Raw genomic sequence first — 57671 nt, forward strand, 5'->3', positions numbered from 1 at the left:
TTGATGAAGTTGAGATACTAAAAAAACGCCTCTATTACAAGGCGTTTTTTTCTACATTTCTTTTCTATTTTTCATCTTTAACACATAAGCTCCTGCAATAATAAAACCAAGTCCTAGAACAAATAAAACCGTAAATTCATTGCCGACGCCGCCAGTAGCTGGCAAACGTACTTCATTATGAGTATTAGGTTGTTGCATCGGCTTCACATCAGCGGAAGGTTTCACTTCTCCATTCGGTGTTGGCTTATTTGGCTTAGAAGGAAGCGATGCCTTTTCTTCTTTCTTATTTTTCACAATATGTTTAATAATTTCTCCATCCTCTTTTATTTCAAATGCGAATGTCTCTTCATTTATTACATATCCATTTGGTGCTATTGTTTCTTTATACGTGTACTTTCCGTATGGTAGTTTGAATTTCGCTATACCTTGCTCATTTGTTTTTCCTTTTACTACTTCTTTCCCTTGTTCGTTGTAGATTGTAAACTCTGCATTTGGTAATTTCGTATTCCCATCCGCTACATCTACTTTCGTTATTTCTAACTTACCTTCTACTTTCTTATCTTGAACAATATGTTTAATAATTTCTCCATTCTCTTTTATTTCAAATGCGAATGTCTCTTCATTTATTACATATCCATTCGGTGCTATTGTTTCTTTATACGTATACTTTCCGTATGGTAGTTTAAATTTCGCTACACCTTTTTCATCCGTTTTTCCTTTTACTACTTCTTTCCCTTGTTCGTTGTAGATTGTAAACTCTGCATTTGGTAATTTCGTATTCCCATCCGCTACATCTACTTTCGTTATTTCTAACTTACCTTCTACTTTCTTATCTTGAACAATATGTTTAATAATTTCTCCATTCTCTTTTATTTCAAATGCGAATGTCTCTTCATTTATTACATATCCATTCGGTGCTATTGTTTCTTTATACGTATACTTTCCGTATGGTAGTTTAAATTTCGCTACACCTTTTTCATCCGTTTTTCCTTTTACTACTTCTTTCCCTTGTTCGTTGTAGATTGTAAACTCTGCATTTGGTAATTTCATATTCCCATCCGCTACATCTACTTTCGTTATTTCTAATTCACCTTTTACATTTTCATTTTTCAGCTCTAATACAGCTGTTTCACCAGTTTTCACTTCAATTTTTTTAACGCTTCCGTCTAACACATATCCAGTTGGCGCTTGAATTTCTTTGACGCTATATATACCGATTGGAAGATTACCTAACTCCGCAATCCCCTTATCATTAGTCGTAACATTTTGTTTAAAGTTTTCATTAGAAACTTCAAACACCGCTCCTTTTAATACTTCCTTTTTTTCTCCTAATTTCATAATCTTTAAAGAACCTACTGATTCCCAATTTACAACTAAATCTGTACTGATTTTCTCACTATTTCTTTGTAACAATACCGTTGTATTTTGAACTTTTTCCGATCCTTTAAAAGCTATTGCTTGTAAATTTGTTAAAGTAGACTTCACTTTCATTTTAAAGTTACCACTACTCGTATTTTTCGGGATTAAGATTTTGAATTTTTCGTTAATTAATAACGTACTTTTCTCTTCACCATTTTCATTTACAATTCGAAGCCCTTTAGGAGCATTTTCAGGAAGAATTGCATAAGAGCCAGAAACCGCATTTGTTTGCACTGCATAAAATCCTGTTTCTAAATAATCACCTTTTTGTGTAGCAGTTTGTGAATCTACAGGATTAACTTTAAAGAATACATCTTGTGATCCAGTTTCTTTCTTTGAAGCCTCTACTAAACGCTTCATAAGATTATGTACACGTTCATTTTTTGCAACTAAATCTTCTTCCGTTAATTCATTTGCTGCAATCCATACTGCTAATTGTGTAGCATAATGCGCTTCTTCCGTTGTCGCTACACCTAATTCAGATGGGCTTTTTTGAGGATATCCATTTAATAAAATACGATATACAGCATCGGATGTTTTCCCCATCTCAGGCAAATCATCCCCATTGGGCGAACGTAAATCAGGCGTTAAACAATACGCAATACTACCCGAAGCCGTTTTAATTATTTCTGTCTTTATTTCACGCTGTTTCGAATTACTATAGCTCCAATCCATTTTATATGTTTCTCTGTTCATTACTTCTGCCTTTACTTGTGGCATTGCAATTCCTAATAAAATAATAAGAGCACTTAAAAAACTAAACCATTTTCCTACCATCTTTCGTTTCATTCTCTCCACCACCATATATAAATTTCTACATGAAGCAATCTTACTGTTTCATTGTACTTATAGTGAAAAAAAGAGAATAGGTGGTTTTTTTGTAGTATCTTGTCGAATTATTGAGAAAGTTTCACAGTAATAAGCAATTTTAAAACGTTTTGTTGTCATGCTGCTATTGACAAATAAACATTACATGTTTCCAATTTTCAAACATAATAAAAAAGGCACTTTATAAGTGCCTTTTTAACTTACGAGAAACAAATTTCAAACGAATACATATTACTTATCTTTTTCCTTTATCTCTGTCAACAGCTCAATCATTTTCTCATTTTGCTCTACTTGTTTCTCTGAATTTTGATAGATGACACGAATCCATCCTAATACAAAAACAACTGCAACTATCGGCAATAGTGCAAGTATTATACCGAATATCGAGAAATTAAACATCATTTACCCATCACCTCGCTACATACAAATTCTCCACCTCTCTACTAAAACCTGCAAAATTTTACAAATAAAAAAGAACCTATCAAACGATAGATTCTTCTTTTGCAAACTGAGCAGAACGGCCTCTCGTAATCGAGAAAATCGCACAAAGCAGCGCTAATATAATAAAGCCACCGCCTACCCAAGCGTTATATATAACAGATGATTTTTCAATAACGACTCCGCCTACTGTTGAACCGAGCGCAATTCCTAAGTGAAGGGCAGAGTTATTTAAACTTTGCTGAATACCAGCTGATTCTGGTGCAATTTCAATTAAATAATTTTGTTGTGCTGGCGAAATCGCCCAGCTCAACATGCTCCAAATTCCCATCATCATAATGAACAGCGGGAATGAGAATGTCATCATCGGCAATACGAAGATTGCACACGCAAATACGATAATAATTGAGATAATGCTTTTCTTCGATCCCCATTTATCCGCAAGCCAGCCACCGAAGCCGCCACCTATTACTGCTGCGATCCCGAAAATGAAGTAAAATACACTAATCCAATTCGCTTCCACATGCATCACATCTTTTAAGAAAGGCGTTAAATATGCATATAGTGTTAAATGGCCCGTTAAAAATAAAAATGATGTTAACTGTGCACTTACGATTTTTTTATCTTTTAACGTAGCGATTTGCTCTCTTATCGATAACACTGATGTTGGTGGTACTTTCGTTAAGAATAATGAAATACAAGCAATTGCCATAACTGTTAAGATCGAAATGAGTACAAATGGTGCACGCCATCCATATGCATTTCCGAGTACAAGGCCAAGCGGTACTCCAAGTACAAGTGAACCACTAATCCCCATGAAGATGATTCCAATTGCACGCGCACGAAAATGTGGTTCTACAACGCTAGAAGCCAGTGTTACTGACAGTGCAATAATAAGCGAACCACTCGCCGCACAAACAACCCTTGAGAACATTAGCATCCCATAATTCATACTACATGCTGAAATAATATTTCCGATTAAGAAAATTGATAATGCTCCAATGTATAATTTTTTTCTTTCAAACTTTCCAGTTACCGCTAATAAAACCGGACCTGATAAAGCAAATACTACTGAAAATATTGTTATAAGCTGACCAGCTGCACTAATAGATACGCCTAAATCATTGGCAACTAAATCAAGCGTTCCTCCTATAATTAGCTCAACCGTTCCGACTACGAAAGCCGCGATAGCTAAAATATATACACGAAAATTCAAGTCTTTCCCCACGCTTTCTATTTTGGTTACTACGACTATAGTAACCAAAATAGAAGTTGAACACAAGTACAATTTTTTTACAGTAAAAAAGGTAGGCGTATTATACGCCTACCCCTCAATCATGACATTTCATTTTTATTCTTCCTATTTAAATACCAATATACCGGAAGTCCAGTAAAGACAATGCCAATTGATAAGAAACAACTTACCGGATCATTGATAATTGCACTACCGATTACAAAGAGTGAACCGAGAATCGCAACGATTGGTACGATTGGGAATAATGGTACACTGTATGCACGCTCTTTATTCTTATTACGTTTTCTTAAAATGAAGACACCGATAAACGTCATTACATAGAAAATATAAATAATGAATACGGAAATCTCAGATAGCTTATTCGGATCACTAATAATCATTAAAATAATTCCTAAAATGATTTCAACAGTAATCGCATTTGCTGGTGTTTTAAATCTTGGGCTTTCCTTTGCAATAAACTTAGCAAATGGGAGTTGTCCACGTTCTGCCATCGACATCGGGATACGTGGGAACGTTAAAATCTTTCCATTTAAACAACCGAAAATAGAAACGATAATACCGATACTAATAATTTTCCCACCATATTCTCCAAGTAGCATGCCCGCAGCTGTCGCTGTTGCATTTTCTCCAAGTTCTACAATTTGCGTTGCTGGTAATACATTTAATAAAGCTAAGTTAATTAACACGTAAGCAGCCGTTACAATTAAAATCCCAACTGTCATTGCTTTCGGTAATAACTTTGTTGGATTCTTCATTTCTCCGCCAATCGAAGCAAGTAAAATCCAGCCGTCATAAGCAAATAGCGTTGCTAAAATTGCCATCCCGATACTTTGATTTTCTGATATCGGCACAACTACGTTAAAGATATCGCTATTTCCTTTCCAAAAACCTAACACGACGATTAATACGATCGGAATCATTTTCCCGATTGTCGTAACTGTTTGGACGATACCTCCGTATTTTGTTCCCATACTATTTACAACGCCAAGGAACACAACTGTTCCAATTGCGATTGGTAAATTCCATACTTTATCTAAATAGAAGAAGTTAATCATTAAAGAACTAAAGTATAATCCTAATGTTCCAATAATAGCTGGTCCATAAACAATTGTTTGCATCCAGCCTGATAAATAACCCCAAAAACTTCCGTAAATCTCCTCTAAATACGTATACAACCCACCATTTTTCGGGATTTGCGCTCCAATCTCAGCTACTGTTAAACCACTTGCTAGCGTCAACAGACCACCAATTATCCAAGCAAGAATGGCCATATTAGAACTCCCCGAGTAATCTAATACGCTCCCTGGTTTCATAAACACACCAGATCCAATAATCGTTCCTACTACGATAGAAAGTGCTACCGTTAAACCAATTTTGTTCTTCTCATCATGATGCATGCTGCGTATCCTCCTTCCAATCCTAGTGTGATGCAAAAATGAAATAAAAAAACACTCCTCCCTAAAAAAGGGACGAGTGTTATATTCGTGGTTCCACCCTTGTTTCAATTCGCAAAGTAACACACTTCACCAATTTCTCAAGTCTACATAACGGTTTTTGCCGGCAAGCAATTACTAGATGTTCGTTCACTGCTGCAGTTCAGAGGTGGTAATCTATTTTTTCGTATTAGGAAGCTCACAGCCAAAGGCTTCCCTCTCTGAGAATCGTAAAAAATTGATCGTGTCCTCATCATCACTTCTTGATGTCGAATTTTGTAGTTATTGTTCATTATATTGAATTGTTAGAAAAAATCAATATATTTTTTATATAACATACGAAATATTTCTCTTCTTATATTATAACAGAATTTACGACACTTCTCTAATTCCCTAGTATCTTTGGAACAGTGTAGCGGTAAAAAATTATATCAGCGATTTTTCAAATATATCGACCACAACTCAAATTATATCGGCGATTTTCGAAATATATCGAACGGAATTCAAACTATATCAGCGATTTTCGAAATATATCGATTTACCAACAAAAAACGACAATAAGTAAGAGGAGACTTTCTAAAAAAAGTCTCCTCACATACATATACCTTTCGGTTGCCCACACGAAAGATACGACTTCATTTAATTATTTAAAAACTTGTGATGCGGAATATCCACATTCAACGCCTCTAATTGTTTCTTTTCATTCTCTAAAATCGCTTTTGCTTTTGTTTTTGTTGCCTCATCTAATCCTGCAAACATGTCTTCATGTTTCTCTTTCTCTGGAAGTTTCACACCTAGTTTTGTTAATTCTTCTTTTGCTTGCTTATGTGTTAATTCCCCGGACTTTTCCTGTTCAAAAATAGACTTTGCTTTTTCCTTTGTTGCTTCATCTAAGTTAGCAAGTATGTCTTTATGCTTACCCTTCTCTGGCATTTTCACGCCTAATTTCGTTAATTCCTCTTTTGCTTGTTCACGTGTTAATTTGCCGGATTTCTCTTGCTCTAAAATTGATTTCGCTTTTTCTTTTGTTGCTTCGTCTAAGTTAGCAAACATATCTCCATGTTTACCCTTCTCTGGCACTTTCACGCCTAACTTCGTTAATTCCTCTTGCGCTTGTTCACGTGTTAATTTACCGGATTTCTCTTGCTCTAAAATCGACTTCGCTTTTTCTTTTGTTGCTTCATCTAATCCCGCAAACATTTCTTTACGTTTTTCTTTCTCTGGAAGCTTTACACCTAGCTCCTCTAACTGTTTCTTTGTATCGTCCATAATCGTTTTTACTTTTTGTTTTGTAGCGTCATCTAAATCTTTTTTCGCCGTTTTTGTCGCTTGCTCAGCTGCTGGAGTATTCGTTGCCGCGAATGCCGGAATACCGACTCCTCCAATGATTCCGAATGATAAAGCACCTGCAATCGCTAAATACCCAACTGTTTTCTTCTTCATAGGAAATTTCCTCCTTCATATTTCTAAAGCATGTACACTCTCGTATACAATGCCTATAGTAATGTCGATTTCTTAAAATTTCCTTAACGACTTAACAAAAAAACACCGCTCGTGATGAGCGGCGTTGTTCTATGCTTTTTGTAATTGTAATTCTTCACGTTCCATTATTCTTCTTAATACAATTGTTTGTGTCATTGTAAATAAATTACCTGTTATCCAGTACAACACAAGTCCTGATGGCGCCGCAAATCCCATAAATAGAATCATTGCTGGCATCATAATTTGTTGCATTTTCATCATCTGTACTTGTTCTCCAGGTGTAACGTTAGATTGGAAAACTTTCATCTGAATAAATGTCGTTAACGCTGCGATAATCGGTAATATATGATAAGGATCTGCATGTCCTAAGTTCACCCATAAAAACGAAGATGTGCGAATCTCTTCTGTTCGGCTAATCGCATAATACAAAGCAGAGAAAATCGGCATTTGTATTAATAGTGGCCAGCAACCAGCAAGTGGATTCCAACCGCCTGACTTCATTAGTTCTGACATTTCTTTTTGATACTGCTTTTGTTTTTCTAGATCTTTACTTACATCACCGTGTTTTTTCTTTAGCTTCTGTAATTCAGGTTGCATTTTTTTCATTTTCGCTTGGCTACGATATTGCGAAACAGCTAATGGAATCATTGCTGAACGAATAACGAGCGTCATAATAATGATAGCAATCCCGAAGCTAGCTCCCGGTATATGATGAGCAACAAATTGAATCATAAACGAGATTGGATATACGAAATAATGATCCCAAATTCCCGTACTATGTGCATCAATTGGGGCTGCATTACTGCAACCAGATAAAACAAAAACAAGTAATAATGATAAACTAACGAGCACAGCTCGGTATGATTTTAACATGTTCATTCCTCCAATGTTTCGTAATTATTTAGCGAAACATTGGTGTATACGGACCGACCTCGTCATTCTCTTCACTTGATTCTTGTCTGCGTACAGAACGAATCATTCCATATTTATAAAAAATAGAGAAAAGCGGTACATTACCAGTACCCTCTTCACACGTATTAACTAGTTTAAAGGCTCTTTGTCTACCGCTTGATGCTTGCTGACGCACAAAGCGAGAAACGTTAGCAAGGAAGAAAACTTCTAATAAACAAAGTGCTGTCGTTACAAACGATATATATATAATTGCATCCTGCAATAAAAATTCCATCGCTTCACATCCTTAATAAGGTCATTTTAGCACATTCGGCAAACATTCTCTATTTCCTTTTATCGTCAAAAAAAGTATTTTGCATATTTTCTCAAGAAAACAATAATTAAGAAACATTGTATTCGCTTTCTTTAGTATATTCACACACATCAATGAATAGGGTTGATTTGTTAGAAATTTATAAAATTTTTGCATTATAATAAAACTATTGCCAGTTTTTGAAAAAACCTTTATTCTCTTCTTGTAATCAAAAATGAATATGGAGATGAAACATACTATGGGTCAACTAGGAGACGCCGATTACGTTCCCGACACCGCCTTTTTATCCTTCCCAGCAGCTAAAACATTTCACTTAGAATTTATCATACAGTTGGTTGTTATTTTCATAGCTTCTATTTTGTATGCAATTTCTATGAATATGTTCTTTATCCCGCATAACATGATTAGCGGTGGATTCGCTGGTGTAGGGATGATTATCGGTTATTTAATGCACTACAATATCGGTGCACTTATCTTTTTACTAAACATTCCTCTTCTTATTTTAAGTCACTTTTACTTAGGCAAGAAGACAACCTTTTTAACAGCGTACTTTGTAGCTGTATCATCGTTAGCGATGAACATTATCCCTGTACACCAAGTTTCAGACGATATTTTACTGTCCTCTGTATTCGGCGGTGTAATCTGCGGAGCAGCCTCAGGAATCATATTCCGATTTGCTTCTTCAACAGGTGGATTTGATGTTGTTGGATTAATTGTAGCGAAATATCGCGATGTTTCAATTGGAGCAATCATCTTCGGATTCAACTTAATCTTACTTGTTGTAGCAGGATTTATTTTTGGATGGGATATTACACTGTATACGTTAATCAGTCGATTTGTAGTCAGCAAAGTTATCGATGCTGTACATACAAAACACATTAAATTAACGATAATGACAATTACTGAAAAAGGCGAGGAAATAAAAAGCGCCCTACTACATCACGGCATACGTGGCGTGACAATGGTAGATGCTGTCGGCGGCTATACAAACCATAAGAAAAAAATGATTTACACTGTCGTGACTCGCTATGAGTTAGGCGAAATGAAACGTATTATCCGTCAAGTGGATAACAAAGCATTCATGAACATTACTGAAACAGTTGAAATTGTCGGCCGTTTCAAACGCATATAAAAAAGGTTAATACATGAAAGGGCATAACATATTAGTCATAAATAATATGTTATGCCCTTTGTTATTCAACTAACGCACCCTTTAGCATAATAAAATTACTAAGTTTATTACTACAAATCGGAGGATAGCATTCCATATACAAAACTATCTGTCCATTCATTTTTATTCCAAAAATCTTGTATGAAATGGGCTTCCTTTCTCATGCCTATTCGTTCACACAATTTTTGTGAAGTTATATTACGTGCATCAAGATTAGCTTGTATACGATGTACATTACATTCATTAAATAATTTAAATACCAAACTACTTACTGCTTCTGTTGCCAAACCTCTCCCAGCTACTTCACTTGAAAAACTATAACCAATCTCAACAGTGTCTTTCATATTTGTGTACCATACGGATAAATCACCAACTACTTTAGTCTTGTATATAACTGCCAAACTTAATATTGATTCTTTAGTAAGTACATTGTTTGCTAGCTTCTTATTAAATCTCTCCTGCATGTCTTCATGAGTCCACTTATTATGTAATAGAAACTTACATGTATCATCATTATTATAAATAGCAAATACATCCTGTAAATCAGTCCTCTTAAAAGGTCTAATTATTAATCTTTCTGTTGTGATTTCCAAGTTAGCTCTCCTCTCTTTCATTCATACTACAAAACATTTTTATAGTATTTAAGTCCCCTTCTTATATCGCACCTTGATTACATATTTCATCATAGTAAATGAAAATCCTTCTTCCACTAAACTGCGCCGTTAATGGTATTTCTTTGCGATTTTTATTTTTTACACTTATTACAAAATCAGATAATTCTATTATTATGCCTCTAAATGTGTTATAATGAAAACAGACTCACAAAAAAAGAGTATATAGACTTGGAAGTTTCTCTTATTTTACAAGCAAAAAGAAACGAGCAGTCGGGTATATTTCAGACACCATACACGTAACGGTTTAAAAAACCGATCACTCTTCAATGATCTTTTTTATAAAAAGATACGTACAACGAAAACTCACTTCAATATACTATACCTACCTTTTTGACTTCCAAATCATCTTATTACATAAGGAGATGAACATATGAATCAATATATACGATATACAATAGCTGTCCTGTTTGCTATTATCGGCGGAACAATCTGCTTCTGGACAAACACTCAGCTTGGAGAGAATATCATTTTTAATGGAATCGAAACACTTGTAAGCGCTTCAATTTTAGGCGGATACATTTTCTTCCTCTTCAATCCAGAAGAAAATGCGCAAAAAACAATGTTATTAACAATGATCGGAATCGTTGGCGGATGTATTTCCTACTCAATGACCAACTATACATTACCACTTCAATTAAGCTCAGCTTTCTTCCACGGTCTATGGACTTGGTTCATTGCATTCTGCTTAGCAGACGTATTTAATCTACTACAAGACAATGAAGAAGATAGCGGTCGCCAAATTGAAAGTAACTCTTAAGCTGGAAGATATTCTTCCAGCTTTTTTTGATTGGTTTGCATACCCCGGTTAGTATCTATCATAATATATCAGCGATTCTCCAAATATATCGGCGATTTCTCCACTTATATCAGCGATTTTTTCATTATATCGACGGTTCGACACAGGATATCGACTTACCGACAATTTTCGGCAAACTATTTATGCTCTATACCCCGGCACTACAATAAAAAGAAGCTACCCAACGGCAACTTCTTTTCCACATACCCCTCTTCGTATTCACTAAAATATATCAACGGTTTTTCAAATATATTGATCGTTTCTCCACTTATATCAACGATTCGGCACAAGATATCGATTTAACGACAATCTTCGACAATCGAAACGTACAACATACCCTATCCCCCAAGCAACTTACTGCCGAACTCTACGATTAAAAAGATAATTAATAGGACCGCGAGTATCTTTAATGCTACATATGCCACTTTAAAAACAACATAAATGAGCAAGACTATCAAAATAATTGATAAGATTTCCATTTTTACTTCCTCCAAGCTGTGCTCTTCTTATCTTATTTTACTCACCCTAGGCTGTTTATGGAACGGCATAAGACGACATATAAAAAAGAGGATACCTCACCCATCGTAAGATACCCTCTCTTTCAGCTGCTCAAACCATTCTCTCTCTAATTGTAAATATCCCATCTCACTCTTCTCAGCGCTCTTTAATTCTTTATCAGCTTTCTTCATATAAGTACGGGACGCTTCCATATTGCCCTCTAAATATTTAATAATCCCTTGTGTACGGTAATATCCGGTTAGATCCATTTTTGTAATGGCCTTTGCATGCTCCTTTGCTTCTTGCAAAGAAAGACTATCCATCTCATAAAGGGCTTTATATAAAAGGTACCAACTATGAAAACTACTAACGAAAAACTTATTTTCTTTCGTTACAGGAAGTTGAACAATTTGTTTTATATACGGTATCGCTCTTTCCATTCCCTCTTGATCCGCACGAGCAAAAAAGACAAGCATAAGTCTACTCATTATCTCTCTTATCTCTTTATTCTCTTTTATTTTCTCCTCACTAAGTTCTACTAATCTTTCATCCCAATCTTTCGGTCTTTTATAATTAAATAACTCACTCGATATTTGAATCTCATATAAATGATTTCTAGCTCTTTCATCATCTTTAATTAAAATAAGAAATTGCATCCCATCACTCATAAGTGTTCCTTTTATCGGCACAATTGTAACCGCAAAGATTGCAAAATGGAAAAAGGAAAAATATAAAAGATATTGATAATAACTTACCATGTATATGTAACCGGAAGTAATACCAAATAGTAAACTCGTAATCGGTCCACCTAAAGTGAGCCAAGCCCATTTTTTCGAAAGATTCGGTGTCTCTATAGAAGATGGTACTAGTGTTGCAACGCCTCCAAAGTACGCCCATAATTTATTTTCTCGAATGCGCAATTTTCCTTTTTCTTTTTGAATAGTAATGGGTCCTACTGTCATAAATTTAAATGTCAAACCACCTATTACACCAAATACTACATGTCCTAGCTCATGAATGGCTAACACTAACAATGCAATTCCAACTATTGCCCATAAGTTTAAAATTACTTCTAATTTCTCAGTTCGAATTACTACGTATAAAATGGACAGAACTAACGCCGCTGTCATAGAACCAGCTGGCCTTCTTAAAATATCCACCTTTTTCTCCCCTTAATAAATCATTTTTCTCTGCATTTCGTACATGAATTTTCCGAGATGCAATATCCAAATAAATGAGATTAAGCCAATTAATACAAAGTCGATATCACTAGCCGCCGTATATATAACGGCAGCCCACCATACATATGCCAATATTGTATTCGTAAATTCATACGCTTTATATCCAGCCTCATGCACAATGTGCTTTAATCCTTCATCTGCGTTTTTCGTCCACATTTTCATAGATTCCATATATGTTACACCTTGTTCAGGATATAACTTATTATAACGATTTTTTATTATGAGCCCGCTAATCACTACAATAGTTAAACAAACAATAGAAGCTACTAAATTCCACACTGCAAATGAAACATTTGTATCCTGCAACAGTGCACGTCTACATGCAATAACTGCATATACAAACCATGCCTGCGTAACTATATCACCTACACGTAAATACATACTTATAATGCCTAATTTTCTGCCTTGTACACTCTCTTCTTCATCGCGTGCCTCAGCTAACATACGTGTATTCTTCCAAGTGTAGTACATCATTAAGATTCCAAAAATGGTGCATACACCTATAAATGTATTAGATGATAAATTTCTCGGTTCATCCGAGAGTAAATCTAAAGCTATATATGATGTTAAAAAGCCACCCATCATACTTAATGCCATTTTCCCCACAAAATCAAATTGTTTTTTTCGTTTACTCTTCATCATCCTCTTCCCCCTCCACTAACTCAAATATTTCCTCCACCGGTACATTGAAAATTTGTGCGATTTTTAGCGACAATACAATAGATGGTGCATAATCCCCGCGCTCAATTAAACTAATCGTTTGTCTTGATGATCCAATCGCTTTCCCTAAATCCCCTTGTGATAAACGATGCTTTGCTCGCAATTCCCTCACTCGATTTTGAAGCTTCATGTCTTCCCTCTTTTTCATTTATTTAATTAAAATTGTAAATAATATCCTTATTTTTGTCAATTATAATTGTCATTACGACTATGATAATTGACAAAAATAAGGATGTATTATGACAGAAATAACCTATATAATGAATGTGAAATATGAAACAAAGGAAGTGACATATGAATAAAACATCTACCTTTTCCTACATTCTTACTAAGCTTACAGCTACTTTATTATTACTTATTAGCACACTTCTCTTAATAACTAGTCAACCAACACTATATAGTTTCTTAACTGGATTACGAGAACTACTATATGTTCCCTTTGTTCCTATTCTTGCGGCATATGCAATTTTTTGTTCTATTTGCATCGATAATTTGAGCTTACACACTTATACACGACTAAAGACATTATGCCTTTATATTTTTTGCGGTTATTTATTTTTTCTTCCACTCCTACTATTTAAAGAAGCTGATCTAATAGAGTTTTTGTTTCTCGGATCAATTGGAGCAATATGTTCTCTTTTTTTCTATTTATGTACAGTTATAGCAACAAAACTTAAGTGGATACAATATGTCATGCCAGGCATTATGCTTATTATATTTATCACAATCAACTTTATCGATTTAGAAAAGATTGGAACATCAAAAGAACAATGGGTCGAAACAAAAACAGAAAACTCTTTTGAAGCATCTTTTCAACATTTTAGTGGTGAACATAAAGTCCCCATTGAACTAAAACGAGGAGATATATTAGAATTCACGATTGAATCACGAGCTGAAAATCCGGATGGCTACATAGGAGACATCAAAATGGCTAGTGAATTTCAAGAGGAAGAAAATTATTTAGCTTCAGTCGGCCCTGATACGTATCATTTCGCAGCAATTAAGACCGGAACTTATTACATTATAGTTAGCGGAAACCAATTAAAAGGAAAATTAAAAATACACTGGAACATAAAATAAAAAAGGCAGTGCGTCCGCACTGCCTTACTAAATTTTGACATAGAATGGATTTCATATTAACTTGCGTTTTGTAATAATACTCGTTTTAACTGTTTGCGGAAACGAACTCCTAACGTAATAGTTACAATTACAATTACTCCAAAAATGATTTTACCGATGTGACCTTCTAGCACTCCAAAAATATCATGTAAGTTTCCACCTAACCAGTAACCACCGATTAAGAAGAATGATACCCAAAATAGAGCACCTGAGTAAATTGTAATCGCAAAGCGGCGGAATGGTAAGTTAATAATTCCTGCAAAATATCCTGTAAAATGGCGTACACCAGGAATAAAGAAACCGATAAAAATCAGGAAGTATCCATACTTATCAAACCACATTCTTGTTAAGTCGATTTTTCTTTGTGTTAAAAATACGTATTTCCCATACTTTTGAACAAAGGGCATACCTAATTTATTTCCTAAAAAGTATTGAATTGTCATTCCTACACTTGTACCAATAAAGGATAGAATAATTAAAATCGGTAAACTTAAATCACCCTTATGTGCTAAAAATCCCGCATATGCTAACGTTGGCTCTCCCGGAAACGGAAGTGCAATATATTCTAACAGCAAACCAACAAGTACAACATAGTACCCGTATTGCTGAAATAATTCATGAATCCATTCCATGTCATCTCTCCTTTCAATCACGTGCAACTTCTTACTAATATTGTATAAAAAAATTGTCGAAATAACTATCACAATAGCTTACATTTTTATTACATTTTTGTAAGGCTCACACTAAACTTTTACGTTCATTATTTACTCTCATTTTAAAATAATTTAACAAGTATATACTGTGAGAAATTCGGGTCTTAACATGCATTTTTATCCAGTTTTTAACACTTTAAAATCACCTTATTTTGTTCTCAATAAAAAACCACCACAAACTCATACTAACTTCATATTAGCTTCATATACGTATTGTAAGATTATATCGGAATTTGTTGAAAAATTTAACCAATATATGACTAAGCATTAAATTGAATAAATATAAGTCGTTTTTCGAAATTGAAAAAAGGGTGAATAAGAAATGGAAGCTTATAAAATGCACGATTTTATTAATACAAATGTTGAATCTCATCAAAATGAAACCGTTTTTAATTTACACATATGTGAAACAAATGAATTTGACGTAAGTTTAACAAAATCTACAACACTGTCTTTTATCGTTTCAAAAAAGAACATTAAAATTGTTACGAAAAAATGGATTAATTCAAATCAAGAAAGCATGATTGGCAAAAGTTACATCATTCCAACGAAAGCTTTCCACTACTTCTTACCAGTTATTTCTGAAACTGAAGATGAACTAAATATTCAAGTGCAAAGTTTTGGACTACATGGTGAACTTTTACTAAATGAAAGATTACTCATTGATAAAAACAACAAACACAATCCAAAGATTACTACCTTCTTTGAAACATTAGATGAAAATGTAAATAAAGTATTAAGAGGTTTGCAAATTCATTGTATGTAAGACTATTACAATAGCAAAAAGGAGAATATAATGAAAAAACTATTATTAAGCGCACTATTATCATTAGGATTTTTAACTATTCCATTCACAAATGCTGAGGCAGCTACACCGAACGCTCAACTAATTGTAAACACGCAGTTAAATAAAATGGATTATTATCAAAATGGAACATTTATAAAAAGTTTTACTGTCGCTACTGGTAAAGCAACTACTCCTACACCTAAAGGCACTTTCCAAATCGTAAATAAAATTAAAAATCGTCCTTATTATACAGGCAAAATTAAAGGCGGAGATCCACGTAATCCACTTGGTGACCGTTGGCTTGGACTAAACATGGCAGGAACTTACGGAACAACTTATGCGATTCATGGTACGAACAATAATCAGGCAATCGGCAAATGGACAACACTAGGTTGTATTCGTATGTATAACAATGATATACACTGGTTATTTGAGCGTATTCCCCAGCAGGCTACTGTCACTGTAAAATAACCTATCAACACGATTTACGTGTAGCCAAGAATTTTATGTCTTGGCTTATTTTATTTCTTCATTTACAGTAGCAAAACAACTGTATTTACATATATAATAGGAATAGATTGTGTTAAGTAACATCCAAACATTGATAAACATGGATATTAAAATTATACAGTTATAATATTTTATAAATTTTAAAATACATACTATAATAGAATTACTGTAATTCTTAAATATTCAGTTTCACTAAACAACTCCCCTTGCTACTTTCATGATTATTTTATGGCGGGGGCTTATTATATGTATAAACAATCTGAGTCATCGAAAAAATGATGAATTCGAATATTGCAGTAAAAAGCGTTATTTAGGAGGTGTTACTATGACGCATATACTGGTGATTGAAGACAACCCAGATATACAAGAACTAATTCGTGAATTTCTAATGGCACAAAACTTTACCGTTGATGTCGTTGGCGCTGGAACAGAAGGCATTCTTCTTTTCCAAAAAAATTCATACGACCTTGTCCTCCTTGATGTGATGTTACCAGATATAGATGGCTATAGTATTTGTAAAATTATGCGAGGACAATCCGATGTACCAATCATTATGTTAACAGGCTTACAAAATGAAGAAAGTGAAATTAAAGGATTTGAATTAGGTATTGATGACTATATTACGAAACCGTTCCATTACACCGTATTTATTAAACGTGTAGAAGCTGTATTAAGAAGGGCAGCTACGAAGGAAGCCGAAGCTGCAACGATACTACAATTCCATGAATTGATGTTAAATTCTACAGCATATGCCGCTTATGTTCATGGTAATCAAATTGAATTAACAACAAAAGAATTTGAAATTATTTATACTTTACTGCAAAATCGGGGAAAAGTACTATCAAGAAGTGATTTGTTGAATAAGGTATGGGGCTATGAACATTATGGTGATGTAAGAGTTATAGATACACATATTAAGAACTTACGAAAAAAATTAGGAATTCCTTATATTAAAACGGTGAAAGGCATTGGCTACAAAATCGAATCGTAGCAAAGACAACATCACCAAAAATATTTTCATCAAAACCTTATTATTTTGTATTCTTTTATCACTTTGTCTTTATCAAATTATTTACTTCCTAGCTTCAAACTATGATAAAGAACGTTTTGCAAAAGAAAATAGAGCGCTAACTACAGAACAAGCGAATTCAAATAAACAAAACGACCAAAGTAAAACGAATCAACATAAAGCTGGATCACAGGGAGACATTTTTAATTTTCAATCTTCAGTTATAGATTATAAATCACTCTCTACAGCTATCAATCACCTTTTGCAGCCTAGCCAAACTGCAAAAGCAAAAGAACATACACAAAATATCACGGGGAAAGATAGCACTGCTGCTCCACTTACAGAAATGGAAAAGCAAGTCGCTACTAATAATGATGCCTTACATAAACAAAATGCAGCAAGTAAAACAAATGATGCACAAGATAATCCAAAATTAACAGATGTACTGCAGCAATTAGCTCCACATATTGGCGCGACAATGCTTGCATTATCTCTGCTCGGCTCTTTAATTTATGCAAAACTAATTGCTAAACCTTTTCAATATATGAGTGATGCTTTAAAAGATATTATGAATCTTGATTTCTCAGATAAAAAACTACTTAACAAAAATACAGATCAAACAGATTTTAATTTACAAGTAGCTGCTTCACAGGTCCCAAATATAGTGAAGAATTTACATGCGAGCAATCAAGATTTAAGAAATGAACTCAAAAAGGAACAACAATTAGAACAATCTCGTAAAGAATTTATGTCTATGGTTTCCCATGAATTAAAAACACCAATCGCAGCCGTTATGGGGCAACTAGATGGCATGATTCACGGAATTGGAGCTTATAAAGATAGAGATAAATATTTAAAACGTTCCTATGAAATGATGCAAGATATTAACATATTAACGGAAAAAATGTCGGAATTATCCAAAATACAAAATCCTCAATTTAAACCAGATTTAAAAGTTATCTCATTAACTAATATCATTGAGGATGTTATGAAGAAAGTAGATTATTTCGTATCTGTAAAGCAATTAAATGTTCAATCTAACATTAAACAAGATGTACAAGTTTTAGCTGATCCTAAATTTATTCAAACTGCCATTTTCAACATTATTTCAAATGCAATTCATTATACAATTGACCATCAGCATGTATATATAAAGCTTTATGAAAAGCCAAACGGTTACGCATTAGAAGTATTAAATACAGGTTCACAAATAGATGAAGATAAACTTGCCCATTTATTTGAACCATTCTATCGCGCAAACCCTGACAAACATGGCTTAGTACAAGGTAGTGGTCTTGGGTTATACATTGTAAAACAAATACTAGATAAACATCAATTTCCTTATGGTATACAAAACACACCTCAAGGTGTAAAATGTTCTATTGTATTCCCAAAAGCAATGTAAAAACCTACTACAATTTCATACCCCAAATTCATACTTCGTATGAATGGCGGAATTTTGTAGAGTATATGACTCTGTTTCGTTCGCCCGTTATCCTTATTTGGATAGCGGGCGTTTTTTATTATGTAAAAGGAGGATTTTCATGGAGAAATTTAAGTATTCATTACTCGTTTTATTCGGAGCTTGTAGCTACGGCGTACTTTCAACTATTTTCAAACTCGGATTCATTGATGGATTTTCAGCACATGAACTATTAGGAGGACAATATGTCTTCGGATGGATCGGGCTTCTTCTGCTCGTTCTTTTCGCTTCACGTCATAAAGTAACAAAAAAGCAATTCTTTTCCTTACTAACAGTCGGCACAACAATGAGTATGACTGGTATCTTCTATGCTATTTCTGTAGAAGAACTACCAGCATCTATCGCTGTCGTCCTACTTTTCCAGTTCACATGGATTGGTGTAGTCATTGAAGCAATTGCAAATCGAACATTTCCAAGCCGTGAGAAAATTATATCTATCATTATTTTATTTACTGGTACATTGTTTGCAGGCGGTGTCTTTGAAGGTCTCGGACAAAGCTTTTCCACGAAAGGTATTATCTTTGGTTTATTAGCCGCTGTCTCTTTTTCATTCTATGTGTTTGCAAGTGGGCGCGTTGCTACAGAAGTAGCGCCTTATACGAAAAGCTTTCTTATGACAACAAGCGCTACTCTTATCGTATGCTTATTCTTCCCGCCAACCTTTTTAACAGACGGTGCCTTGCAAGCCGGTCTTTGGAAATACGCTTTCTTCCTCGGATTGTTTGGCGTTGTCGTGCCTGTCATTTGTTTTTCAATTGGCGTACCGAAAGTTGGAACAGGACTTGGTACAATATTAGGAGCAGCTGAATTACCAACGGCCATTATCGCTTCTATTACACTTGTACATGAAGTCGTAACCTTTATGCAGTGGATTGGAATCATCTTTATACTACTTGGAATTTTTACTCCTCAGCTGCTTACCGCTAGGAGAGCAAAGAAACATAGTAGCGTGCATAGTGCGTAACAAAAGACCTTTCATTTATTTGAAAGGTCTTTTTCTCTATCTCACTTTAACGCACTAAATAGCTTTTCTATCTCACACTCAATTTGTTTCACATCAATTCGTTCAAATAGCGGCTGCACACGATCGATTCTATTCGGCAACGTGTTTTGAGGTTCCCAATTTTGATTCACAATCGATAATGTATTTCTAACTCTTTCACTTGAAAATGGTAAAAACGGTTCAAGGAGATTTGCAAAATTAGCGATAAGATACACACAGTTATAAATCGTTTCTTCGCATGAAACTGGATCATCTTCTCGTTGTTTCCAAGGCTGTCTCTCATCAAAGTATTTATTTGCAAAACGTACTACATCAAATATTGTTTCTAGCGCCACCTTAAATGTAGTTTGCTCAATGGCCTCTCCAATATTTTTATATAATCCTTCTACTTTATCTTTCAGCTCTATATCAATACTTCCCTTCGGCACAATACCACCATAATATTTTTCAATAAACTTTAACGTCCGGTTCACAAAGTTTCCGTATGCACCTAACAATTCACTATTATGGCTGTAAATGAATTCACGCCATGAAAAATCAGTATCACGATTTTCTGGTGCGTTAACTGTTAAAAAGTAACGAATAGAATCTGGATTGTAGCGCTCTAATATGTCAGGCACCCATACTGCCCAGTTTTTACTTGTAGATAATTTTCTTTTTTCAACTGTTAAATATTCATTCGAAACGATATGACGTGGGATTGCACCTTCTCCTATTCCAAGTAATACCGCTGGCCAAATGACGGAATGAAACGGAATATTATCCTTTCCGTGCACATAATATGTTTTCGCTTCTTTATCCCAAAACTCTTGATCATCTTTCCCTGTTTCTTCAGCCCAATGTTTACTCGCTGAATAATACCCTGTCACTGCTTCAATCCATACGTAAATTTTCTTATCTTCATACCCTTCGACTGGAATTGGTACCCCAATTGGTAAATCACGTGATACGGCCCTATCTAGTAACCCTTCCTTTACATATCTCTCTGTTAGCTGAATCGCATTGTCGCGCCATGTTCCTGTTTGTTTGGCGTTTTCTACAGCCGTTTTAATTTGCTCCTGAAATGTATGCAATGCGAAATAAAAATGCTCTGTTTCTTGCACGGATGGTGTACTACCACATAACTTACATTTCTTTTCTAACAAATCCAGTGGATCTAAAATAGCTGAACATGCATCGCATTGATCTCCTCTTGCTGCTTCATGACAATGCGGACATATTCCTTCTACATAACGATCAGGTAAAAACTGCGTACACGTTTCGCAATATGCTTGTTCCACTGTTTTTTTATAAATATGTCCCTCTTCTAATAAACGTAAAAAAACATTTTGAACCGTTTCATGATGGTGCTCACTATCTGTACGTGTATAGCAATCATACGTAAAACCAAGGCTACGAAAACATCGCTCAAACTCTTCGTGATACTTATTAGCAATTTCCTTCGCCGTCACACCTTCTTGTTTTGCCCTAATTGCAATTGGTGTTCCATTACAATCACTTCCCGAAACATACAACACATTCTCACCTTTTGCCCGGTAATAACGTGCTAAAATATCTCCAGGTAACAAACTCGCAATATGTCCAAGATGTAATGAGCCATTTGCATACGGCCAAGCTCCTCCAATAAAAATACTCATCTTACATTCCTCCTTTTAAATATAAAAAAGCCCCGCCCTTATCTTAAAAAAGATAAGGGCGGGGCTGTATAAACAGTCGCGGTACCACCTTATTTCGCCAATTACTCACATAATTAGCCTTAACAAGTACTGAGCTATATGCTCTTATACTGTGGTTTTGATAACGAGTACCAACTCTCGTCGCCGCCTACTATTATCATTTCATAAGTTCAGGACGAAGCTCAAAGGCCATTGTTCAAATGAATATTCTTGCTTCTTCTCAGCTACCGAAGCTCTCTGGACAGAATGATTTCATTCTACTTTTCCTTTTCAACGCTTTTATATATAACACGTATTTTACGACTTACTGGCAGAAAAATCAAACTTTTATTCAGAAAGAAGAGGAAATCCCATCCTCTCATAGAATAACTATACGTTCACGAAAGGAGTGATACGATTGAATCAAAAACAACTAAGCGCACGTAATGAAAAAAGCTGGAATGCAGCTGCGTATGAAGCTTGGACGAATCGCCACGGGGCGCCAGCTGATTATGCGAAAAGGCTTATGGAAGATCCCGTGCGCGAGGTAAATCACTATTTACCTTACATACAATCTCCAAAAGGAAAACGTATTATTAATTTACTCGGTTCAAAAGGCAATAAAGCCGTTGCTCTCGCTCTTTTAGGAGCTGACGTAACAGTTGTGGATATTTCAGCAAGTAATGCAAAATATGCAAATGAACTTGCTGAAGCAGCAGGTGTTTCTATCCAGTATATCGTTTCTGATGTATTACATGCGCAGCTCTCCGAATCATTTGATATCGTATTGCTGGAACTTGGTGTACTCCATTACTTTCTAGATTTAAAACCTCTCTTTCAAAAAATTGCTACCTTACTGAAAGAAAATGGAATGCTTATCCTTCGTGACTATCATCCTGTTTACACGAAATTATTAGGGGGCGACCACCCATCATTTCGGGCTAATGGAAATTATTTCGATGAAGAATTAATGGAAGATGAGGTTGCTTATAGCATTCTTCTTACAGAAGCGCAGAAAGAATCGTTACCTAAAACAACCATCCGTCGCTGGACGCTAGGAGAAATTATTACAATACTTGCAGAAGCTCATTTTAAAATTGAAAAACTAGTTGAAGAACACGGGTCTCATCAAAGGTGGGTCTTCTCTCCTACTGCACCGGAAGGAATGGAAGAGCGTGTGCCTGGTTTATATACATTAATTGCGACAGCATGCAAAAAAGGATCCCTTCACGGATAGGATCCTTTTTGCATGCTCACGCATATAAGTTGAGGTTGGAGATTACCATAATTCTGTAGAATAGGACACAAGATATTTCAACATTTCGTCTCTGACTTACGTCGTCAAAAAGGGGTATGACCAACATAACGAAGAGTAATGTTCATAGTTGATACTGATAATCGTTATCAACTAATTAGAAGTATACATGATGTAATTTCAAATTACAATAGTATTTCTCATTTTTATTTATGAATTTTTTGATATACAAATGTATACATTTTAAGAACATTTGCTCATATGAATCTGCCTCCTTCCATTATCTGCTATAATTTTCATTGAACAGATTAATAACTTCATAATAATGTTTTTATTAATTTCGTTCTTAACATTTATAAATCATAATAAATAGTTTTAAAGGCAGGGGTAACGATGAAATATGTTAGTATTCGAAAAAAACTACTGTTCACACTCTTAAGCATTTCTTCTTTATTTAGTATTGCTCTTATTGTTATTCTTTCATTCGCCATGAATCAAGCAAATGAAATCGAAACCTTAAAAAATGATGTATCAAAAAGAGCAACAATTTTAAAAGAACGTGGTGATTGGTTCCAAGCACAAGTTGCTGGCTTACAAGAATATTTACTATCACATGATCAAAAAGGATTAGATAAATTCAACCGAGAAGGAAAAAAACTAGCTGATACTAGAGAAAAAGTAACAAGTGATAAAAAGCTCCCAGAAGGAATGAAAGAAGCGATTTTAATGGGAGGAAAATGGCGAAGCGTCATAGATAATGAAGTCCTTCCTCTCGCTCGCGAAGGAAAATGGGACGAAGCATCTAAAATCACTTTGGCTCAAACCGATTATGTAAACGACCTTTTAAGTCGTTTTACTAAATATGCAAATGAAGAAAATGACAAACGTGACGCATTAATTGCTGACGTAGAGTCTTCTTCATCTCTTATTCAATATATTATTTTCTTCTCCCTCATTACATGTACAGTAACGTCTATTTTATTAGCATGGTGGTTCTCTGGTAAACTCGTTAAACCGATACGACAAATTGATGAGAAATTAAAAGAATTAGCTTCTCAAGATGGCGATTTAACCGCTAGATTACACGTAACGAGTAAAGATGAAATCGGTGATATCGCCAATTCCTTTAATCAAATGCTCGCTAATTTACAACGTATTATAAAACAAGTGCAACAAACATCTACAAGTGTCAAAGAAGCGTCTGAAAATGTGTTTATCGAAACAACTGCTTCTATGGAAAACACAGCAAAAACCGAGGAAACTATGAATGCTCTTGAACATAATATTCGTTCACAGGTTTCCAGCATAGAAGAAAGTTCAACTGCAATGGATGATATGGCAACAAGTGTCCAGCGTATTGCAGAATCTGCCTCTTCTGTTGCTAGCCTAGCTGTTACAACTTCAGAAAAAGCAGATAGTGGGAATAAAGTCATTGAGAAATCTATTACACAAATGCATACCATTAATGAAGCTGTTAACGCTACATCACAAGTAGTAGAACGACTTATTACACATACAAATCATATTGATACTGCACTTCAATCCATTTCTAATATCGCGGAACAAACGAATTTACTTGCTTTAAATGCTTCAATTGAAGCAGCACGTGCTGGCGAACATGGGAAAGGATTCGCTGTTGTTGCCGATGAAGTGCGAAAACTTGCTGAACAATCTCAATTAGCAGCAACTGATATTAACCATTTACTTTATCAAATTCAAGCAGATACAAAAATAGCAAATGAAATGATGGAGCAAGGGCAATCAGAGGCGTCTGAAGGAATTACAGTCATTCGTACCGCTGGATCTTCATTCTCAGAAATTGTTAACCACATTAACAAAGTCTCTACACAAATACAAGAAATGTCTGCAACTGCTGAAGAAATGGCCGCAAGTTCTGAAGAAATGAATGCAACTTTAAATAACATTGCTTCTATTTCAAATGAAGTTGCCGCCGAAACATCACAAACAGCAACTTCAGCTGGAGACCAAGTAAACAAAATGAGTGTCGTCGCTAAAAAGGCGTCTGAAATGAAATCGACTGTACAAGAACTTGAAGTTCTCGTTTCTCATTTTAAAACAAATGCTTAAAGTTAAAAAAGAGAGATTTACCATCTCTCCTTTTTAACTTTAAAATATCTCTTTCTATCTCTCATTCCGTCTGCTATAATTCCTAAAGGAAAGAAGAAAGCTTTATTCCAGACGGAGTAAAGCTTTCTTTCAATTTTTTACATTAATTAATTCTAATACTATGATTTCACAAAGGAGGCTTTTTATCATATGAATTTTATTAGCATTCGAAAAAAACTAATGTTCATGATGGGAACGATTTGCGCTTTATTTGGCATCGCCTTAGCTTTTATTTTATTTTTTGCTATCGACCAATCTCGTAAAGCTGAAGCATTACAAAAAGAAATTTCCCCTCTGGCAACACAATTAAAAGAGCGTGGGGACGCTTATCAAGTACAGCTCTCTGCTTTAAGAGGTTATTTATTACAACATGATCAAGTCGAATTAGACAAGTTTAATGAGATGAGTAAACGTCTGGAGGATTCAAAAGATAAACTTCTTTCTAATCCAAATGTTTCTCAGTCCATGAAAAATACAATGGAATCAGGATCAACTTGGAGAAAATTTATTGAAGAAAAAGTTTTCACCCTTGCAAAAGAACAAAAGTGGGAAGAGGCTCTACAAGTAGCTTATGCAGAAAATGGTACTGTTTATAAAGTAATTGGTGACTTCACAAATTATAGTAATGAACAAGCTAAGTTACGTGATCAATCTATCGAAAAAATTGATCAATCTTCACTACAAATTGAATATGTTATCTTCTTATCACTTGTTATTTGTATTATCGTAGCTATCACTCTTGCATGGTGGTTCTCTGGTAAACTTGTAAAACCAATTCAACAAATTGATAGTAAACTAAAAGAATTATCATCTCAAGAAGGTGACTTAACAGCCCGCCTACAAGTAAATAGTAATGATGAAATTGGTACGATCGCAACATCGTTTAATAAAATGTTAGAAAACCTACAACATATCATCAATCGTGTTCAAAAAACATCCGTGGAAGTACAAAACGCTTCTGAAAATATGTTAGAAAAGACGAATGTATCACGTGAGGCAACAATAAAAGTTCAAAGCTCAATGTCTAGCTTAAATGCAAGTATTCAATCGCAATCTGCTAGCATGGAAGAAAGCTCAACTGCAATGGACGATATGGCAGTAAGTGTTCAACGCATTGCTGAATCTGCTTCATCTGTAGCAGAACTAGCTGTAACTACTTATGAACATGCGAATGATGGAAATACTGTTATCCAAAAATCTATTACACAAATGACAACGATTCACGACGCTGTAAATGCTACGTCAGAAGTGGTCGAACGTCTAATCACTCATACAAAATATATTGATACAGCTGTACAATCTATTTCTAATATCGCAGAACAAACAAACTTACTTGCTTTAAACGCTTCTATCGAAGCAGCTCGTGCTGGCGAACAAGGAAAAGGTTTCGCTGTCGTAGCTGACGAAGTTCGAAAACTTGCTGAGCAATCTAAAACAGCGGCAACAGATATTAATCAATTACTTCATCAAATTCAAAATGATACAGAAATAGCTAATTCTATGATGTCTCAAGGTCGATCTGAAGCATCAGAAGGTATTAGTGTTATTCGTCAGGCAGGCTCTTCTTTCACAACAATTGTAGAACAAGTAAATCAAGCTTCTACACAAATGCAAGACATATCAGCAACTGCTGAAGAGATGGCTGCAACTGCTGAAGAAATGAACGCTTCACTGAATAACATCGCTTCTATTTCGACTGAAGTATCTAGTGAAACAGCAGCAACAGCACAATCTGCTGAGAAAAAAGTCACTACGATGAATGAGATGACACAAACTGCTAGACAAATGAAACAAACAGTTGAAGAATTAGATCAACTCGTATCTCATTTTAAAACTGAATAGGCACTCCTAAAATATTCCTCTTCCAAGAGGGATATTTTTTGAGCTCATTTCCTGCAAGTTATACATATATCCGTTATAATGAGAATCGATATCATTAATATGTAGGGGGTGCTACACATGTCACAACAAGCATTTGAAGAAAAGTTATATGCAAACTTAGAAGCTGTTATTGACCCTGAACTCGGTGTTGATATTATCAATCTTGGATTGGTTTATGACGTTACGGCAGATGAAAATAATAATGCTGTCATTACGATGACGATGACTTCTATCGGTTGTCCAATGGCTGGGCAAATTGTATCAGACGTTAAAAAAGTATTATCAACGAACGTACCTGAAGTCAATGAAATAGAAGTAAATGTCGTTTGGAATCCGCCCTGGTCTAAAGAACGTATGTCACGTATGGCAAAAATCGCATTAGGTATTCGCGACTAAATAAAGAAAGACCTGACATTCTAGTCAGGTCTTTTTCTCTTATTATTTTACGCCTACTGCATCATAAGCTTTCGTTACAGCTTGTACAGCTTTAGAATCTTTACCATATAAATCTTCAGCTGACTGAAGAGCAGCTTGACGCATCATCTTAAAGTCAGAGTTTGCAGTTAAATATTTCGTAAGAGCACGGTAATAAATTTTTTCTGTCGCTTCACGGCCTACTCCAGTTACTTTCACGTCGTAATGCTCGCCGCCTTCAGATACTAAATATGCAGCTTTATTGTTAATACTACTGTTAATATGAACGCCGCCATTATCAGCTGTTCCAGTGTAGCGTTTATTGTAGTGATCTGGGTAGCCTTCACTTGGCTTTAATGGATTTGGAATAGATGCTGGATCTTTCAGAGAGCGAAGTGCATCACCAGGTTTATCAGGTGTATAAATGTCAGCACCTAAATCCCAGCTCTTCTTCTCAACCATAACACCCATAATATCAGATAACGATTCATTTAACGCACCTGACTCATTTTTATAAACAAGATTTGCTGTATGTTCAGTTACAGCATGCGTTAATTCGTGACCGATAACATCTAGGCCAGCAGATAATGGAATAAATGTTTTACCATCTCCATCACCATACATCATTTGTACACCGTTCCAAGCTGCGTTATTCCAGTTTTCACCTACGTGAACAGAGGAAATAAGTTTCGCACCTTTATCATCGAAAGAATTACGATTAAACGTCTTTTTATAATAATCGTATACTTTTCCTGCATTTACATGCGCATCAACCGCTGCTTTGTCATCAAAGAATTTACTTTTACTTTCTACTTCTAGACCTGTATATCCAAACCATTGCGAGAATAGGTTAAATAAATTTTCATCCATATTATCCGCATTAAATGTATGAACACCTTGTCCACGCTTACCGTCAAATAAATTGAACGCTCCTGTTTTCTCATCTTGCGCAATTTCAAATGATTGTCTAGCCCCTAATACTCCGTAACCGAATCCTGTAATGTGATCTACAGCATTATATTTCTCAATTACATTTCCATTCGTTGCATCAACAAAATAATGCCAATATCCTGGAGCTGGCTTTGAAATCGATGCCTTAACAAGGTATGCAAGATAATAATTCCCATCTTTTTCATACACAAATAAATCTTTTTTCACACCATCATAATTCTTTACTTGGCCAACTTCTTTCTCAATATCTGCCTTTGCAATTGTTTCTGCTTGTTCCGCACTAATACTTGCAGATGCTGGAATATTTTTATCATCTAAATTCGGAATAACTTGTCCGAAGAATGCTTTCACATTATTCTCTTTATCTAGTGTAACAGTTTGATCTGAACCATACACAGGGATGTTATTATGTTTCTCAACTAGCTTCACGTGTGTTGTGCCGGATTCAGCATCTTTTTCCTCCCCAACGACATTGAAGTGTTTATCAATATTTCCTGCTAATTTGAACATATCTTTCTTACTCTCTAAATATTGAAAGACCGTTTCTTTTTTATCTAGTCCTTCTGGTGCTTTCCATTCTTCACCTATGTATGCAGGTGTTTTAAATTCTTGATGATATTGAATTTTTTGTTCTTCCGCTTTCGTTGTCGTTGCTCCAAATGTTCCAAATCCCCCGGCGATAACAGTTAACGCTAATGCTGATGAAATGACTTGCTTTTTCACTATAACATTCCCCATTCCCATAAAGATTTTTGACACTTTTATACAATTCTTGTTTTTCAAGTTGATACCTTTACTTAAAATTTGAGAAAATTTTTTCTGATAATTCCGCTCAAAAAAAGAGGACATCTATCAGATGTCCTCTTTTCTATAAATCTTTTATTGTCTTTTCAATTCAATTGCTACATAATGTGATTGCTCTTTCGCTTCAATATGAATATCTTCTTCTACCGCTTCTGCTGCATCACGCATAACAAGATTTTCACCATTGATTACACTACTTCCTTCAATTTGTACAAGGTACAATTGACGGCCTTCTTTCATAGGAAAATGAATTTCTTTTCCTGCATCTAACGATAAAGAATATAAATTTGCATCTTGGTGAATTTGAATTGGTGCCCCGCCTTCTAATGGAGATACCATATGAAACCATTCGTTTTCACGTTTGCTCCAATCAAATTTAAACTCACCATAGTTTGGTTTATGGTCCGCACGGTCTGGTAAAATCCAAATTTGTAATAAACGTAGCGTTTCATTTCCTAAATTATGCTCACTATGAAACACACCTGTGCCAGCACTCATATATTGAACATGCCCTCGCTCAATGGTTCCACGATTTCCCATGCTATCCTCATGTGTTAAAGCACCATCCACAACGTACGAAATGATTTCCATATCGCGGTGCGGATGCATATCAAAACCAGTTTGTGCCGCTACTAGGTCATCGTTAATTACACGTAATGCACCGAAGTTCATATTATTAGGATTATAATAATTCGCAAATGAAAAATGAAAATGTGTATTTAGCCAACCATGATTTGCTTTTCCCATATTTTTATGATCAACTTTTCTAAACATACCCTTCACCTCATATTATCTCGAATTCAAGATTTATTTTAAAATTTTTTACTGTAACTTTTTTAGTAATTGTAATAATTGATGCTGCTCTTCTACATTTAAATTTTGAAACTGCTTCGCTTGGAATGTTTCTTGAGGCGGAACGATTTCTTCATATAAAGCTTTTCCCTTTTCAGTTAACGAAATATACTTTGTAGTACCTTCTTGTTCGCGATGAATCCACTCCAGCTGCTCCATTTTATTTAAAAGCTGTGTGATATTTCCCTTCGTAACAAATAGCTTATTTCCAAGCTCTTGTTGCGTTAAACAACCCTGTCCTCCAACCTGAGCTAGTACATCAAACTGAGCGGCAGATACATTCCATTCTTTCAAATGCTGATTCGTCTCACGAATACTTTTGTTATAAAAACGTGATAAACGAAACCATAATAGTAATCCGAGCCTATCTTCTGTTTTCATTTCATCACCTCGCTCGTTTCATACCATTAGTTTAGAACTAAACTTCATAAAAGTCAATAACTTACTTTTAGTAACCAAAAAGCACAGCGCTATTTCTCCACTATGCTTTACATTAACTTTCTATTTTTATATTCATCTAGCTTCCTCTCCGCAAACTTTCTCGCATCTTTCTCAATCCATCTATCTTCGTACAATTCCTGTCCAACATACAATACGTCTCTCTTATGTTGCATCGCATGGCGAAATTCATGCAGTAGTGTTTTGAGCACTTGCTCATACTCTTCCCACATACAAACAAAAATTAATTGTTTTTCTTTATGATAAAAACCACCAACTGGGAATAAGAATTCCTCTTCTTCTTCTCCTAACGATAGAAGCACATGATTCGCATCACACGTATCACAAAAAATAACTGGCGTTTTACATACTTCAATCAATGAAAACAAATCTTCTCTAAGCCTTTTGACATCCCAAGGAAGCTCCGAATCCAACACATACCAATTCTCCACCTGTTGATATACATTTTGAAACTGGAGTTCCATTTCTTTTTATTCCCCTTTCCAAGCACCCTTTTTCTATATGTATGCCACAATATGGTAAATATTAAACGTATTCTTTCATCCTTGAAAAAATACCAATAAAAAAAGAATCTATGCCGACATAGATTCCTTTTTCTTAATCACTTTTTTTCATCACTTTTTTTAATACAAAGTAACCAATTGCACAAACAATAGCAGCAAGTGCAAAGTATTTCACATATGGCCCAGCAACTTTATTAATGCTTTCCCACTCTGTTCCTAATTTAAAACCTAAATATACAAACACAATTGACCATGGAATAACAGCTAATGTAGTTAGCGTAATAAACTTAGCATGTGACATTTTCGCAATACCTGCTGGTATGGAAATAGCATGACGCACAACTGGAATAAAACGAGCAGTAAAAATAACGCCGGTTCCGTAACGATTAAACCAAGCTTCAGCATAATCAATATGTTTCTTTTGAATTAAAATATATTTTCCATATCGCTCAAGAACAGGTCTTCCTCCGTATCGACCAATCCAATAAATGAATAGTTGTGCAATTACACCACCAATTGTACCGAACGCGACAGCGCCCCAAAATGTAATGCTTCCTGTTGATACTAAATAACCTGCATAAGATAATACGATTTCACTTGGGATAACCTCTAGCATTAATCCAAGCATAATTCCCCAATAACCAAGTCCTTCTAGTAAAACTAAAACGGAATGAATCAACTCTCCTAACATCATGTACCTCTCTTTACTGTTTTCATTGCAAACAATAAAAGTACAAGCAGGACATATCTTGTACTTTTATTTTTTTAATTTAGTTAGCCTTCGTATCCCACTTAAAGACTTTATTTAAAAATTTATATACATTCTTTGACTCTTTCGTCAAAAGTGGACCTAGGATCGATAGTATAAGCACATATAGTGCTGAGAATGGTTTCAGTACTGACATTAAACCACCCGCGATACCGATATTGGCCATAATGATGGAGAACTCTCCTCTTGAAACGATTGTTAATCCAATATTTGTTGACGCTTTATGAGATAATCCAGCTTGTCGCCCTGCAATCATCCCTGCTACAAAGTTTCCGATGATTGTAAGAAGGACAGCACCTAACGTTAACCATATCGCTCCGCCTAATGAGAAAGGATCAATACTTAATCCGAAACTGAAGAAGAAAATAGCTCCGAAAAAGTCTCTAAATGGAACAACGAGATGTTCAATTCTGTCACTATGCTCTGTCTCAGAGAAAACTAACCCTAAAAGAAGTGCTCCAATTGCTTCGGCAACGTGAATTGTTTCCGAGAATCCTGCAATAAAGAATAATGAAGCAAATACTACAATAATGAAAATTTCATCCGAACTAATATTGAGTAATTTATTTAATAAAGGCGTCGCCTTTCTAGCTACAATAAAGAATAGAAGCATGTACCCTAAAGCAATCCCAATTGAAGTAAGAGCACCTAGGAAGGAAGCATGATCCCCTAGAACTAAACCTGAAACGACTGATAAATATACAGCAAGGAATATATCTTCGAACATGATAATTCCTAAAATTAATTCGGTTTCATTATTACCAGTTCTTCTTAAATCCACTAACACTTTTGCAACGATAGCGCTAGAAGAAATCGTAATAATACCCGCAATAATTAAGATTTCTAGTAAAGGGAATCCCATAATAAACCCGTATAATAACCCAAGTGAAAAGTTAATTAAAATATAGATCGTTCCGCCAATCGCAATAGAACGTCCAGATTTAATTAATTTTTTCATCGAAAACTCTAGTCCTAGATAGAACAGAAGGAACAGAACCCCAATCCGTCCAAGGAAGGAAATTACATTTGCACTTTCAATAAACTTGAAATCGATCACACCTATCGTCGGCGCGTGTGGCCCTACTAACATCCCAAGAACAATTAGAAACGGAATTACTGAGAATTTAAACTTTCCAGCAAGTACTGCCGCAATTGCAACTAATACTAACGCTGTACCAACTTCAAAAATTAACGTATCCATCTAGTCAGTCCCCCTATTCGAAAGTAACTCATTAATAATTTTTTTAATTTCTTCTCTCTCACCAGAAACTACAAGCATATCGCCTTCTTCAATTGCTGTTTCTGGCCCTGGATTAAATAGCTTTTTCATATTCTTTTTCATAACTGCAATAATCGTTACGCTATATGTTTTTCTTATTTCAAGATCACCGATTGTTTTTCCGATTGCAGGAGCTGCATTCTCCACTTTGAACCACTCAATCGCTAAACCTTCAAAGACCATTTCAACATTTTCTAATGCTCTAGGCTTATACACCATTCCGCCTAATATTGCTGCAATTTGTCTTGCCTCTGAGTCACGTAATGAAATACTTGAGATGCTTTCTTCATGGTCTGAATCAAAATGATACATTTCTCTACGCCCGTCATCATGAATAACAATCACAATCTTTTCGTTACCTTTCGTAACAATTTGAAACTTATAACCAATACCCGGAAGTTCACTTTCTCTAATATTCATATTTAGCTCCTCCACAACTTTTTTATTTGAATTTTCTGTTTTTCTGTCTTTTGTTCATCCAATCAATTTTAGAAATTCTAACCATTCAGGATACCTGTGACTTGGAAATCTTTTATTGTAATAATAAGTCGCTCCTAAAAAGATACTTAAAGATGTAATGATAAAAAATATATTACTTCTCATTTTCAAACTCTTAAGACTTACTTTCAATAAAGTTTCTTCTTTCAAATTATCCCCCTCTTTTTCGCTTTACATTTAGTTTTTTAAAATGTAAATAATTCTAAAAATATTATGATGTAACATAATCATAACACAAAATACGTTTATGTAACATAATTTTTTAGAAAAATTGATTCTCGTATATTTTTTGCATATAATTTTCTTATTACGAAAAAAAGGAAGTGTATTATATGGTTGATATCTTTAGCAGATTCCTTGAGGTAACGAATAATATTTTATGGTCATATATTCTTATTGCAATGCTAATCGGCTTCGGTCTTTATTTCTCTTTCAAATTGAAATTTGTCCAAATTACTCATTTCGGTGAGATGGTCGGTTTAATTAGTAAAGGATTTAATCGAAAAGAAAAAAAGAAAGATAGCATCTCTCCATTCCAAGCATTTTGCTTAAGTGCAGCAGCACGTATCGGTATCGGGAATTTAGCTGGTGTAGCATTAGCCATTTCAATGGGTGGACCTGGCGCAATATTTTGGATGTGGTTTATTGCTATCCTTGGAGCAGCTACTAGTTTCGTAGAATGTACGCTCGCGCAAATTTATAAAGTAAAAGATGGAAGCAGATTCCGTGGTGGACCAGCGTATTATATGGAAAAAGGCTTAAACAAGCGCTGGATGGGGGTTTGGTTCTCACTTCTTATTACAGTTGCATACGGATTAATTTTCAATTCCGTACAAGCAAATACAGTAACAATCGCATTTGAAAATGCTTTTGGACTAGAGCGAACTCTTGTAGGAGCTCTATTAGCTTTATTAGTTGCAGTTATTATTTTTGGTGGTATTAAGAGCATTTCACGTATTACAGAAATGATTGTTCCTCCAATGGCAATTGTTTATATTGGTGTGGCAATTTTTGTCGTTATTAACAACTTCACTATGTTACCAAGCATTTTTACAGAAATATTTAACAGCGCATTCGGTTTAGATCAAGCTATCGCTGGTGGTATTGGAGCAGCAATTAAGTTCGGAATTCAGCGCGGTTTATTCGCGACAGAAGCAGGTATGGGTAGCTCTCCTAACGCAGCTGCAACATCAGATGTATCTCACCCTGTAAAACAAGGACTTGTTCAAGCATTAGGAGTTTTCGTAGACACATTCTTAGTATGTACATCAACAGCGTTTATCGTATTATGTTCCGGACTTTACAAAGGATCAAACTTAGAAGGTATTGAATTAACACAACAAGCATTAAGTTCACAAATTGGCCCGTGGGCAAGCACTTTCTTAGCGATTATTATTTTCCTATTCGCATTCAGTTCTCTTCTAGGAAACTACTATTATGGTGAAACAAATATCGCATTCATTAAAGAAAGTAAAACATGGTTAATGATTTATCGCGTTGCAGTTGTCGGAATGGTATTCTTCGGATCAATCGCTGCCCTTCAAACAGTTTGGAGTTTAGCTGATTTATTCATGGGACTAATGGTATTCACAAACTTAATTGCCATCTCATTCCTAAGCAAATTCGCCTACGCAGCATTAGTAGACTATTTAAAGCAAAAGAAACAAGGAAAAGATCCTGTTTTCGTTGCAAGTTCTATCCCTGGCTTACAGAATACAGAGTGCTGGGATGGACAGGACGTAGAAGAAAAACAGAAGGCTGTGTAATAATTAAAAGCAGATGCGGCTCGTTCAGAACAAAAGCTATATATCAAACAAAATCCCTATTACTCCACAGTAATAGGGATTTTTATTTACAACAGTTCATAATTTGTTCAAATTAATTCCAGCAAAAGGGTTGATTTATACGAATTACTAGATTATAATAATTATAAATTAGTAATTGATATAACATAACAACTCAAAAGGAGATTGATCATAATGAACAAACAAGTAATCGAAGTATTAAACAAACAAGTAGCAGACTGGAGCGTTTTATTCACAAAATTACACAACTTCCATTGGTACGTAAAAGGACCTCAATTCTTCACATTACATGAAAAATTCGAAGAGCTTTACACAGAATCAGCTACTCACATCGACGAAATTGCAGAACGTATTTTAGCAATTGGTGGTAAACCAGTAGCAACAATGAAAGAATATCTAGAAATCTCTACTATTCAAGAAGCAGCATACGGAGAAACTGCAGAAGGGATGGTCGAAGCAATCATGAAAGACTACGAAATGATGCTAGTCGAACTGAAAAAAGGCATGGAAATCGCTCAAGACTCTGACGACGAAATGACATCTGACCTACTACTAGGCATCTACACAGAACTAGAAAAACACGCTTGGATGCTACGTGCGTTCTTGAATCAATAATAGATTTTAAAGCGGAAGCGGCTCGTTCAGAATCGCAGGGCATTGGAGCTCTCGACCTTGAAGCGCTTTTTGCTTCGAGCAAGAGAGCGAAATGACCGGAGATTCTAGCCGCTGGAGCTGGATAATGTTTAAAAGCGGAAGCGACTTGCTCAGAACAGGAGGGCATTGGAGCTCCTGACGAAGAGGCGCTTTTTGCCTCACAGGAAGGCGCGAAATGACCGACTGTTCTAGTCACCGGAGCTGGATAGACTAAAAGCGGAAGCGGCTCGTTCAGAGTCGCTTTTTTCTATGGGGTTGTCGCACGTGCTGGTACATGAAATTTATATCAACGATTCTTCAAATATATCGACGATAACTCACAATATATCAACGATTTTTTCATTATATCGACGATTCGACACAGGATATCGACTTACCGACAAATCACGACAATATCAGCACCTCTCTTCCCTACTTTTATCAATATATTACAATCCTTTTTATGTTAAAATATAGGAAACACCCTTTCGTAAAATAGATCCAAAAAGCTTTTCCATATTCATCATTTACTACTTAAATGGCGGGAGTGGTTCAGTTGAAAGACTACTTAATTAGAGCATTTTTTGCGTTAATAACGGTTGGGATTGTCTTACTTATAGCTAATATTTTCAATATACGTATCGAGGTGAAAGACTATGCTTTCCTCGTTGTTGTAGCAATTGGTGGCGGCTGGGGGGGCTGGTACCTGTATAAAAAACAAAGTAATCAAAATGATAAAGGCATTCCAAAGTAATACGGGATGCCTTCTTTTTATTTCCGTCTATAATAAATAATAAAATTCAAACCGCTAATACAACTAATCGCAATAAACGTGCTAAAACTCTGTGCATCCCCAGCTAGATTATACTCATCAACGATAAAACCAGTCATAAACAACGTGATCACTGAAACACCGATACATAATATCGAAATGAACCAAAGAGAAAATTCATTAATTAGCTCTTTCTTCTGTGTTGAAACAATTAGCATAACAAGAATAACTGCTGCTAAAATACTTTTAAAAACCGGTCTTAAAAATACGAACTCCTCCATCTATTTCTTCTTTTCCGAAAACATTATATCTCAACATTAACATATTTAACCAAATTAAAAACACATGTCTTTTCAAGATAAAATGACATGTGTTTCCAAAAATCTCTATAAAATTGTATTATGATAACTGCTTCCACTTCGTTCCTAAAACAGGACGTTCATAGTTTTGGATCTCATGAATTAGTTTATCTGCCGTCTCAGCTGAAACGATCAATTCTTTATTCGACGGATTCATAAACCCTTCTTCCGCTGCGCGTTCAACCATTTGCAAAATTGGTCCGTAAAAGTCTTTTATATTTAATAAACCAACCGGCTTATTATGTATACCAATTTGTGACCAACATACTACTTCAAATAACTCTTCAAACGTTCCGTATCCACCTGGCAACGCAATAAAAGCATCCGCAAGTTCTGCCATTTTTGCTTTACGTTCGTGCATTGTTTCTACTTCAATTAGTTCTGTTAACCCTGTATGCACAATTTCTCCTCGGAATAAACCGCGCGGCATAACACCTGTTACACGCCCGCCTAAACGAAGAACTTCATTTGCTACTTCTCCCATTAATCCAACGCAAGAACCACCGTATACAAGCTCATAATCGTTTTCAACAAACATTTTCCCTAACGCTATTGCCTGCTCTTTAAATTCTGGTCTCTCCCCTAAATTGGAACCTGCAAACACACAAATCTTTCTCATCCCTACACCCCAAGACTATATATTGTTATGATACAATGAATATTGTACAACATATTGAAGGGATGAGGAAGAAATGGATATCGTCGCATTTCAAAGATGGGTGGAGGAATTTTACGAAAAACGAAGCTGGTCACAGTATAATTCCTTTATTCGCTTAAATTTCTTAACAGAGGAAGTTGGGGAAGTTTCACGCGTTGTTCGCGCTATTGAAATTGGGCGTGATCGTCCTGATGAAAAAGTGAAGACAGAAGAAGAGCTAAAACAAGAGTTAAAAGAAGAACTTGGTGATGTACTGTCTAATCTTATTATTCTTTCACAAAAATATGATTTAGATTTACAAGACATTATGGAGGCTCACGTCACAAAGCTTTCGAAAAGGTTCGAGACATCCAAATGAGAATATTATCAATTATGGTATAATATTCTTGTCACAATACTAAGGGGGATTTTATGTTATCAAAAAAATTGCACGACGCACTAAATGATCAAATGAACTTTGAATTTTACTCTGCCCATGCTTATATGGCAATGGCTGCTTACTGTACGGCTGAAAGCTATGATGGATTCGCTAACTTTTTCCTTGTACAAGCCGAAGAAGAACGTTTCCACGCAATGAAGCTTTACAACTACATTAATGACCGCGGTGAGCGCGCTATTATTACTGGATTCGATAATCCGAATAACGAATATGAATCTGTACTAAACGCTTTTGAAGTGGCACTTGAGCACGAGCGTGAAGTAACGAAACGTATTTACAACTTATCTGATATCGCTTGGGATGAGCGTGAGCACGCAACAATTACATTCTTAAAATGGTTCGTCGATGAGCAAGTAGAAGAAGAAGCTTCATTCGATAGCATCATCCAAAAATTAAAACGTATTACAAGCGATTCAAACGCATTATTTATGCTAGACGCTGAATTAGAAAAACGTACATTTACGCCTCCAGCTGAATAGTATTTCAATCACCTTAATGAATGTATTAAGGTGATTTTTTTATTGCTTCTCTCAGCTCAATAACCTTAGCCAAATCCTTCTTATAAAACTCTGAAACCTTTTCAACAAAATCACTATGAGTAAAAGTCCCATCGCCTTCTTCTACTATGCTTAAATACTCATGTATAAATTTCAAAAAGGTTCTAGCATCTTCACCAGTTAATTGATCAATGTTCTCTATAATCTCATCAAACTTCCTTAAACTATCCGCTTCTTTCAACTTAATTCACTCTCCCTGTATTATTTCCCTGTATTATTTATCATACCAAAATAAAAAAGCCGTTCCTCTCCTAAATAAGAGATAAACGACTTCTTTACCATTTTATTAAAGCATAACTCCAACGATAACTGCTGATAATATACTTACTAGCGTTGCACCGTATACAAGTTTTAATCCGAATGATGATACAACGTTTGCTTGTTTGCCATCGATACTCTTCGTTGCACCTGCGATAATTCCGATTGATGAGAAGTTCGCAAATGATACAAGGAAGATAGATAAAATACCTACTGTACGAGCTGATAAATCGCCAGCTACTTTTCCAAGGTCAAGCATTGCAACGAATTCGTTCGTTACTAATTTTGTTGCCATAATTTGTCCTGCTGTTAGCATCTCTGATGTTGGAATACCCATTACGAATGCTAATGGTGAGAAAATGTATCCTAAAATGCTTTGGAATGTGATGCCGAAAATTGAATCAAATACACCGTTAATTGCTGTAATTAATGCTACGAAACCGATTAACATCGCCGCTACTGTTACAGCGATTGAGAAACCAAGCATAATATATTCGCCTAACATTTCAAAGAATGTTTGTTTTTTATCTTCTTGTAATTCTAAAATATCGTCTTCTTCTTTCACGTCATATGGATTAATAATATGAACGATAATAAATCCACTAAATAAATTTAATACAAGTGCCGTTACTACATATTTTGGATCAATCATTTTCATGTAAGAACCGACGATTGACATCGATACTGTTGACATTGAAGATGCACAAAGTGTGTATAAACGATTTTTCGGTAATTTGCTTAGTTGATCTTTTACTGTAATGAATACTTCCCCTTGACCAACGATTGCAGCTGCTACTGCATTATATGATTCTAGTTTTCCTAAGCCGTTAACTTTACTCAATAGGAAACCGACTGCACGAATGATAATCGGTAAAACTTTAATATGTTGCAGGATCCCGATTAGTACCGCTAAGAAAATAATTGGTAATAATACTGTTAAGAAGAATGGTGCTTGTCCATCATTTGCTAGACCACCAAATACGAAATTAACCCCTGCTTCCGCAAATTTTAAAATAGCGCCAAACCCATCTGCAATCCCTTTTACCAATACAAATCCGACCTTTGTATTTAATAAGAAATACGCAAGCACCAATTGAATGACAAGCATAAGTGCAATTGGTTTATATTTAATTTTCTTACGATCTGAACTGATAAGGAAACCTAGTACAAATACTACAAGTAAACCAACTAGAAACATTACGATCTTCATATGTGAATCCTCCACTTCTCCCATGAGTTATTGGTCGTATAACGAATGACGTCTGACCATTGACGTTAAAAAAATTTAAAACCCCTAAAACTATTCAACTGTCATCTAAAATCAGTAAGCGTTTACATAAATTGCAATTTATAAAAGGTAGCCTCTTCTCTCCTACCATATTTGAAAGTCTGAAATTGATACCACCTACAAATCAAATTGTAAGCGTTATCTAACTGAAATGCAATATAAATTTTAAAAGATTTTTATATGTTAATATATTCCTAGTAAATTGGTTTTTTCATGCAAATTTACCATAAAAAATAGCCCTAGCTATAAGCTAGGACCCTCTTTTTTATAACATAACACCAACGATAATCGCTGATAGAATACTTACTAATGTCGCACCGTATACAAGGCGTAGGCCGAATGATGATACAACATTTGATTGGTTTTCATCGATACCTTTCGTTGCACCTGCGATAATTCCGATTGATGAGAAGTTTGCAAATGATACAAGGAATACAGAAAGAATACCAACTGTACGAGCTGATAAGTCACCAGCTACTTTTCCAAGATCAAGCATCGCAACAAACTCGTTTGATACTAATTTTGTTGCCATAATTTGTCCCGCTGTTACCATCTCTGCTTGCGGGATACCCATTACGAATGCTAATGGTGAGAAAATATATCCTAAAATAGCTTGGAATGTAATGCCGAACATGGAATCAAACAAGCTATTAATTGCTGTAATTAATGCTACGAAACCAAGTAACATTGCCGCTACTGTGATCGCGATTGTGAAACCAAGCATAATATATTCGCTTAACATTTCAAAGAATGATTGTTTTTTCTTATTTTCTAATTTCAGTGTATCTTCTTCTTCTGTAATATCGTACGGGTTAATAATATGAATAATAATGAAACCACTAAATAAATTTAATACAAGTGCTGTTACTACATATTTCGGTTCGATCATTTTCATATAAGAACCTACGATTGACATTGATACTGTCGACATGGAAGATGCACATAATGTATATAAACGATGTTTTGGGATTTTACTTAATTGATCTTTTACCGTAATAAATACTTCCGCTTGCCCAACAATGGCAGCTGCTACTGCGTTATATGATTCTAGTTTTCCTAGACCATTTACTTTACTTAACAACGTACCAATAGCACGAATAATTATCGGTAAAATTTTAAAGTGTTGCAGAATTCCGATTAAAACGGCAAAGAATACGATTGGTAATAGTGCTGTTAAGAAGAATGAAACCTCTCCTTTATTAACAAGACCGCCAAATACGAAAACGATTCCAGCTTCCGCATATCCAAGAAGCGCGCCAAATCCATCTGAAATTCCTTTTACTAAAATATAACCAACTTGCGTATTTAATAAGAAGTAACTTAACGCTAGCTGAATAACAAGCATGATTGCAATTGGTTTATACTTAATCTTCTTTCGATCGGCACTTATAAGAAAACCGAGTATGAATACAACAAGTAATCCTACAAGAAACATAACAAACTTCATTAATAAAATCCTCCATTTAACTCTTCATTAACGTTGAACGTCTGACCACTCAAAATAAGAAATAATCCGAACTTTCCATTTCTCCTCTAAAACCTTCAACAGGATAGGAAAGATCATAAAACCTCTTGTTTCAAAGGCATTTTCCATTCTAACATAAATCACAACTCATATCCGCATTTTTCTTAAAAAAATACATTTTATTATGAAACATTCATTAATGTTCGTCTTTTACCATCCGCGAATATCCGGATAAAACAAAAAATGAGCATCAAGTTTCACTTGATGCTCATCTCATTATACTGCTTTTTCTTTATCAGCTACTGCTGACTTATCCCAGCACTCTGTATTTTCCAAACCTGGAATAGAATCCGCATAGAATACCGGATCTTTTCCTTGTTTCTTTTGCTTTACGTAATCTGATAATGCCGCAAAAGCATACTTAGAAAGGAATACAATCGCCACTAAGTTAATAACAGCCATAATACCCATGAATAAATCTGCTACATCCCAAACGATTTGAATTGTTGCTACAGAACCTAACATAACCATACCAAGTACAGCAATGCGGTATGCCGTTAATAACACTTTACTTCCATTTAAGAACTCAATATTCGTTTCACCATAGTAGTAGTTACCTACTAATGAGCTGAATGCAAACAAGAAGATTGCAACTGCTACAAATATAGATGCCCATGGTCCGATATGTTGGCTTAATGCTTGTTGCGTTAATTGAATACCATTTAGATCAGCTGCATTATGCACATCTGATAAAAGAATGATAAATGCTGTACAACTACAAATTAATAATGTATCTGTAAATACCCCTAAAGTTTGAATGAAACCTTGTTTAACTGGGTGCGTTACGTTCGCAGTCGCAGCTGCGTTCGGCGCACTACCCATACCTGCTTCATTTGAGAATAATCCGCGTTTTACCCCTAGTAAAATCGCAGCTCCTAATCCTCCACCTACTACCTCTTTAATTCCGAAAGCATGTAAGAAAATTTCTTTAAATACATACGGAATTGCCGTAATGTTTGTTACAACAACGAATAATGCCACTGCTACATAAATAATTGCCATTACTGGAACAATCATTTCAACCGCGCGTGCAATACGTTTTACACCGCCGAAGATAATAACTGCAAGTAAACCAGCCATTACAAGGCCTACTAATCTACTGTCTGTTTTGAATGCCCCATCAAAAGCAGCAGCTACAGTATTAGACTGTACAGCGTTAAAAATCAATCCGAAACTTACTGTTATTAAAACAGAGAAAATAGCTCCAAGCCAGCGCTTATTTAATCCTTTTTCCATATAATAAGCTGGGCCACCACGGAACGCATTCCCATCTTTTACTTTATAAATTTGCGCTAATGTGCTTTCTACAAATGCAGAAGCACCCCCAATTACCGCGATTAACCACATCCAAAATACTGCTCCTGGGCCACCTGCTGAGATTGCGATAGCTACACCAGCTAAGTTACCAGTACCTACACGAGAAGCTGTACTCATACAAAAAGCCTGGAACGATGATACACCACTCTTCTCTTTTTGCTCTTTCCTCGTTTTCGAACTTGCCCCATCCCCAAGCAATCGAATCATTTCACCGAAGTAACGAACTTGGACAAATTTCACACGAAACGAAAAGTAAAGTCCTAACCCAATTAACATCGCAATAATGACATACGACCAAAGGACATTATTTATATCTCCAATTACATTCGTTAAAAAATCCATAATCGTATTGCCCCCTCTTCCTAACAATAAGAAAATTATATTCTAAAAACTTTTAGTAATCAAGAACTTTATGTTAGGTTTTATAACATGAATACGTTAAATCTCTTAACATATATGTTTTTTCACGTAAAATATAGCCAGTACGTGCATGTATCCAATACTCAATCACTCATCCCATTCGACCAGTCATACTTTTAAGACAGTGCATTCTCTACAAATAACGAAAATAATGAACAAACAAAATTATATTAATAATTCCTTTTCATCATTTACTACAACAAAAAAGACGAGCATCGAATTTATCTCGCGCTCGTCTTTTCATTACACCGCTTTTTCTTTATCTGTTACTACCGGCTTATCCCAACACTCTGTATTCGTTAAACCTGGAATAGAATCTGCACTGAACACCGGATCTTTTCCTTGTTTCTTTTGCCTTACATAGTCCGCCAATGCAGCGTATGCAAATCGGCCAAGAAGTGTAATCGCAATTAAGTTTGTGATTACCATTAGACCCATAAATAAATCTGCCATATTCCATACAACTTGAAGTGTCGCAACAGAACCGAATAATACCATTGCAACTACCGCAATACGGTAAATCGTTAACCACGTTTTACTTTGTTTAATGAATTCAATATTTGTTTCACCATAATAGTAGTTTCCTAGAAGTGAACTAAATGCAAATAAGAAAATAATAATCGCTAAGAAGCTACTTGCCCACGAACCAATTTGTGAACTTAACGCAACTTGCGTTAATTCAATACCTTCTAAATTTGTTGCCTTATATGCACCAGAACATAGTACGATAAATGCTGTTGATGTACATACTAAGAATGTATCTACTAACACTCCAATTGTTTGAATAAAACCTTGCTTTGCTGGATGCGTTACATCAGCTGTTGCTGCCGCGTTCGGCGCACTACCCATACCTGCTTCGTTCGCAAATAATCCGCGCTGAATACCATATTTCATCGCAGCACCGATACCGCCACCTACAGCTGAATCTAAACCGAATGCACCTTTAAAGATTTCTGTAAACATATCCGGTATTAAATAATAATTTTTAATAACAACGAAAATCGCTACTGCAATATAAATAAGCGCCATTGGCGGAACGATCATTTCAGACATACGTGCGATACTTTTCACGCCACCAAAAATAATAACCGCAACTAATGCAGCTAATGCAATACCTACAATATAACGCTCTAAACCGAATGCATTTTCAAACGCTAATGTTACTGTATTCGCTTGTACTGAGTTAAAAATTAAACCATAACTAATTGTAATAAGGATAGAGAACCAAATTCCCATCCAACGTTTATTTAAACCCTTTTCCATATAATAAGCAGGACCACCACGGAAACCACTGCCATCTTTTATTTTATAAATTTGCGCAAGCGTACTTTCTACGAAACTTGAAGACGCCCCGATAATCGCAATAACCCACATCCAAAATACTGCGCCAGGTCCACCCATTGAAATAGCTAACGCTACACCAGCTAAGTTCCCAATTCCAATACGAGCTGCTGAGCTCATACAGAACGCTTGGAAAGAAGATACACTACCTTTTTTACGCGTCTTTCCAGTTAATCCATCACTCATTAGTCGAACCATTTCCCCTAAATGAGTAATTTGTACGAATTTCAATTTAATAGAAAAATAAAGACCTAAACCAATTAACATTGCAATAAGAATATATGACCAAAGAATTGTATTCGTTGACGAAACAAATTGTTCCAAAATATTCATACAATTAACCCCTCCTTTTCTCCATAAAACGAATTATATTTAAAAAACATTTAAAAATCAACATTTTTCGACAATTTCCATTTTCCAAATATTAGACTGGAAAGAAGCGACAATATCTTTATGACTCCCCTCCCTCTAACTGTGCATACTAAAACAAAAAATAAATCTACAAACTACCCCATTGACAAAAGTATCAACCTGTAACTATAATGATTACATCAGGTTGTAACAAACCTAATTACATCAAATTCATTTACTTTCAGATATACACTTTAAGAAAACAATTTGGAGGGATTTATTATGAAAATCGGAATCATCGGAGCAACTGGTAAAGCAGGAAGTCGTATTTTAAAAGAAGCATTAGATCGCGGACATGAAGTAACTGCAATCGTAAGAAACGCTGCAAAAATTACAGAAGAAAACGTAAAAGTTTTAGAGAAAGATGTATTCTCTCTTACATCTAATGACCTACAGGCATTTGACGTAGTTGTAAATGCATTCGGCGCTCCAGCAGGCGAAGAACACCTTCACGTAGATGCAGGAAACGTACTAATCGAGGCTATGAAAGGTGCACCTAACACAAAATTACTTGTAGTTGGCGGCGCTGGAAGCTTATTTGTAGACGAAGAGAAAACAACACGCGTATTTGATACGCCAGGCTTCCCAAATGAATACCTTGCAACGGCTCAAAACCAAGGTAAAAACTTAGAAATCTTGCAACAAACTAACGATATTACTTGGACATTCATCAGCCCTTCTGCACTATTCGCATTAGGAAAACGCACAGGCTCTTATACAGCTGGCAAAGACAACCTTCTTATTAACGCAAAAGGTGATAGCTACGTAAGTTACGAAGACTTCGCAGTAGCAGCACTTGATGAAATCGAAAATCCAAAACACGTAAACGAACGCTTCACAGTAGTTTCTGAAGCTGAATAATAAAAAAGCTCGTAAAACATAATGTTTTACGAGCTTTTTCTATTATTGCACTTGTTCTAAACCATTTGGAGTAATCTTGAAGGAAATTTCTTTAAACTTCTTCGCATTTCCTTTTCCAACTAGCTCACTCTTATTATACCAATTCAAACGATCTGACTCTGCATGATACACTTTCAACACATCACCGTACTCAAACATTGCTCCGTTTACTTGTTCAGCAAAATTCTTCGAAGTTTCCTGTCCTTCTGCTGTTACATGCTTTTTCTCTTTACCATTTGAATCATAAAGCGTAAGACCTATATACTTCTCATTTACAAATCGATAATGGATTGTCTCATCTGTAAGTGTTGCATGTAATTTCTTTTCCCCATGATTTAGCGTAACGATTGAACGGGTTATATTAGATACACCTTGATACACTATGCTATCTCCGTATGTTACTTCCATAGGAACTTCTGTCACCTTTTTATTTCCAAAACGATCTTTTGTTTCTACTCTTACTGTTTGCTTTCCGATTTTCGTTGTATCTGGCTTCTCCACAAAACCAACTACTTCTCCATCTTTTACTTCAACAAAGTCTTTTACATTTATTTTTTCTGCATTTGTCCCGATTACTACCTTCTGTGGTACTGCTGTTACTTCTTGTAAGCCTTCCAGTTTTTCAAAACCTTTTTCTGTTATTTCAAAGTACAATTCTTGCTCCACTTTCCCTTTACCGTTACCTATAAATTCATTCTTTTCATACCACTTCAATCGATCTGATTCTGCATGATATACCTTAATAACATCACCATATGCAAAGTCTACACCATTTAACTGTTCTGCAAAGTTTTTAGAAGTCTCTTGCCCTTCTACCGAAATAACCTTCTTTTCATTTCCATTTTGATCATATAGCGTGATTCCCATATATTTTTCATTCTCAAAGCGATAATGAACTTTAGAATCCGTAAATGTTGCCCGTAACTTTTTCTCATTATGATCCGCAGTTACGACAGAACGCGTATCATTGCCATCACCTTGGAAGACTATACTATCACCATAAATTACTTCCAACGGTACTTCCGTTACTTTCTTATTACCAAAACGATCTTGCGTTTCTACTTTTACTGTTTGCTTTCCGATTTCTGTTGTATTAGGTTTTTCTACAAAGCCAATTACTTCACCATCTTTTACTTGTACAAAGCTTTTCGCATCTAGCTTATCAGCATCTGTTCCTACTACTACTTGTTGAGGTTTTACTATTACCTCTTGCAACATATCCATTCTCTCAAAACCTTTTTCTGTCACTTTAAAGAATAGTTCTTTTATCCCTTTTTTCTCACCTTGGCCAGCAAAGTTATTATTTTGATACCATTTTAAGCGGTCTGGTTCTGCATGGAATACTTTCACTACATCTCCATACTCAAACTGCAGTCCATTCACTTGCTCTGCAAAATTCTTTGAAGTTTCTTGTCCTTCTGCTGTTACATGATTTTTCTCAGTTCCGTTTCCATCATATAACGTGATTCCCATATATTGTTCTTTGTTAAAATATTTATGAATTTGCTTATTCATATCAGTCGCATGTAATTTCTTTTCATTATGCTTTAATGTTACAACTGAAGCAATTTCATTGTTGTATCCTATATAAGCAACGCTATCTCCATACGTCACTTCTAACGGTACTTCTGTTACTTGCTTATTTCCAAACATATCTTTCGTTTCTACTTTTACTGTTTGTTTTCCGACTTTTGATGTAGTTGGTTTTTCTACAAAGCCAATTACTTCTCCGTCTTTCACTTCAACAAAGTTTTTCGCTTCTAGCTTTTCTACTTCTGTTCCGACTACTACTGTTTGTGGCTTTACTGTTACTTCTTGCAATGATTTTAATCTTTCAAATCCATTTTCAGTAATTTTGAAGAATAATTCTTTTATTTCTTTATTTTTTCCTTCTCCCACATATAAACCTTTTTGATACCAATGTAATCGTGAAGACTCTGCATGGTATACTTTCACCACATCTCCATATTCAAATGCTAATCCATTTAATTCTTTGGCAAGAGCTTCTGTATTCTCCAAGCCTTTTACCCCTACATTTTTCTTCCCTCTTCCTTCTTTATCGTACAGTGTAAACTCAAAATACTTTTCATCTTTAAAGTAATCGTGAATTAAATTTTTCGTATCTGTTGCACTAAATTTTTTCGTACCATGATGTAGAGTTACGGTTGACTTCAAGTCTCCCTCCCCGGTATAGTTCAATCCATATACAAGTAGGCTATCTCCATATCCAACATTCACTACAACTGGAATGAAATTCTTATTTCCTTTTCTATCTACAATTTCTACTTTTACAGTTTTTTCTCCAACTTCAGGCTTATCTTGTATAATCACACCTGTTGTTTTTACGCCTTCTCCTAAATTCCTTACAAGTTCTTTTGCTTTTTTCTCATCATATGTAGTACCGATTACTACATTTTGTATTTTTTCATTATTTGGCTCGCCATATGGAACTTCATATAACTCAGTTTGTTTTTCACGAATTGGATTGCTATCTGTAGATAACCATATTTCTTTTTCTAATTTTGGTAAATTTAATTTTTCAATCTTTTCTCTCGTAGCATCATTTACAAATAATCCCCATTTATCAAAGAAAGGAATTAAATTTTGTCCTGCCACTTTTGACGTCATATAAATAAACATCTGCTTTTTCTCTTCATCAGATTTAGGCAGTTCTGTATCATGTAACAAACGATACATTTGATGTAATTTCGGATAGAATTGATCCCCATAAGCTAAATGTAACTGCCAAAACATAACTAATTTCTCAAATACATTCATCTTCTCTTGTGCATCTGGTTTACCTAAATAAGCAAATGCAGCTTCATAGCGTCCCTCTTGTTCTAACCTTGTTTTGTGCCCGAATGTAGTTTGAACTGCCAAAGAATAAATATTAACTGTTACTTCTCCAAGTCCATCCCATAACCAAGTGTTCTGTTGATGTTGATGTCCCACTTCATGCCAAGGTCCCCAGCCATCATTAGTTAACTCTTCTAGATTTAGTACTGACTCTAAATTCCCTTTACTATAAGCTGTTCGATAATACGTCGCATACATATAATTGTCCGTATACCAGTCTTCAACAAAATGAATGGAATGTTTACCTTGATTCGCAACACCCACACCATCTTTTGATAATCCTGATATTTTATGCTCAATGTTAATTATTTCATCATGTTTCTTTAATAACGCAGCTGGATCTTCTTGTTTTAAATGCTCCGCTACAGTCTCAGGATGCATAGTTAGTAAACTATTTTCTCCTTTCATTTCGATTGCATATGGATTCGGTGATTCCTTCAACATACGTTTCCAATCTTCTGTCGTATGTTTACCTAAAATAAATAAAGGATTTGGTGTACCACCTTTTTTCACTTTAGCCACTACTTCTCCTGTGTTGTGATAATTATAAAAGTATAATAGTCCTCCATTTGGAGAAGAAATTTTGTTCTCACCAGGATTTAAATTGAATTGTTTAGGTTCTTCTTTTTCATAAGAATATGTACCAATATAAGCTTTAATCTGTTGAGTCCCTTCTACTTGAATAACTACTTCTTCACCTGGCTTTACATAAACGCCCGTTGGTTCATAAGGAGAAAAACTCATTCGCCGCTGATGCAACTCACGCATCCCTTCTACATCACCTTTTGGCAGCAATTGATACACTCGCTCTTCTTGCTGTTTATCCTTATCTTCAATCGTCATCTCTGCATACACCTTAGGCAATTCAAATCCATATGGCGTTAATAACGTAGCTAAACAAACACCAGCTACTAATACCCTAATCGTCTTTTTCTTCGACATAATCTGTGTCCCCTATTCCTTTATTTAGAGAAACTATCCTATATATTCATTTAATAAGACATCCTATTATTTTCATAAAAACATTTAATGAATAGACTAAAACCTCGCGCACCTGTATCAATTACTACCGCATCCCTCTCCATGTATTCGCTTTCTTACATTATAAAATTTTTATGCACTGTATCCCCCTCACTTCTCTCTACTTGTGATGAGTTCTCTCTACATAAAGTGAAACTTTAATCAGTGTGGGTTTTCTTCATCCCCCACTAATTATTAGTTGAACTAATCGGACTTTTATGGGCAGTTGATCCCCCACCTAACTGCTTTGCTTTCGCTGCATTTTGAGGTGGGGGTCTTACTGCCCGTTAAAGTCGGATAAAAAGAGAATAGCAAAAGATATATTTCAGTATTGTCATCTATACATCTAAAATTTTGAATAATAATATAATCTTACATTTTCTTCATATATGACCATCAATAGGTAGTTTTTCCAACTGAATTCTACACGCTTTCTACTTTGTTTGATAGCCTTTTCAATCAGAATAATGTTACAATTTTGTGAATACAATCCATTAATTGTAACGTTTAGATTTTAATATATTTATATTATTTCGAAATAAAGTTCAAACTGTATAAACAGCGCTTTTATTCTACATATAATTTTCCTGATATAATTTTAAAATTCATATAAAAAAGCACTGGCACAAGCCAATGCTTTTTCGTTATCTCTTTTGATTCGGTTTATGTGGTTCATTTGGAGTATGTGGTTTATTATTATCATGACCATTTGTTGTTTTCCAACTCACCGATAACTCCGGACTTGTTTTTTCTTCACTACGCTCAAGTAATACGACTGCATTTTGAATTGTTGGTGTACCTTTATGTGCAATCCCTTGTAACTTTGTTAAATTCCCTAATACTTTAAAGCTAAATCCACCAGCTGGTGTTTGTTTCGGAATTAAGATACGGAACTTTTCTCCTACATTAAATTCCGTTTTTGCTTCGCCCTTTTCATTCACAAACTTCACTCCAGCTGGAGCACCTGTTGCTTGTACTTTATACGTTCCGCTTTTCGCGTTTGTTTCTACTGTATATAAACCTGTTTCAAAGAAATCATTTTTCAATACTGCTTCTTGTTCTTCTGATGGCATGACCCTCATCGTAATTTCTTGTAATTCTTCACTAGCATTTGCTTTTGCAACGATATCTTTCGTTACTTTTTCTACATTTTTATTTCGGAAATCTAAATCATTAATATCGATTTGTTTTAACGCATTCCATACTGCAAGCTGCGTTGCATAATGTGCTTCTCTCCAATCAGAAACACCTAATTCTTGTGGACTCTTTTGTGGATATCCATTCAATAGTACACGATACACATTAATATCCACTTTCCCCATTTCCGGTAAATCTTGACCGCTCGGAGATTTCAAATCTACATTTAAGCAAAAGGCAATTTTACCATCTGCTGTTTTAATAAGCTCTGTTCGAATTGGTTTCTTCTTTGACTTACTATAACTCCAATCCATCTGATACTTTGTATGATCCATAACTTCCGCGAATGCTTTTTGTAGCGGAAATAACACAAATAAAACACTTAAAAACACAGCCAAAAATTTGAACGATTGCTTTATATTCATGTTTACAGCCCCTTATGAAATAACAAATTTACTAATAAGTAGTATTTAGTTAGAAAAAATTTTTATGCATAAACAAAACAAAAAAGAGTGCAAACTGTTTGCACTCTTCTTCTCCACTATATGTTTAGAAATCGAAGTTATCAGGGTCTGGACCAACGCGGTGATTTTCGTTTAACGCGTCGATTTTCTCCATATCTTCTTTCGTTAATTCGAAATTAAATATATCGGCATTTGCAATGATTCGGTGTTCTTTCGTTGACTTCGGAATTGTTACAACTTCATTTTGAAGGTCCCAGCGTAAAATGATTTGAGCTGTCGTTTTACCATACTTATGAGCAATTTCTTGCAATGTTTCGTTATCTAACAATTGACCTTGCATAAGTGGTGACCATGCTTCCATTTGAATACCTTGCTCTTTACAGAACGCTTGTAATTCTTTTTGCGTTAAACGAGGGTGATATTCCACTTGGTTAATCATTGGTTTCATTTCTGCATCTGCTAGCACGTCTTGCAGATGGTGGATTTGGAAGTTACTTACGCCAATTGCACGTACGCGTTCTTCTTTATAAAGTGTTTCTAACGCTCTCCACGTATCTTTGTATTTCCCTTCTACAGGCCAATGAACAAGATATAAATCTAAATAATCTAGCTCTAATTTTTTTAAACTTTCTTCATATGCAGCAAGTGTTGTTTCATATCCTTGATCCGAATTCCACACTTTTGAAGTAATGAATAAATCTTCACGAGAAATGCCTGCTTCTTTTATACCTGCGCGAATTCCTTCTCCTACAGCCTTCTCATTTCCATAAATCGCAGCTGTATCGATACTACGGTATCCTGCTTTAATCGCAGATTTCACAGCCTCTACAAGTTCTGGCCCATCTTCTACTTTGAAAACACCTAAACCGAACCAAGGCATCTCTACACCGTTATGCAATGTTGTTGTACTTTGTAAATTTTTCATTATATTTTCTCTCCCTTATTTCACTTGATCTCTTTTTTCTAATGTCATACTCCACGCCGTTAAAATAACAGCGCCTACTACCATAATTCCGCCTACCCAAGCTGTATGAATTAACCCTAAAGAGTTCGTTACAATGCCTCCTAAATAAGCACCAAGAGCGATTCCCGCATTAAACGCTGCAATGTTAATCGCGGATGCCACATCAACAGCGCTAGGTACAAATCGTTCAGCTAATATAACGACATACACTTGTAGCCCTGGAACATTCATAAATGCGAATAGTCCCATGAAAATAATTGTGATGAGTCCAGCGACTTGAAACGGTGCTGTAAACGTGAAAACAAATAATACAATTGCTTGAATAAAGAACATGTAAAATAATGCTCGAATCGGATTATGATTTGATAATTTTCCACCGATCATATTCCCTATCGCAATGGCGATTCCGTACACTAACAAAATAATTGTAACGGTACTCGCTTTAAATCCTGTTACTTCTTGTAATAGCGGAGATAAATACGTAAATGTTACGAATGTTCCCCCGTATCCTAATGCAGTAATAATAAATACAAGTAATAGTCTTCCATTCGTAATCAGTTTAAATTGATCGCGAAATGATACAGACGTACCTTTTTTTAAGTTAGAAGGAATGAGCATACTGTTGGCGATTAGAGCAACAATCCCAATTGCCACAATTACCATAAACGAAGCTCTCCAGCCAAATTGTTGACCGATAAACGTTCCAATCGGTACACCTGTAATGGTCGCAACGGTTAAACCAGTAAACATAAATGCAATTGCACTCGCACGTTTATTCTCTGGTACAAGCGCAGCTGCAATGGTGGATCCTATCGACATAAAAACGCCGTGCGCAAACGCAGATACAACCCTCGCGATAAGTAACACAGTAAAACTTGTTGCCACCGCCGCAATTCCATTACCAATAATGAAAATAATCATAATCCACATTAATAACGTCTTTCGCGACATACTAGCTGTTAATGACGTTAATACTGGAGCACCGAACGCTACTCCTAAAGCATATAAAGAAACGGTTAAACCCGCTGTTGTAACAGAAACATGTAAATCCTCTGAAATAGATGGTAATAAACCGACACTAATGAATTCGGTTGTACCAATTCCAAACGCACTAATGGCTAGTGCTAATAAAGCAAACATACTTCTCCGATTCGTCTGTACTGCCGAAGAAGATACTGTATATGAATTCAATTGAACTCCTCCTTAATGCGAGAAATCCAATCATAATAGTATGAAAAAAGGCCTTTTTTCTTCTACAAAAATAAATTTACTGCTCATATATGCTATTATGAATGGCTTCACTCTTTTTTTGAAGAACGCACTTAAAAGTACGATAGGTACCGAAAAGTAACATAGGCACTTTTTAGTACCGTACTACTCATTTCCCTCTTACGTATGCTATTATGGAACATATTCAACATGATAAAAAGTACGTACTTTAAAGTGCTATAGGTACTTTTTAGTAACATTTAAATGATTTAGCTTCTTTTGTTGGAGAACTGACATCTACATTCATCAAAGGAGATTTTAATATGAAGAAATATAACATTCCCGTTGAAGCGACTTTAGAGGTTATCGGCGGAAAATGGAAAGTTGTTATTCTTTGCCACCTAACGAAAGGTACAAAGAGAACGAGTGAATTAAAACGTCTCATGCCTGGTATTACACAAAAAATGTTAACGCAGCAATTACGCGAGTTAGAAGAAGATGGAGTTATTCAAAGAAAGGTATACAACCAAGTACCACCGAAAGTAGAATATTCCCTTACAGACTACGGTTGGTCTTTAGAATCCATTCTTGACTCTCTTTGTACTTGGGGCGAATGCCATCTTGAAAAAAGCGGTAACACATCGATGCTAATTACAGAAGGTGAATAGTAAAAAAAGGAAAAAACGAACATAAATTTGTCCGTTTTTTCCTTTTTTTCTTTATATATATGTACATTTCTAAGCTTAACAAAATAATTTATGCGCTTTCACGCCTTGGCAGTACTACGTTATACACGTAATATCAAATAATTAGGAATCATTTTTATGTTAACATAGGTGTATATAGTATATAATATAGGATATATATTATATACACTTTCCGATAAAGGAACTTTCCATTATGCGGACAAGCCATGTATCGGACAGTTCATAAATAATAGGTAGGACATTATGGTTTTGGGTTTATGATTTCAGCTTACTTGCTGACATAAATTTAAAGGCATTTTATTGTGTTTTGTGAAACTTTGTATAAAGTTTCGCAAGCGTTTACTATCTTACCTATCAAAAATAAGAGTATTGCTATCGTAAAGGAGAATTGGAGATGCCAGAAACTATGACTCAAACAAAGCCAGAACAAGAAACTGTACAAATTTCTGCTAGCCAAGGACAACTTGATGTACTTGATCAGTTGTTAAAACCTGAGGTACAAGAATCATTAACTACACTAGTAGAACAGCTTCCAAAATTAACTGAGCTTGTTAACATTTTAACTAAGTCTTATGACTTCGCTCAAACTGTTGCTACTGATGAAGTATTAAAAAGCGACACTGTTGGTGCAATCACAGAGCTTGTAGAACCTGTAAAAGATACAGTGAAAAGCATGGCTGCAACTGCTATCGAAGCGAAAGATCGTGCTGACGAAAGCAACGAAGTTATCGGCTTATTCGGTCTATTAAAATTACTAAAAGACCCACAAGCACAAAAAATGTTCCGCTTTGTGAACGCATATCTTCAAATTAGTGCAGAACGTAACAATAAATAAGTTAACTTATAACAACAATTAGTAAAGACGGGGGATATCATACTATGTCAAAACAAATTGTCATCTTAGGCGCTGGTTATGGCGGTCTTCTTGCCGCTTTAAACGTACGTAAATATTACAGCAAATCAGAAGCACAAGTTACAGTGATTAACCAATACCCAACACACCAAATCATCACTGAACTACACCGCCTTGCAGCAGGTAACGTGTCTGAGCAAGCAATTGCAATGCCACTTACAAAGCTTTTCAAAGGTAAAGATATCGATCTTAAAATCGCAACAGTTGAGTCATTCTCAGTTGATAGCAAAGAAATCAAACTAGCTGGTGGCACTACTTTATCTTACGATGCACTTGTAGTTGCTTTAGGAAGTAAAACTGCTTACTTCGGTATTCCAGGACTAGAAGAAAACAGCATGGTATTAAAATCTGCTGCTGATGCAAACAAAATCTACAAACACGTTGAAGACCGTATTCGTGAATACGCGAAAACGAAAAACGAAGCTGATGCTACAATCGTAATCGGTGGTGGCGGATTAACTGGCGTTGAGCTAGTTGGTGAGCTTGCTGACATTATGCCTAAACTCGCAAAAAGCCACGGCGTAAATCCAAAAGAAGTTAAACTTCTTCTTGTTGAAGCAGGTCCAAAAATCCTTCCAGTATTACCAGACCACTTAATCGAACGTGCAACTACTAGCCTAGAAGCACGCGGCGTTACATTCTTAACTGGTCTTCCTGTAACAAACGTTGCTGGCAATGAAATCGACTTAAAAGACGGTCAAAAACTTGTTGCTAACACATTCGTTTGGACAGGCGGCGTACAAGGTAACCCACTAATCGGTGAATCAGGTCTTGAAGTAAACCGTGGTCGTGCAACAGTTGATGCATACCTACAATCTACTTCTCACAAAGACGTATTCGTTGCTGGAGACAGCGCTGTTGTCTTCGCTCCAGACGGACGTCCATACCCACCAACTGCACAAATCGCTTGGCAAATGGGTGAGTTAATTGGATACAACTTATACGCAGCACTAGAAGGCAAAGCATTCGAAGAGTTCGCACCTGTAAACTCTGGAACACTTGCTAGTCTAGGACGTAAAGATGCTGTTGCTACAATCGGAGCAAGCAATACTCCACTTAAAGGCTTACCAGCATCATTAATGAAAGAAGCAAGTAACGTTCGTTACTTATCACACATTAAAGGTCTATTCAGCTTAGCTTACTAATCTGAATATAAGCCCGAATCATGCCCTGCATGGTTCGGGCTATTTTAGTCCGTAATTTTCTCTAACTTATATATTCGGCAGAAGAATAATATAACCCTTTTAATTATCTAAATTTACTGATTATTTTATGTCTAAATTGTGTATATGAAAGGATGGAAGTATTCTTTCTACTCCCATCCTTTCACACAAATTATTCTCCTAACTTCACTAAGCTGTAGTTCTTCTTCCCTTTACGAATAATAATAAATCGTCCATCAAATGAATTTTCTACAGTCACATCCGTACCCACATCTGTTACTTTTTCGCCATTCATCGAAATAGCTCCGTTATTAATATCTTCACGTGCTTGTCGTCTAGATGGTTCAATTCCTAAATCGACTAGCCATTCTACGATATTTTTCGTCTCTTTTGAAGACTGGAATGTTGGCATTTCTTTAAAGCCTTGCTCAATTTCATCGGCTGTTAACGATTTAATATCTCCGCTAAATAACGCTGCGGTAATTTTCACAGCTTGCAGGAATGCCTCTTCTCCATGAACAAATTTCGTCATTTCTTCCGCTAATACTTTTTGCGCTTCACGTTTATGAGGCTCTGTTTCTACCTTCACTGCCAATTCATCGATGCGCTCTTTCGTTAAGAACGTAAAGTATTTCAAGTATTTAACGACATCACGGTCATCTGTATTTACCCAGAACTGGTAAAATTCAAACGGTGTTGTTTTTTCAGGATCAAGCCAAACCGCACCACCTGCTGATTTACCAAACTTCGTACCATCTGATTTCAATAATAACGGAATCGTTAATCCGAATACCTTCGCTTCGTGCCCTTCTAACTTACGAATTAAATCTAACCCACTCGTAATATTTCCCCATTGGTCACTACCACCAATTTGCAGTTGAACATCTTCTTTCGTGTATAAATGATGGAAGTCCATCGCTTGCAAGATTTGGTACGTAAATTCCGTGAAAGAAATTCCTGTATCTAAACGACTTGCTACAATGTCTTTTGCTAACATGCTATTAATGCTAAAGTTTTTCCCGTAATCACGTAAAAACTCGATAATATTTATTTCATGCGTCCAGTCGTAGTTATTTACCATCTTCACTTCGCTATTGCCACCAAAATCAAATAGCTTTTTCATTTGCGCTGTTAACGCATCCACATTATGCTGCACGACATCTAACGTTTGAAGTTGTCGTTCTGATTGACGTCCGCTCGGATCACCAATTGTTCCTGTTGCCCCACCAATTAAAATAACCGGATGATGACCAGCTAGCTGAAATCTCTTCATCATCATAAATGGAATCAAATGTCCGATATGC

General features: G+C 35.5%; 55 protein-coding genes and 2 other annotated features (2 of these 57 running past the window's edge). Of the genes, 22 read left to right on the forward strand and 33 right to left on the reverse strand.

The annotated features are described in order from the left end of the window. Positions 1 to 21: the end of a TrmB family transcriptional regulator gene (locus AC3WVA_RS06575; protein ID WP_000939486.1), read on the forward strand. It extends 738 nt beyond the left edge of the window; the window shows 21 of its 759 coding nt (coding positions 739–759); the start codon falls outside the window, past its left edge; it ends in the stop codon at positions 19 to 21. A 30-nt stretch (positions 22 to 51) separates the two neighbouring features. On the opposite strand, the gene AC3WVA_RS06580 is transcribed toward AC3WVA_RS06575, so the two are convergent. The 7 genes from AC3WVA_RS06580 to AC3WVA_RS06610 all read right to left on the reverse strand — a co-directional run bounded on the left by AC3WVA_RS06580 (position 52) and on the right by AC3WVA_RS06610 (position 8041). Next, the gene (locus tag AC3WVA_RS06580; protein ID WP_492321834.1) at positions 52 to 2208 is read right to left on the reverse strand and encodes a SpaA isopeptide-forming pilin-related protein; all 2157 of its coding nucleotides are present in this window, start codon (positions 2206 to 2208) and stop codon (positions 52 to 54) included. Positions 2209 to 2478: 270 nt separating this feature from the next. Continuing rightward, entirely contained in the window at positions 2479 to 2649 is a 171-nt protein-coding gene (locus tag AC3WVA_RS06585; protein WP_098881630.1) for a hypothetical protein, read from the reverse strand. A 79-nt stretch (positions 2650 to 2728) separates the two neighbouring features. Next, complete coding sequence (locus AC3WVA_RS06590; protein ID WP_142342078.1) at positions 2729 to 3973, reverse strand: MFS transporter; 1245 nt, start codon at positions 3971 to 3973, stop codon at positions 2729 to 2731. 47 nt (positions 3974 to 4020) lie between these two features. After that, a complete protein-coding gene (locus AC3WVA_RS06595; RefSeq protein WP_098881628.1) occupies positions 4021 to 5337 on the reverse strand; it encodes an APC family permease in 1317 nt (438 codons plus the stop codon). A 65-nt stretch (positions 5338 to 5402) separates the two neighbouring features. Further along, positions 5403 to 5639 (reverse strand) — a binding site (T-box leader). A 373-nt stretch (positions 5640 to 6012) separates the two neighbouring features. Then, positions 6013 to 6816: a hypothetical protein gene (locus tag AC3WVA_RS06600; RefSeq protein WP_492321835.1), complete on the reverse strand. Its 804-nt coding sequence runs from the start codon at positions 6814 to 6816 to the stop codon at positions 6013 to 6015. A 129-nt stretch (positions 6817 to 6945) separates the two neighbouring features. Further along, positions 6946 to 7728: a membrane protein insertase YidC gene (gene yidC, locus AC3WVA_RS06605; RefSeq protein ID WP_048528265.1), complete on the reverse strand. Its 783-nt coding sequence runs from the start codon at positions 7726 to 7728 to the stop codon at positions 6946 to 6948. A gap of 28 nt (positions 7729 to 7756) precedes the next feature. Continuing rightward, complete coding sequence (locus tag AC3WVA_RS06610; RefSeq protein ID WP_048528263.1) at positions 7757 to 8041, reverse strand: hypothetical protein; 285 nt, start codon at positions 8039 to 8041, stop codon at positions 7757 to 7759. Positions 8042 to 8318: 277 nt separating this feature from the next. On the opposite strand from AC3WVA_RS06610, the gene AC3WVA_RS06615 reads away from it, so the two are divergent. Continuing rightward, on the forward strand, positions 8319 to 9212 hold the full coding sequence (locus AC3WVA_RS06615; RefSeq protein WP_048528262.1) for a YitT family protein: 894 nt from the start codon (positions 8319 to 8321) through the stop codon (positions 9210 to 9212). Between the two features lie 110 nt (positions 9213 to 9322). Here the strand turns inward: AC3WVA_RS06615 and AC3WVA_RS06620 are convergent, their stop codons facing one another. Next, positions 9323 to 9844, reverse strand: coding sequence for a GNAT family N-acetyltransferase (locus tag AC3WVA_RS06620; protein ID WP_048528261.1), 522 nt, complete (start codon positions 9842 to 9844; stop codon positions 9323 to 9325). Between the two features lie 451 nt (positions 9845 to 10295). On the opposite strand from AC3WVA_RS06620, the gene AC3WVA_RS06625 reads away from it, so the two are divergent. After that, positions 10296 to 10682: a DUF3938 domain-containing protein gene (locus tag AC3WVA_RS06625; RefSeq protein ID WP_048528260.1), complete on the forward strand. Its 387-nt coding sequence runs from the start codon at positions 10296 to 10298 to the stop codon at positions 10680 to 10682. Positions 10683 to 11059: 377 nt separating this feature from the next. On the opposite strand, the gene AC3WVA_RS06630 is transcribed toward AC3WVA_RS06625, so the two are convergent. The 4 genes from AC3WVA_RS06630 to AC3WVA_RS06645 form a co-directional block, all read right to left on the reverse strand. Further along, entirely contained in the window at positions 11060 to 11200 is a 141-nt protein-coding gene (locus tag AC3WVA_RS06630; protein WP_098345510.1) for a DUF3985 family protein, read from the reverse strand. Between the two features lie 96 nt (positions 11201 to 11296). Then, positions 11297 to 12349: a site-2 protease family protein gene (locus AC3WVA_RS06635; RefSeq protein WP_142320981.1), complete on the reverse strand. Its 1053-nt coding sequence runs from the start codon at positions 12347 to 12349 to the stop codon at positions 11297 to 11299. Positions 12350 to 12391: 42 nt separating this feature from the next. After that, the gene (locus AC3WVA_RS06640; protein WP_071758441.1) at positions 12392 to 13099 is read right to left on the reverse strand and encodes a DUF3169 family protein; all 708 of its coding nucleotides are present in this window, start codon (positions 13097 to 13099) and stop codon (positions 12392 to 12394) included. Beyond that, positions 13089 to 13310: a helix-turn-helix transcriptional regulator gene (locus AC3WVA_RS06645; protein ID WP_048528258.1), complete on the reverse strand. Its 222-nt coding sequence runs from the start codon at positions 13308 to 13310 to the stop codon at positions 13089 to 13091. Before AC3WVA_RS06645 ends, AC3WVA_RS06640 begins: the two co-directional genes overlap by 11 nt. Before the next feature lie 164 nt (positions 13311 to 13474). Between AC3WVA_RS06645 and AC3WVA_RS06650 the strand changes: the two genes are divergently transcribed. After that, positions 13475 to 14260: a hypothetical protein gene (locus AC3WVA_RS06650; RefSeq protein WP_098881627.1), complete on the forward strand. Its 786-nt coding sequence runs from the start codon at positions 13475 to 13477 to the stop codon at positions 14258 to 14260. A 56-nt stretch (positions 14261 to 14316) separates the two neighbouring features. On the opposite strand, the gene AC3WVA_RS06655 is transcribed toward AC3WVA_RS06650, so the two are convergent. After that, positions 14317 to 14931, reverse strand: coding sequence for a DedA family protein (locus AC3WVA_RS06655; protein ID WP_336590723.1), 615 nt, complete (start codon positions 14929 to 14931; stop codon positions 14317 to 14319). Between the two features lie 403 nt (positions 14932 to 15334). On the opposite strand from AC3WVA_RS06655, the gene AC3WVA_RS06660 reads away from it, so the two are divergent. From AC3WVA_RS06660 to AC3WVA_RS06680, 5 genes are all read left to right on the forward strand, one after another. Continuing rightward, the gene (locus AC3WVA_RS06660; RefSeq protein ID WP_048528253.1) at positions 15335 to 15778 is read left to right on the forward strand and encodes a DUF3978 domain-containing protein; all 444 of its coding nucleotides are present in this window, start codon (positions 15335 to 15337) and stop codon (positions 15776 to 15778) included. Between the two features lie 30 nt (positions 15779 to 15808). After that, positions 15809 to 16270 carry a L,D-transpeptidase gene (locus tag AC3WVA_RS06665; protein ID WP_048528252.1) on the forward strand — a complete coding sequence of 154 codons (462 nt, stop codon included), beginning with the start codon at positions 15809 to 15811 and terminating at the stop codon, positions 16268 to 16270. Positions 16271 to 16634: 364 nt separating this feature from the next. Continuing rightward, on the forward strand, positions 16635 to 17300 hold the full coding sequence (locus AC3WVA_RS06670; RefSeq protein WP_048528250.1) for a response regulator transcription factor: 666 nt from the start codon (positions 16635 to 16637) through the stop codon (positions 17298 to 17300). Beyond that, positions 17278 to 18723 carry a sensor histidine kinase gene (locus AC3WVA_RS06675; RefSeq protein ID WP_098345506.1) on the forward strand — a complete coding sequence of 482 codons (1446 nt, stop codon included), beginning with the start codon at positions 17278 to 17280 and terminating at the stop codon, positions 18721 to 18723. The genes AC3WVA_RS06670 and AC3WVA_RS06675 overlap by 23 nt, the downstream gene beginning before the upstream one ends. A 139-nt stretch (positions 18724 to 18862) precedes the next feature. Further along, complete coding sequence (locus tag AC3WVA_RS06680) at positions 18863 to 19765, forward strand: EamA family transporter (protein ID WP_098345505.1); 903 nt, start codon at positions 18863 to 18865, stop codon at positions 19763 to 19765. 41 nt (positions 19766 to 19806) lie between these two features. Here the strand turns inward: AC3WVA_RS06680 and metG are convergent, their stop codons facing one another. After that, a complete protein-coding gene (gene metG, locus AC3WVA_RS06685) occupies positions 19807 to 21441 on the reverse strand; it encodes a methionine--tRNA ligase (RefSeq protein WP_098881626.1) in 1635 nt (544 codons plus the stop codon). Between the two features lie 51 nt (positions 21442 to 21492). Next, positions 21493 to 21763: a binding site (T-box leader), on the reverse strand. Positions 21764 to 21877: 114 nt separating this feature from the next. Here metG and AC3WVA_RS06690 point away from each other — a divergent pair. From AC3WVA_RS06690 to AC3WVA_RS06705, 4 genes are all read left to right on the forward strand, one after another. After that, the gene (locus AC3WVA_RS06690; protein ID WP_098881625.1) at positions 21878 to 22696 is read left to right on the forward strand and encodes a class I SAM-dependent methyltransferase; all 819 of its coding nucleotides are present in this window, start codon (positions 21878 to 21880) and stop codon (positions 22694 to 22696) included. A gap of 411 nt (positions 22697 to 23107) precedes the next feature. Further along, entirely contained in the window at positions 23108 to 24802 is a 1695-nt protein-coding gene (locus AC3WVA_RS06695; protein ID WP_098345502.1) for a methyl-accepting chemotaxis protein, read from the forward strand. A gap of 189 nt (positions 24803 to 24991) precedes the next feature. Beyond that, positions 24992 to 26683, forward strand: a complete 1692-nt coding sequence (locus AC3WVA_RS06700) for a methyl-accepting chemotaxis protein (RefSeq protein WP_098881624.1) — start codon at positions 24992 to 24994, stop codon at positions 26681 to 26683. A 117-nt stretch (positions 26684 to 26800) separates the two neighbouring features. Further along, a complete protein-coding gene (locus AC3WVA_RS06705; RefSeq protein ID WP_000082521.1) occupies positions 26801 to 27118 on the forward strand; it encodes a metal-sulfur cluster assembly factor in 318 nt (105 codons plus the stop codon). A 42-nt stretch (positions 27119 to 27160) separates the two neighbouring features. Here the strand turns inward: AC3WVA_RS06705 and nprB are convergent, their stop codons facing one another. From nprB to AC3WVA_RS06740, 7 genes are all read right to left on the reverse strand, one after another. Further along, complete coding sequence (nprB, locus tag AC3WVA_RS06710) at positions 27161 to 28810, reverse strand: neutral protease NprB (protein WP_141539575.1); 1650 nt, start codon at positions 28808 to 28810, stop codon at positions 27161 to 27163. 156 nt (positions 28811 to 28966) lie between these two features. Next, positions 28967 to 29665 (reverse strand): pirin family protein, encoded by a 699-nt coding sequence (locus AC3WVA_RS06715; protein WP_098345500.1) that lies wholly within the window; start codon positions 29663 to 29665, stop codon positions 28967 to 28969. Positions 29666 to 29713: 48 nt separating this feature from the next. Further along, positions 29714 to 30124, reverse strand: a complete 411-nt coding sequence (locus tag AC3WVA_RS06720; RefSeq protein WP_098881623.1) for a MarR family winged helix-turn-helix transcriptional regulator — start codon at positions 30122 to 30124, stop codon at positions 29714 to 29716. Positions 30125 to 30231: 107 nt separating this feature from the next. Continuing rightward, positions 30232 to 30666 (reverse strand): DUF3920 family protein, encoded by a 435-nt coding sequence (locus AC3WVA_RS06725; RefSeq protein ID WP_098881622.1) that lies wholly within the window; start codon positions 30664 to 30666, stop codon positions 30232 to 30234. Between the two features lie 133 nt (positions 30667 to 30799). After that, entirely contained in the window at positions 30800 to 31396 is a 597-nt protein-coding gene (gene uptA / locus AC3WVA_RS06730) for an undecaprenyl phosphate transporter UptA (protein WP_141539576.1), read from the reverse strand. 79 nt (positions 31397 to 31475) lie between these two features. Next, complete coding sequence (locus AC3WVA_RS06735; protein ID WP_048528231.1) at positions 31476 to 32675, reverse strand: cation:proton antiporter; 1200 nt, start codon at positions 32673 to 32675, stop codon at positions 31476 to 31478. Then, positions 32676 to 33173 (reverse strand): cation:proton antiporter regulatory subunit, encoded by a 498-nt coding sequence (locus AC3WVA_RS06740; RefSeq protein ID WP_492321836.1) that lies wholly within the window; start codon positions 33171 to 33173, stop codon positions 32676 to 32678. Between the two features lie 410 nt (positions 33174 to 33583). Here AC3WVA_RS06740 and AC3WVA_RS06745 point away from each other — a divergent pair, with 410 nt between their 5' ends. The 3 genes from AC3WVA_RS06745 to AC3WVA_RS06755 all read left to right on the forward strand — a co-directional run bounded on the left by AC3WVA_RS06745 (position 33584) and on the right by AC3WVA_RS06755 (position 36443). Next, positions 33584 to 35017: an alanine/glycine:cation symporter family protein gene (locus AC3WVA_RS06745; protein ID WP_048528225.1), complete on the forward strand. Its 1434-nt coding sequence runs from the start codon at positions 33584 to 33586 to the stop codon at positions 35015 to 35017. Positions 35018 to 35230: 213 nt separating this feature from the next. Further along, positions 35231 to 35671, forward strand: coding sequence for a Dps family protein (locus tag AC3WVA_RS06750; protein ID WP_048528223.1), 441 nt, complete (start codon positions 35231 to 35233; stop codon positions 35669 to 35671). Positions 35672 to 36245: 574 nt separating this feature from the next. Next, positions 36246 to 36443 carry a hypothetical protein gene (locus tag AC3WVA_RS06755; RefSeq protein WP_000656322.1) on the forward strand — a complete coding sequence of 66 codons (198 nt, stop codon included), beginning with the start codon at positions 36246 to 36248 and terminating at the stop codon, positions 36441 to 36443. Positions 36444 to 36460: 17 nt separating this feature from the next. Here the strand turns inward: AC3WVA_RS06755 and AC3WVA_RS06760 are convergent, their stop codons facing one another. Further along, on the reverse strand, positions 36461 to 36742 hold the full coding sequence (locus tag AC3WVA_RS06760) for a hypothetical protein (protein ID WP_098881621.1): 282 nt from the start codon (positions 36740 to 36742) through the stop codon (positions 36461 to 36463). A 118-nt stretch (positions 36743 to 36860) separates the two neighbouring features. Further along, complete coding sequence (locus AC3WVA_RS06765; protein WP_048528219.1) at positions 36861 to 37439, reverse strand: LOG family protein; 579 nt, start codon at positions 37437 to 37439, stop codon at positions 36861 to 36863. 73 nt (positions 37440 to 37512) lie between these two features. Between AC3WVA_RS06765 and AC3WVA_RS06770 the strand changes: the two genes are divergently transcribed. Together AC3WVA_RS06770 and AC3WVA_RS06775 are read left to right on the forward strand one after the other, a co-directional pair. After that, positions 37513 to 37836 carry a MazG nucleotide pyrophosphohydrolase domain-containing protein gene (locus AC3WVA_RS06770; protein ID WP_048528217.1) on the forward strand — a complete coding sequence of 108 codons (324 nt, stop codon included), beginning with the start codon at positions 37513 to 37515 and terminating at the stop codon, positions 37834 to 37836. 53 nt (positions 37837 to 37889) lie between these two features. Further along, complete coding sequence (locus AC3WVA_RS06775) at positions 37890 to 38396, forward strand: ferritin (protein ID WP_000949392.1); 507 nt, start codon at positions 37890 to 37892, stop codon at positions 38394 to 38396. 25 nt (positions 38397 to 38421) lie between these two features. Here AC3WVA_RS06775 and AC3WVA_RS06780 read toward each other — a convergent pair whose 3' ends face one another. From AC3WVA_RS06780 to AC3WVA_RS06800, 5 genes are all read right to left on the reverse strand, one after another. Beyond that, complete coding sequence (locus tag AC3WVA_RS06780) at positions 38422 to 38655, reverse strand: hypothetical protein (RefSeq protein WP_098520858.1); 234 nt, start codon at positions 38653 to 38655, stop codon at positions 38422 to 38424. Between the two features lie 105 nt (positions 38656 to 38760). Further along, on the reverse strand, positions 38761 to 39942 hold the full coding sequence (locus tag AC3WVA_RS06785) for a NupC/NupG family nucleoside CNT transporter (protein WP_048528214.1): 1182 nt from the start codon (positions 39940 to 39942) through the stop codon (positions 38761 to 38763). A 343-nt stretch (positions 39943 to 40285) separates the two neighbouring features. Then, complete coding sequence (locus AC3WVA_RS06790) at positions 40286 to 41467, reverse strand: NupC/NupG family nucleoside CNT transporter (RefSeq protein WP_048528210.1); 1182 nt, start codon at positions 41465 to 41467, stop codon at positions 40286 to 40288. A 294-nt stretch (positions 41468 to 41761) separates the two neighbouring features. Further along, entirely contained in the window at positions 41762 to 43204 is a 1443-nt protein-coding gene (locus AC3WVA_RS06795) for an alanine/glycine:cation symporter family protein (protein ID WP_098520859.1), read from the reverse strand. Positions 43205 to 43525: 321 nt separating this feature from the next. Continuing rightward, a complete protein-coding gene (locus AC3WVA_RS06800; protein ID WP_098345492.1) occupies positions 43526 to 44956 on the reverse strand; it encodes an alanine/glycine:cation symporter family protein in 1431 nt (476 codons plus the stop codon). A gap of 300 nt (positions 44957 to 45256) precedes the next feature. Between AC3WVA_RS06800 and AC3WVA_RS06805 the strand changes: the two genes are divergently transcribed. Then, positions 45257 to 45895 carry an NAD(P)-dependent oxidoreductase gene (locus AC3WVA_RS06805; protein ID WP_098345491.1) on the forward strand — a complete coding sequence of 213 codons (639 nt, stop codon included), beginning with the start codon at positions 45257 to 45259 and terminating at the stop codon, positions 45893 to 45895. A gap of 42 nt (positions 45896 to 45937) precedes the next feature. On the opposite strand, the gene AC3WVA_RS06810 is transcribed toward AC3WVA_RS06805, so the two are convergent. The 4 genes from AC3WVA_RS06810 to AC3WVA_RS06825 form a co-directional block, all read right to left on the reverse strand. Continuing rightward, positions 45938 to 49732, reverse strand: coding sequence for a putative mucin/carbohydrate-binding domain-containing protein (locus AC3WVA_RS06810; protein WP_098520860.1), 3795 nt, complete (start codon positions 49730 to 49732; stop codon positions 45938 to 45940). Between the two features lie 722 nt (positions 49733 to 50454). Further along, on the reverse strand, positions 50455 to 51372 hold the full coding sequence (locus AC3WVA_RS06815) for a thioester domain-containing protein (protein ID WP_098520862.1): 918 nt from the start codon (positions 51370 to 51372) through the stop codon (positions 50455 to 50457). Between the two features lie 124 nt (positions 51373 to 51496). Continuing rightward, a complete protein-coding gene (locus tag AC3WVA_RS06820; protein ID WP_098520863.1) occupies positions 51497 to 52336 on the reverse strand; it encodes an aldo/keto reductase in 840 nt (279 codons plus the stop codon). A gap of 15 nt (positions 52337 to 52351) precedes the next feature. Then, a complete protein-coding gene (locus tag AC3WVA_RS06825; protein WP_176539101.1) occupies positions 52352 to 53515 on the reverse strand; it encodes an MFS transporter in 1164 nt (387 codons plus the stop codon). 392 nt (positions 53516 to 53907) lie between these two features. Here AC3WVA_RS06825 and AC3WVA_RS06830 point away from each other — a divergent pair, with 392 nt between their 5' ends. The 3 genes from AC3WVA_RS06830 to AC3WVA_RS06840 all read left to right on the forward strand — a co-directional run bounded on the left by AC3WVA_RS06830 (position 53908) and on the right by AC3WVA_RS06840 (position 56349). Beyond that, the gene (locus AC3WVA_RS06830) at positions 53908 to 54252 is read left to right on the forward strand and encodes a winged helix-turn-helix transcriptional regulator (protein ID WP_025966858.1); all 345 of its coding nucleotides are present in this window, start codon (positions 53908 to 53910) and stop codon (positions 54250 to 54252) included. A 433-nt stretch (positions 54253 to 54685) separates the two neighbouring features. After that, complete coding sequence (locus tag AC3WVA_RS06835; protein WP_001115309.1) at positions 54686 to 55126, forward strand: DUF1641 domain-containing protein; 441 nt, start codon at positions 54686 to 54688, stop codon at positions 55124 to 55126. A 44-nt stretch (positions 55127 to 55170) separates the two neighbouring features. Then, positions 55171 to 56349 carry an NAD(P)/FAD-dependent oxidoreductase gene (locus AC3WVA_RS06840; RefSeq protein WP_000043198.1) on the forward strand — a complete coding sequence of 393 codons (1179 nt, stop codon included), beginning with the start codon at positions 55171 to 55173 and terminating at the stop codon, positions 56347 to 56349. A 190-nt stretch (positions 56350 to 56539) separates the two neighbouring features. Here AC3WVA_RS06840 and tyrS read toward each other — a convergent pair whose 3' ends face one another. Beyond that, positions 56540 to 57671 carry the 3' portion of a tyrosine--tRNA ligase gene (gene tyrS, locus AC3WVA_RS06845; RefSeq protein WP_048528198.1) on the reverse strand. It continues 131 nt past the right edge of the window, so the window shows 1132 of its 1263 coding nt (coding positions 132–1263); the start codon falls outside the window, past its right edge — the gene reads right to left on this strand; it ends in the stop codon at positions 56540 to 56542.

The organism is Bacillus sp. EB106-04-02-XG92 (genome assembly GCF_058791995.1).

Coding starts and splice junctions, on each gene's coding strand:
- AC3WVA_RS06830 (WP_025966858.1), top strand. CDS start 53,908: ATGAAGAAATATAACATTCCCGTTGAAGCGACTTTAGAGGTTATCGGC.
- AC3WVA_RS06615 (WP_048528262.1), top strand. CDS start 8,319: ATGGGTCAACTAGGAGACGCCGATTACGTTCCCGACACCGCCTTTTTA.
- AC3WVA_RS06810 (WP_098520860.1), bottom strand. CDS start 49,732: ATGTCGAAGAAAAAGACGATTAGGGTATTAGTAGCTGGTGTTTGTTTA.
- AC3WVA_RS06630 (WP_098345510.1), bottom strand. CDS start 11,200: ATGGAAATCTTATCAATTATTTTGATAGTCTTGCTCATTTATGTTGTT.
- yidC (WP_048528265.1), bottom strand. CDS start 7,728: ATGTTAAAATCATACCGAGCTGTGCTCGTTAGTTTATCATTATTACTT.
- AC3WVA_RS06835 (WP_001115309.1), top strand. CDS start 54,686: ATGCCAGAAACTATGACTCAAACAAAGCCAGAACAAGAAACTGTACAA.
- AC3WVA_RS06795 (WP_098520859.1), bottom strand. CDS start 43,204: ATGGATTTTTTAACGAATGTAATTGGAGATATAAATAATGTCCTTTGG.
- AC3WVA_RS06700 (WP_098881624.1), top strand. CDS start 24,992: ATGAATTTTATTAGCATTCGAAAAAAACTAATGTTCATGATGGGAACG.
- AC3WVA_RS06770 (WP_048528217.1), top strand. CDS start 37,513: ATGGATATCGTCGCATTTCAAAGATGGGTGGAGGAATTTTACGAAAAA.
- AC3WVA_RS06695 (WP_098345502.1), top strand. CDS start 23,108: ATGAAATATGTTAGTATTCGAAAAAAACTACTGTTCACACTCTTAAGC.
- AC3WVA_RS06645 (WP_048528258.1), bottom strand. CDS start 13,310: ATGAAGCTTCAAAATCGAGTGAGGGAATTGCGAGCAAAGCATCGTTTA.
- AC3WVA_RS06825 (WP_176539101.1), bottom strand. CDS start 53,515: ATGTTTGCTTTATTAGCACTAGCCATTAGTGCGTTTGGAATTGGTACA.
- AC3WVA_RS06585 (WP_098881630.1), bottom strand. CDS start 2,649: ATGATGTTTAATTTCTCGATATTCGGTATAATACTTGCACTATTGCCG.
- AC3WVA_RS06670 (WP_048528250.1), top strand. CDS start 16,635: ATGACGCATATACTGGTGATTGAAGACAACCCAGATATACAAGAACTA.
- AC3WVA_RS06815 (WP_098520862.1), bottom strand. CDS start 51,372: ATGAATATAAAGCAATCGTTCAAATTTTTGGCTGTGTTTTTAAGTGTT.
- AC3WVA_RS06790 (WP_048528210.1), bottom strand. CDS start 41,467: ATGAAGTTTGTTATGTTTCTTGTAGGATTACTTGTTGTATTCATACTC.
- AC3WVA_RS06760 (WP_098881621.1), bottom strand. CDS start 36,742: ATGGAGGAGTTCGTATTTTTAAGACCGGTTTTTAAAAGTATTTTAGCA.
- AC3WVA_RS06720 (WP_098881623.1), bottom strand. CDS start 30,124: ATGAAAACAGAAGATAGGCTCGGATTACTATTATGGTTTCGTTTATCA.
- AC3WVA_RS06840 (WP_000043198.1), top strand. CDS start 55,171: ATGTCAAAACAAATTGTCATCTTAGGCGCTGGTTATGGCGGTCTTCTT.
- AC3WVA_RS06650 (WP_098881627.1), top strand. CDS start 13,475: ATGAATAAAACATCTACCTTTTCCTACATTCTTACTAAGCTTACAGCT.
- AC3WVA_RS06665 (WP_048528252.1), top strand. CDS start 15,809: ATGAAAAAACTATTATTAAGCGCACTATTATCATTAGGATTTTTAACT.
- AC3WVA_RS06640 (WP_071758441.1), bottom strand. CDS start 13,099: ATGAAGAGTAAACGAAAAAAACAATTTGATTTTGTGGGGAAAATGGCA.
- metG (WP_098881626.1), bottom strand. CDS start 21,441: ATGAGTATTTTTATTGGAGGAGCTTGGCCGTATGCAAATGGCTCATTA.
- AC3WVA_RS06765 (WP_048528219.1), bottom strand. CDS start 37,439: ATGAGAAAGATTTGTGTGTTTGCAGGTTCCAATTTAGGGGAGAGACCA.
- AC3WVA_RS06655 (WP_336590723.1), bottom strand. CDS start 14,931: ATGGAATGGATTCATGAATTATTTCAGCAATACGGGTACTATGTTGTA.
- AC3WVA_RS06750 (WP_048528223.1), top strand. CDS start 35,231: ATGAACAAACAAGTAATCGAAGTATTAAACAAACAAGTAGCAGACTGG.
- AC3WVA_RS06775 (WP_000949392.1), top strand. CDS start 37,890: ATGTTATCAAAAAAATTGCACGACGCACTAAATGATCAAATGAACTTT.
- AC3WVA_RS06680 (WP_098345505.1), top strand. CDS start 18,863: ATGGAGAAATTTAAGTATTCATTACTCGTTTTATTCGGAGCTTGTAGC.
- AC3WVA_RS06635 (WP_142320981.1), bottom strand. CDS start 12,349: ATGACAGCGGCGTTAGTTCTGTCCATTTTATACGTAGTAATTCGAACT.
- AC3WVA_RS06715 (WP_098345500.1), bottom strand. CDS start 29,665: ATGTTTAGAAAAGTTGATCATAAAAATATGGGAAAAGCAAATCATGGT.
- AC3WVA_RS06600 (WP_492321835.1), bottom strand. CDS start 6,816: ATGAAGAAGAAAACAGTTGGGTATTTAGCGATTGCAGGTGCTTTATCA.
- AC3WVA_RS06805 (WP_098345491.1), top strand. CDS start 45,257: ATGAAAATCGGAATCATCGGAGCAACTGGTAAAGCAGGAAGTCGTATT.
- AC3WVA_RS06725 (WP_098881622.1), bottom strand. CDS start 30,666: ATGGAACTCCAGTTTCAAAATGTATATCAACAGGTGGAGAATTGGTAT.
- AC3WVA_RS06785 (WP_048528214.1), bottom strand. CDS start 39,942: ATGAAGATCGTAATGTTTCTAGTTGGTTTACTTGTAGTATTTGTACTA.
- AC3WVA_RS06820 (WP_098520863.1), bottom strand. CDS start 52,336: ATGAAAAATTTACAAAGTACAACAACATTGCATAACGGTGTAGAGATG.
- AC3WVA_RS06625 (WP_048528260.1), top strand. CDS start 10,296: ATGAATCAATATATACGATATACAATAGCTGTCCTGTTTGCTATTATC.
- AC3WVA_RS06740 (WP_492321836.1), bottom strand. CDS start 33,173: ATGAATATTAGAGAAAGTGAACTTCCGGGTATTGGTTATAAGTTTCAA.
- AC3WVA_RS06610 (WP_048528263.1), bottom strand. CDS start 8,041: ATGGAATTTTTATTGCAGGATGCAATTATATATATATCGTTTGTAACG.
- AC3WVA_RS06800 (WP_098345492.1), bottom strand. CDS start 44,956: ATGAATATTTTGGAACAATTTGTTTCGTCAACGAATACAATTCTTTGG.
- AC3WVA_RS06735 (WP_048528231.1), bottom strand. CDS start 32,675: ATGGATACGTTAATTTTTGAAGTTGGTACAGCGTTAGTATTAGTTGCA.
- AC3WVA_RS06745 (WP_048528225.1), top strand. CDS start 33,584: ATGGTTGATATCTTTAGCAGATTCCTTGAGGTAACGAATAATATTTTA.
- AC3WVA_RS06705 (WP_000082521.1), top strand. CDS start 26,801: ATGTCACAACAAGCATTTGAAGAAAAGTTATATGCAAACTTAGAAGCT.
- AC3WVA_RS06580 (WP_492321834.1), bottom strand. CDS start 2,208: ATGAAACGAAAGATGGTAGGAAAATGGTTTAGTTTTTTAAGTGCTCTT.
- uptA (WP_141539576.1), bottom strand. CDS start 31,396: ATGTTAGGAGAGTTGATTCATTCCGTTTTAGTTTTACTAGAAGGACTT.
- AC3WVA_RS06595 (WP_098881628.1), bottom strand. CDS start 5,337: ATGCATCATGATGAGAAGAACAAAATTGGTTTAACGGTAGCACTTTCT.
- AC3WVA_RS06660 (WP_048528253.1), top strand. CDS start 15,335: ATGGAAGCTTATAAAATGCACGATTTTATTAATACAAATGTTGAATCT.